The organism is Thermodesulfobacteriota bacterium, from assembly GCA_030583865.1.
GTDB lineage: Bacteria > Desulfobacterota > GWC2-55-46 > GWC2-55-46 > GWC2-55-46 > UBA5799.
Genome location: CP129479.1, coordinates 1,266,735 through 1,324,405 on the forward strand (window position 1 = coordinate 1,266,735; position 57,671 = coordinate 1,324,405).

General features: G+C 59.1%; 52 protein-coding genes and 1 pseudogene (2 of these 53 cut by a window edge). 15 read left to right on the forward strand and 38 right to left on the reverse strand.

What is annotated here, in order from left to right; genetic code table 11:
- From QY316_06040 to QY316_06200, 33 genes are all read right to left on the reverse strand, one after another.
- Positions 1–986: the 5' portion of a class I SAM-dependent methyltransferase gene (locus tag QY316_06040; GenBank protein WKZ33955.1), read on the reverse strand. Its footprint begins 238 nt before the window's first position; only the first 986 of its 1,224 coding nucleotides appear in the window; its start codon is at positions 984–986; its stop codon lies off the left edge, out of view.
- 10 nt (positions 987–996) lie between these two features.
- A complete protein-coding gene (locus QY316_06045; protein WKZ33956.1) occupies positions 997–2,226 on the reverse strand; it encodes a class I SAM-dependent methyltransferase in 1,230 nt (409 codons plus the stop codon).
- Positions 2,227–2,242: 16 nt separating this feature from the next.
- Entirely contained in the window at positions 2,243–3,010 is a 768-nt protein-coding gene (gene rfbF, locus QY316_06050; GenBank protein WKZ33957.1) for a glucose-1-phosphate cytidylyltransferase, read from the reverse strand.
- A 19-nt stretch (positions 3,011–3,029) separates the two neighbouring features.
- Complete coding sequence (locus tag QY316_06055) at positions 3,030–4,184, reverse strand: radical SAM protein (protein ID WKZ33958.1); 1,155 nt, start codon at positions 4,182–4,184, stop codon at positions 3,030–3,032.
- Positions 4,174–5,457 carry a Coenzyme F420 hydrogenase/dehydrogenase, beta subunit C-terminal domain gene (locus tag QY316_06060; GenBank protein ID WKZ33959.1) on the reverse strand — a complete coding sequence of 428 codons (1,284 nt, stop codon included), beginning with the start codon at positions 5,455–5,457 and terminating at the stop codon, positions 4,174–4,176. Before QY316_06060 ends, QY316_06055 begins: the two co-directional genes overlap by 11 nt.
- A gap of 25 nt (positions 5,458–5,482) precedes the next feature.
- On the reverse strand, positions 5,483–6,319 hold the full coding sequence (locus QY316_06065) for a glycosyltransferase (protein ID WKZ33960.1): 837 nt from the start codon (positions 6,317–6,319) through the stop codon (positions 5,483–5,485).
- Position 6,320: 1 nt separating this feature from the next.
- Positions 6,321–7,778 carry an MOP flippase family protein gene (locus QY316_06070; GenBank protein ID WKZ33961.1) on the reverse strand — a complete coding sequence of 486 codons (1,458 nt, stop codon included), beginning with the start codon at positions 7,776–7,778 and terminating at the stop codon, positions 6,321–6,323.
- A 13-nt stretch (positions 7,779–7,791) separates the two neighbouring features.
- Positions 7,792–9,018: a glycosyltransferase family 4 protein gene (locus tag QY316_06075; protein WKZ33962.1), complete on the reverse strand. Its 1,227-nt coding sequence runs from the start codon at positions 9,016–9,018 to the stop codon at positions 7,792–7,794.
- Complete coding sequence (locus QY316_06080) at positions 9,015–10,319, reverse strand: polysaccharide pyruvyl transferase family protein (GenBank protein ID WKZ33963.1); 1,305 nt, start codon at positions 10,317–10,319, stop codon at positions 9,015–9,017. The genes QY316_06075 and QY316_06080 overlap by 4 nt, the downstream gene beginning before the upstream one ends.
- A 147-nt stretch (positions 10,320–10,466) precedes the next feature.
- A complete protein-coding gene (locus QY316_06085) occupies positions 10,467–11,801 on the reverse strand; it encodes a hypothetical protein (GenBank protein WKZ33964.1) in 1,335 nt (444 codons plus the stop codon).
- A gap of 154 nt (positions 11,802–11,955) precedes the next feature.
- On the reverse strand, positions 11,956–13,869 hold the full coding sequence (gene asnB / locus QY316_06090) for an asparagine synthase (glutamine-hydrolyzing) (protein WKZ33965.1): 1,914 nt from the start codon (positions 13,867–13,869) through the stop codon (positions 11,956–11,958).
- Positions 13,870–13,872: 3 nt separating this feature from the next.
- Complete coding sequence (locus tag QY316_06095) at positions 13,873–14,730, reverse strand: glycosyltransferase family A protein (protein ID WKZ33966.1); 858 nt, start codon at positions 14,728–14,730, stop codon at positions 13,873–13,875.
- Entirely contained in the window at positions 14,720–15,919 is a 1,200-nt protein-coding gene (locus tag QY316_06100) for a glycosyltransferase family 4 protein (GenBank protein WKZ33967.1), read from the reverse strand. Before QY316_06100 ends, QY316_06095 begins: the two co-directional genes overlap by 11 nt.
- 16 nt (positions 15,920–15,935) lie before the next feature.
- Positions 15,936–16,841 (reverse strand): glycosyltransferase family 2 protein, encoded by a 906-nt coding sequence (locus QY316_06105; GenBank protein ID WKZ33968.1) that lies wholly within the window; start codon positions 16,839–16,841, stop codon positions 15,936–15,938.
- Positions 16,841–18,145, reverse strand: coding sequence for a hypothetical protein (locus QY316_06110; protein ID WKZ33969.1), 1,305 nt, complete (start codon positions 18,143–18,145; stop codon positions 16,841–16,843). Before QY316_06110 ends, QY316_06105 begins: the two co-directional genes overlap by 1 nt.
- Positions 18,145–19,200 (reverse strand): GNAT family N-acetyltransferase, encoded by a 1,056-nt coding sequence (locus QY316_06115; protein ID WKZ33970.1) that lies wholly within the window; start codon positions 19,198–19,200, stop codon positions 18,145–18,147. Before QY316_06115 ends, QY316_06110 begins: the two co-directional genes overlap by 1 nt.
- Positions 19,200–20,516 carry a polysaccharide deacetylase family protein gene (locus QY316_06120; protein WKZ33971.1) on the reverse strand — a complete coding sequence of 439 codons (1,317 nt, stop codon included), beginning with the start codon at positions 20,514–20,516 and terminating at the stop codon, positions 19,200–19,202. Before QY316_06120 ends, QY316_06115 begins: the two co-directional genes overlap by 1 nt.
- On the reverse strand, positions 20,497–21,708 hold the full coding sequence (locus QY316_06125; GenBank protein WKZ33972.1) for a DegT/DnrJ/EryC1/StrS family aminotransferase: 1,212 nt from the start codon (positions 21,706–21,708) through the stop codon (positions 20,497–20,499). The genes QY316_06120 and QY316_06125 overlap by 20 nt, the downstream gene beginning before the upstream one ends.
- Positions 21,701–22,198 (reverse strand): acyltransferase, encoded by a 498-nt coding sequence (locus QY316_06130; GenBank protein WKZ33973.1) that lies wholly within the window; start codon positions 22,196–22,198, stop codon positions 21,701–21,703. Before QY316_06130 ends, QY316_06125 begins: the two co-directional genes overlap by 8 nt.
- Complete coding sequence (locus QY316_06135; GenBank protein ID WKZ33974.1) at positions 22,195–23,196, reverse strand: Gfo/Idh/MocA family oxidoreductase; 1,002 nt, start codon at positions 23,194–23,196, stop codon at positions 22,195–22,197. Before QY316_06135 ends, QY316_06130 begins: the two co-directional genes overlap by 4 nt.
- A 22-nt stretch (positions 23,197–23,218) precedes the next feature.
- On the reverse strand, positions 23,219–24,370 hold the full coding sequence (locus tag QY316_06140) for a sugar transferase (GenBank protein WKZ33975.1): 1,152 nt from the start codon (positions 24,368–24,370) through the stop codon (positions 23,219–23,221).
- 88 nt (positions 24,371–24,458) lie between these two features.
- Positions 24,459–24,944: a transcription termination/antitermination NusG family protein gene (locus QY316_06145; GenBank protein WKZ33976.1), complete on the reverse strand. Its 486-nt coding sequence runs from the start codon at positions 24,942–24,944 to the stop codon at positions 24,459–24,461.
- A 245-nt stretch (positions 24,945–25,189) separates the two neighbouring features.
- The gene (locus tag QY316_06150; protein ID WKZ33977.1) at positions 25,190–26,188 is read right to left on the reverse strand and encodes a polysaccharide biosynthesis tyrosine autokinase; all 999 of its coding nucleotides are present in this window, start codon (positions 26,186–26,188) and stop codon (positions 25,190–25,192) included.
- Between the two features lie 10 nt (positions 26,189–26,198).
- Complete coding sequence (locus tag QY316_06155) at positions 26,199–27,239, reverse strand: AAA family ATPase (protein WKZ33978.1); 1,041 nt, start codon at positions 27,237–27,239, stop codon at positions 26,199–26,201.
- The gene (locus QY316_06160) at positions 27,232–28,770 is read right to left on the reverse strand and encodes a GNVR domain-containing protein (protein WKZ33979.1); all 1,539 of its coding nucleotides are present in this window, start codon (positions 28,768–28,770) and stop codon (positions 27,232–27,234) included. Before QY316_06160 ends, QY316_06155 begins: the two co-directional genes overlap by 8 nt.
- Positions 28,771–28,775: 5 nt before the next feature.
- Positions 28,776–29,930 carry a hypothetical protein gene (locus QY316_06165; GenBank protein ID WKZ33980.1) on the reverse strand — a complete coding sequence of 385 codons (1,155 nt, stop codon included), beginning with the start codon at positions 29,928–29,930 and terminating at the stop codon, positions 28,776–28,778.
- Positions 29,920–30,540, reverse strand: coding sequence for a polysaccharide biosynthesis/export family protein (locus tag QY316_06170; protein WKZ33981.1), 621 nt, complete (start codon positions 30,538–30,540; stop codon positions 29,920–29,922). Before QY316_06170 ends, QY316_06165 begins: the two co-directional genes overlap by 11 nt.
- 92 nt (positions 30,541–30,632) lie before the next feature.
- A complete protein-coding gene (locus QY316_06175) occupies positions 30,633–30,983 on the reverse strand; it encodes a PilZ domain-containing protein (GenBank protein ID WKZ33982.1) in 351 nt (116 codons plus the stop codon).
- 267 nt (positions 30,984–31,250) lie between these two features.
- Positions 31,251–32,450, reverse strand: a complete 1,200-nt coding sequence (locus QY316_06180; GenBank protein ID WKZ33983.1) for a type II secretion system F family protein — start codon at positions 32,448–32,450, stop codon at positions 31,251–31,253.
- A gap of 6 nt (positions 32,451–32,456) precedes the next feature.
- A complete protein-coding gene (gene gspE, locus QY316_06185; GenBank protein WKZ33984.1) occupies positions 32,457–34,007 on the reverse strand; it encodes a type II secretion system ATPase GspE in 1,551 nt (516 codons plus the stop codon).
- Positions 34,000–35,982 (reverse strand): type II secretion system secretin GspD, encoded by a 1,983-nt coding sequence (gene gspD / locus QY316_06190; protein ID WKZ33985.1) that lies wholly within the window; start codon positions 35,980–35,982, stop codon positions 34,000–34,002. Before gspD ends, gspE begins: the two co-directional genes overlap by 8 nt.
- Before the next feature lie 156 nt (positions 35,983–36,138).
- Positions 36,139–37,008 carry a hypothetical protein gene (locus QY316_06195; GenBank protein ID WKZ33986.1) on the reverse strand — a complete coding sequence of 290 codons (870 nt, stop codon included), beginning with the start codon at positions 37,006–37,008 and terminating at the stop codon, positions 36,139–36,141.
- Positions 37,009–37,038: 30 nt separating this feature from the next.
- A complete protein-coding gene (locus QY316_06200) occupies positions 37,039–37,674 on the reverse strand; it encodes a response regulator transcription factor (protein ID WKZ33987.1) in 636 nt (211 codons plus the stop codon).
- 270 nt (positions 37,675–37,944) lie between these two features.
- Between QY316_06200 and gspG the strand changes: the two genes are divergently transcribed.
- Genes gspG through QY316_06235 form a run of 7 tightly spaced genes read left to right on the forward strand, consistent with a single transcriptional unit; the run spans position 37,945 to position 42,888 of the window.
- Positions 37,945–38,382 (forward strand): type II secretion system major pseudopilin GspG, encoded by a 438-nt coding sequence (gene gspG / locus QY316_06205; protein ID WKZ34088.1) that lies wholly within the window; start codon positions 37,945–37,947, stop codon positions 38,380–38,382.
- Between the two features lie 35 nt (positions 38,383–38,417).
- Positions 38,418–39,170 (forward strand): prepilin-type N-terminal cleavage/methylation domain-containing protein, encoded by a 753-nt coding sequence (locus tag QY316_06210; protein WKZ33988.1) that lies wholly within the window; start codon positions 38,418–38,420, stop codon positions 39,168–39,170.
- Complete coding sequence (locus QY316_06215) at positions 39,163–39,501, forward strand: type II secretion system protein (GenBank protein WKZ33989.1); 339 nt, start codon at positions 39,163–39,165, stop codon at positions 39,499–39,501. The genes QY316_06210 and QY316_06215 overlap by 8 nt, the downstream gene beginning before the upstream one ends.
- Complete coding sequence (locus QY316_06220) at positions 39,440–40,069, forward strand: prepilin-type N-terminal cleavage/methylation domain-containing protein (protein ID WKZ33990.1); 630 nt, start codon at positions 39,440–39,442, stop codon at positions 40,067–40,069. Before QY316_06215 ends, QY316_06220 begins: the two co-directional genes overlap by 62 nt.
- Complete coding sequence (gene gspK, locus QY316_06225) at positions 40,066–41,019, forward strand: type II secretion system minor pseudopilin GspK (protein WKZ33991.1); 954 nt, start codon at positions 40,066–40,068, stop codon at positions 41,017–41,019. Before QY316_06220 ends, gspK begins: the two co-directional genes overlap by 4 nt.
- A gap of 4 nt (positions 41,020–41,023) precedes the next feature.
- Positions 41,024–42,328 (forward strand): type II secretion system protein GspL, encoded by a 1,305-nt coding sequence (gene gspL, locus QY316_06230; protein ID WKZ33992.1) that lies wholly within the window; start codon positions 41,024–41,026, stop codon positions 42,326–42,328.
- Between the two features lie 59 nt (positions 42,329–42,387).
- Positions 42,388–42,888 (forward strand): hypothetical protein, encoded by a 501-nt coding sequence (locus tag QY316_06235; protein WKZ33993.1) that lies wholly within the window; start codon positions 42,388–42,390, stop codon positions 42,886–42,888.
- Positions 42,889–42,958: 70 nt separating this feature from the next.
- On the opposite strand, the gene QY316_06240 is transcribed toward QY316_06235, so the two are convergent.
- The 4 genes from QY316_06240 to QY316_06255 are packed head-to-tail and all read right to left on the reverse strand — an operon-like array spanning position 42,959 to position 45,951.
- Positions 42,959–43,759, reverse strand: coding sequence for a metal ABC transporter permease (locus QY316_06240; GenBank protein WKZ33994.1), 801 nt, complete (start codon positions 43,757–43,759; stop codon positions 42,959–42,961).
- A 29-nt stretch (positions 43,760–43,788) separates the two neighbouring features.
- Entirely contained in the window at positions 43,789–44,499 is a 711-nt protein-coding gene (locus tag QY316_06245; protein WKZ33995.1) for a metal ABC transporter ATP-binding protein, read from the reverse strand.
- A gap of 35 nt (positions 44,500–44,534) precedes the next feature.
- Positions 44,535–45,518 carry a zinc ABC transporter substrate-binding protein gene (locus tag QY316_06250; GenBank protein WKZ33996.1) on the reverse strand — a complete coding sequence of 328 codons (984 nt, stop codon included), beginning with the start codon at positions 45,516–45,518 and terminating at the stop codon, positions 44,535–44,537.
- A 4-nt stretch (positions 45,519–45,522) separates the two neighbouring features.
- On the reverse strand, positions 45,523–45,951 hold the full coding sequence (locus QY316_06255) for a transcriptional repressor (GenBank protein ID WKZ33997.1): 429 nt from the start codon (positions 45,949–45,951) through the stop codon (positions 45,523–45,525).
- A 179-nt stretch (positions 45,952–46,130) separates the two neighbouring features.
- Here QY316_06255 and QY316_06260 point away from each other — a divergent pair, with 179 nt between their 5' ends.
- From QY316_06260 to QY316_06295, 8 genes and pseudogenes are all read left to right on the forward strand, one after another.
- Positions 46,131–46,724, forward strand: a complete 594-nt coding sequence (locus QY316_06260) for a TetR/AcrR family transcriptional regulator (protein WKZ33998.1) — start codon at positions 46,131–46,133, stop codon at positions 46,722–46,724.
- A gap of 114 nt (positions 46,725–46,838) precedes the next feature.
- Positions 46,839–48,053, forward strand: coding sequence for a TolC family protein (locus tag QY316_06265; protein ID WKZ33999.1), 1,215 nt, complete (start codon positions 46,839–46,841; stop codon positions 48,051–48,053).
- A gap of 79 nt (positions 48,054–48,132) precedes the next feature.
- Positions 48,133–49,278, forward strand: a complete 1,146-nt coding sequence (locus QY316_06270; protein WKZ34000.1) for an efflux RND transporter periplasmic adaptor subunit — start codon at positions 48,133–48,135, stop codon at positions 49,276–49,278.
- A gap of 3 nt (positions 49,279–49,281) precedes the next feature.
- Complete coding sequence (locus QY316_06275) at positions 49,282–52,371, forward strand: efflux RND transporter permease subunit (protein WKZ34001.1); 3,090 nt, start codon at positions 49,282–49,284, stop codon at positions 52,369–52,371.
- 192 nt (positions 52,372–52,563) lie between these two features.
- Positions 52,564–53,539 (forward strand): annotated as a pseudogene (locus QY316_06280) (CapA family protein).
- A gap of 86 nt (positions 53,540–53,625) precedes the next feature.
- Positions 53,626–53,844 (forward strand): DUF1858 domain-containing protein, encoded by a 219-nt coding sequence (locus QY316_06285; protein ID WKZ34002.1) that lies wholly within the window; start codon positions 53,626–53,628, stop codon positions 53,842–53,844.
- An 864-nt stretch (positions 53,845–54,708) separates the two neighbouring features.
- Complete coding sequence (locus QY316_06290; protein ID WKZ34003.1) at positions 54,709–56,100, forward strand: sigma 54-interacting transcriptional regulator; 1,392 nt, start codon at positions 54,709–54,711, stop codon at positions 56,098–56,100.
- 135 nt (positions 56,101–56,235) lie between these two features.
- Complete coding sequence (locus tag QY316_06295; protein WKZ34004.1) at positions 56,236–57,234, forward strand: hydroxyacid dehydrogenase; 999 nt, start codon at positions 56,236–56,238, stop codon at positions 57,232–57,234.
- A 23-nt stretch (positions 57,235–57,257) separates the two neighbouring features.
- On the opposite strand, the gene QY316_06300 is transcribed toward QY316_06295, so the two are convergent.
- A protein-coding gene (locus QY316_06300) for a DUF389 domain-containing protein (GenBank protein WKZ34005.1) crosses the window boundary here: on the reverse strand, positions 57,258–57,671 show its 3' portion. It continues 1,206 nt past the right edge of the window; only the last 414 of its 1,620 coding nucleotides appear in the window; the start codon falls outside the window, past its right edge; its stop codon occupies positions 57,258–57,260.

A 57,671-nucleotide genomic window follows, 5' to 3' on the forward strand; every position in this document is an offset into this window, starting at 1 on the left:
GAGCCCGAGCCCCAGAGGACTGTCCTGTACCCGGATTTCCGGAATTCCCTGAGCTTGTGGCGCCAGAGCGCCGTCTTCTGGATGACGTTCTCCGAAAAAAAGTCCACTGCATTCCTGAGCTCATCCGGCTCTTCCTCTATGGGCAGGGCAGGGGGAGGTGGGGTGGCCTTTCCGGAGGACGGGACGGCCTCGAGGAAAAGGTACTGGCCGCCGTAGCCCCTTGTTATGCCGGTCACCTCGAAGCCGGAAGCCCTGAAGAGCCTTCCGAGCGACCCCGGGCTGAAATACGAGCAGTGCTCGTAGTAGACGTCCCAGAAGGCGAGCTCCCGGAGGACCCTCGTCACGTCCGGGACCTGGAAAAACACCCGGGTCTCCCTTTTCCCCAGCGCCTTCCGTATTACGGAGATGAACTTGGCCGTCTCCCCGATGTGCTCGAGCGTCATCTTGCAGACCATGAAGTCGGCGGGCTCGTCCGAGTATTTCTCCGAGTAGAAGTCCTTTACGAACGAGACCCCCGGCGGGCGCCCGCCGCGCTCTTCCCTGAACGCGGGGTCGAAGCCCTTCCCGGTATTGCCGCCGAGCTCGCAGAGGAGATCGAGGAATTCGCCCTTGCCGCAGCCTATCTCGAGGATGTGCTTGCCCCTCAAGCCGTGCCTTTCGACAAGGTCCGAGGCCAGGCGGCGCGCGAAATCGTTATAAGTCTCGGAAAACCCCTGGGTCTCCTCGCACCTTTCGGAGTACTCCTGCAGTTTGTGCTGATAGGAGCTGTTCCATATGAAGCCGCACCTTGCGCAGAACGCGAGCCGTATCTCGCCTCTGGGGTATTCTGCAGCCGCCTCCCTGGTGGCAAAAAGAAGCACCGAGTGCACGGGGGCGCCGCTGAGCGAATAGAATTCGAGGGTCTCGGCGGACCCGCAGCCCGGGCATCCTGCCGTGCCGGGCGCTGGCAGGGCGGGCGCCATATGAGCGTTCAGGCTCTCCATCATCTCTCCTTTTTCAGGTTACCTTCCATTCCGGTATCGGCACTATGAACTTGCCGCCGGCGGCCCTGTACTCATCCTGCTGGCTTATGATCTCCCGGGCGAAGTTCCATGCGAGTATGAGCACGTAATCTGGCCTCTCTTCCAGAAGTTTTTCAGGACGGAAGATGGGGATGCGCCTGCCGGGCATGTAAAGCCCCTGCTTGTGGACGTTCCTGTCCACCACGAAGTCTATGAAGTCCCTGCCTATCCCGGTATAGTTGAGGAGTGTCGCTCCTTTTGCAGCGGCCCCGTAGGCGGCGATGCGGTTTCCGCCGTCCTTGAGTATCTTGAGCATGAGCCTCAGGCCGTTTTTGATGTTTTCAGCCTTTATGGCGAAATCGTTATAATAGGAAAATCCGTCCACCCCGTCCTTTTTCTCCTCGTCGAGAAGGCCCCTTGCCGATGCGTCGGGCTCGTCCCTGAGGCCTATGTAGAGCCGGAGCGAGCCGCCGTGGATGGGTATCCTCCTTACGGAATTGAGAAAGAGCCCGCGGCTCCGGAGCAGACGGTCGACAGACGTTACGGAGAAATAACAGAGGTGCTCGTGGTAGATGGTGTCGAACTCGCTTTTATCTACGAGGTCCCTTACGTAGGGGACCTCGATTACGGCGACCCCCCCGTCGTCAAGGAGTATCCTTACGCCGTCGAGGAAGCTCCCGGAGTCCGCGACATGGGCAAGCACGTTGTTGGCGATTATGACGTCCGCCCTTTTCCCCATGCTTCGGAGCTTGCCTGCGAGCTCGGCGTTGAAAAACCCGCAATGGGTGGGCACCCCGGCCCTCTCGGCAGCCTCTGCCGGGCCTTCGGCAGGGTCTATGCCGAGGCATGGTATGCCGTTTTGAACGAAGTTTTTGAGGAGATATCCGTCGTTCGAGGCTATCTCAACGACAAGGCTTTCCGCGTCGAGCCGCCTCGTATTGATAAGCTCCAACGCGTTCTCTCTCGAGTGCCTGAGAAGCTCGTCCGAAAAAGACGAGTAGTAGGGGTACCTCCTGCAGAAGAGCTCCTCGGGCGGCACCGTCTCGAGTATCTGCACGAGCGCGCAGTCGCGGCAGAAGACGGCTTTGAGCGGGTACTCGGGCTCCGGGCGTTCGAGCTCCTCTTCCGTGAGGAGCGCGTCCGCGAGCGGCGTTGTTCCGAGGTCAAGAACCGTCTCGAGCCTGACCCCGCCGCATGAGCGGCATGCTGAGGCCTTTTCGTTCATTTGTTCCTCCGGTCGTTTACCATTTTTTCCAGGGCGCATTTCCGCACGTCCAGAGCTTCTCGAGATGCAGCTTGTCCCTCAGCGTGTCCATGCACTGCCAGAAGGAGGTATGGGTGTATGCCATTAGCTCTCCGTCCTTCGCGAGGTTCTCAAGGGGCTCCTTTTCGAACTGCGTCTCGTCGCCCTCGATATAGTCGAAAATGCCGGGCTCCAGCACGAAGAAAGCCCCGTTTATCCATCCCTCGGAGGTCTGCGGCTTCTCAGAGAACTCGGTCACCATGTTCCCGTCCATCTCAAGGTGCCCGAACCTGGCGGGCGGCCTGACGGCGGTCAGGGTGGCGAGCTTCCCGTGCGAACGGTGGAATTTAATGAGCGCATGGAGGTCGATGTCGGAAACGCCGTCGCCCCAGGTGAGCATGAAAGAGCCGTTCCCGGTCCAGGGGGCCAGCCTCTTTATCCTGCCTCCGGTCATGGTGTTGAGGCCCGTATCCACGAGGTCCACCGTCCAGTCAGGCACGTCCCCTCCGGTGATCTCCACCTTGCCGGTGCTGGTCCTTACGGTCATGTTGCTGTTGAGCGCGCAGTAGTCCTTCATCCACCTCTTGATGTACTCTCCCTTGTAGCCGAGGGCGATTGCGAAGTCCCTGAAGCCGTAAACCGAGTAATACATCATGATGTGCCAGAGCATGGGACGGCCGCCGACCTCGACCATGGGCTTCGGCTTAAGCTCCGTCTCTTCAGCGAGCCTCGAACCCAGCCCGCCTGCAAGTATGGCGACCTTCATGGGCGCGTTTCTCTCCGTTTCATGTCTTTTTTGCGTCTGCGATAACGGGCTGGAGGCCCTCGGAGACCGCTTCGCCGGTATCGACCGGCAGCCACTCGGGCGCGAACGCCTTGTCGTACTGCACGAAGCTCGACTTGAGGTTCCAGTTCGCGCAGGAGCTGTGGTAGCAGTTCATGCAGCTCGGCGGCATCCGTTCCTCCGAATTCACGGAGGCGCGCATCCTGATCATCCCGGCTGAGTTCCAGGCTTCGAGCGGAGAGGCGTAATCCTTGATGCCCAGCAGCTTTTCAGAGGAGGACTGGCATGGACGGACAAAGCAGTCGCTCCCGATGTAGAAGTCCCTCCAGGCGAAGGCGCACGGCTTGTGTGGCATGCTGCCCGCATCGCCCTCGCCCTGTATTTCGGGGAGCTTGAGCTTTATGCCCTCTGCGGCAGCGAGCTCAGAGGCTAACGCGAAGCTTTCCCTTACCGTCTCCTGCATGTCGAGAAGGGATTCGCCTGCGAGGCTTTCGTCGAAGACGGTAAGGTATACAACCTTCACCTCCGGGACTCCGGTCCTCTTTGCGAGAGCTACCATGCCCGGCAGCTCGCTTATGTTCCTTCTCATGGCGGTGAAGACGAAGTTGACGTACGGATAGAGCGCTCCGCGCCTATTCTTCTCTTCCATGAGCGCCGAAACCGAATCGACCTCCCGGAGGAAGTTGCCGCCTTTCCTTATCGAGTCGTTGGTGGCGGCCGTGGAGCCGTCGAGCGAGACCGCAATGAGGTCCACGTGGTGCTCGAAGACGAGGTCCTTTATCCTCGGGATGGTGCTGCCGTTCGTGACGAAGTATTTCCGGAGCCTCTTGAAGCCGTTAAGGTATTCGAGTATCCGGGGGAGCTTCGGGTGGAGCGTTCCCTCGCCCCAGCCGTGGAGCGTGACCTCCTCGGTCTTCGAATAGAACGCCTCGAACGCCGTCACGACGTCCACCGGGAGGTCGTTCACCCTGAAGTTAACGGCCTCCCGGCCGCACATGATGCACTGGAAGTTGCACCTGTTCGTGAGCTCGAATACAATGCGCCTGGGGAAGGACTTGAGGACCGTAGAGCCTTCCCTGAACTCCCTCTGGTTCAGAATGCTGTTAGCCTGCTGCTCTTCGGTAAGCGGCGTCTCGAAAAGCCTTTCAGTTTTCATGGGTGCCCTCGTTCAGGTGGTTGATATTTCCCCGCTTCCCCTCTATGTATGAAACGCGCCTTGCCCTGGCGTAATAGCCCCGCTTGACGACCCTCCTTGCCGTTCCGGCGAATGAACGGGCCTTCTCGCCGATCGACAGGCCGAGCCAGTTCCGGAAGAGGCTGAAACCCGATAGCCTCGGGACCGGTATGCCGAATAACCGCATGGCCGCGAGCCTGCCCCATATTGCGCTCCTCTTGGCGAGGAGGTTTGCCTGAGACCTGGCGAGAAGCGCCGGGTCTATTCTCCTGAGCTTCAGATAGCCCGCGTCCATGGCCGAGCCTATTATCTTTCTTCCGAGCCCTGTCCTCGCAACCACCATAGAAAGCCCCGGCTCCGATTCCACGGCCTCCCTGTACCAGGGGTCCCCGCAGGATACGTCCGCGAACTCGCCTGTGCCGTCCGGGCAGAGATAACACCTTAGCGGCCTGTACTTCTGGAGAAAGCCCCAGGCCTCCATGTAGGAAAGCTTCACCTCTTTTCCGTTTTTAAGCGCCGCATTCCACATGCCGGGCCATCCCATGCCCCTGTACCTGAGGTTCTTGAGCTCTTCCGCGGACACGTCCAGCCTCTTAAGCAGCTCGAGAGTGCCGAGCGTGGACGGCGTGCCCGCGCAGAATATCGAGAGCGCTAGTCCTGTTTTCGACTTAAGTGCCGGCCTCATTTCGCCGGCCTTCCTCAAAGCGGCCACGTCGCAGGGCTTGCCGATAAAGACGGAAGGCGAGGGGGCCGCTTCGATCGATGCAAGACCATCGCAGGGCGAAGCCGGAGAATACCTCGAACCCGAGCGTTTTATGAGCTCCTCTCTCGCCAGGCTAAAAACCGTTCTGTTCCTCCAGGGCTCGTCCACGGCTCCTCCGCTGTGAAGAGCGCCGTGCATCCCGAGCCTTTCAATGCAGTATAGCGCGAGGGCTGTAGCGGCCCCGCCAGACGACCCGGCAAACCTTATTTCGGGGTCGGAAGCATGCCCCTCCCAGACATCCAGAACCGGCCCCCAGCCCCGGGTGAGTTCCCTGAGCGCGTCTTCAGGCCATTCATTGTGGGACGTTTCCAGGCCCGGGCATACCTTTACGCAGTCGCCGCATCCGTCGCACCCGCTCCCGACCGCCGGCCGAATCCCGTCCCGGGTTATATCTACGAGCCGGACGTTCCCCTGCCTGCACGCGTATGCGCACGCGCCGCACCCGAGGCACAGGCGCCACGCGGCTATCTCTTCGACATTTTTGAATTCCATCAGGGGCAGGGTCGCAATACCAGCGTCATTCCCTGGGGAAATAGGCGAGCCCGAGCATCCTGTAGAGCTTCCTTTTGAGCTTCGACCTGAGCCCGATGAAGTCGTAGGGGTCGAGCGAGTATTCCTGCAGCCTCTGGGCAGTGCCCTTGAGCCTTTTGACCCATTCCTCGCGCGTCCTCACGCCGTACTGCCGGGCCGAGAGGGGGAGGAGCCTTCTCAAGTCCTCGTCGGTCTTTATGCCGGAGTGCTCGGCCCTGGGGTCGTCCATGTGCTCCTGGTAGAGGAACGGATAGTACCAGCCGATGACATAGCCCCTTGCCGCGGCCCTCAAGCACCAGGTCGTGAACGTCTCCTTCGGCCTCAAGGTCCCTATCTCCTCTACCAGCTTCCTTTTCATGAGATACCCGGAGCCCTCTATCCAGCAGTTCCTGAGTATCATGTGGGGCCCGAAAGAATGTATTTTCCTCGTGGCCTTGGAGACGTTGAAGTCCTCCGGCAGGAACCTCCAGCAGCCGATGATGCCTGCATCGGGTATGTCCCTGTGCGCCTTCTCAAGCTTTTCGACCCACCTCGCGGGCATAAGGCAGTCGTCGTCAATTTTCCCCAGGAGGTCCGCGTCGGCATGGTTCCTCCAGAACCAGTTAGTCGGGCCCCTCAGCCTGTCGTTGGTCTTGTTGTATATGATCTTCTCTATGGCCGGATGCTCTTCGAAGCCCCGGAGCACCCTCAGGTTCTCCTCCGACGAGGCGTTGTCCCAGACCACTGCCTTTGCATGGGAGGGAAGTGTCTCGGTGAGCCGGGAGAGCGAAAGCTTCGTATAATCCGGCCTGTTGTGGGTTATCATCAGGACCCTGATTTTCATCTCAGGCCTTTCTCCTCACCATGCGCAGCGCCTCGTTCACCTCAGGCACCCTGAAGACCTTTGCCGCAAAGAGCAGATAAGTGGTTATCCCGATGAGCACGAGGACTATGAGCGCGTATTCCATCTCGAGGTGGAGAGAGCGCCCGTTCATGTACCGGAAGCCGAGGAGAAACGCGACCATGACGCCGGAGCACGCGGTCGAAGGCGCGAGCGCCTTTATGAACGAGAGCATGTTCACGCCGATGAGGCTGTTTGCTACGTACTGGCCCAGAAGGAAAACGGGGATCGAGGCAGATATGTACGCGATTATAAGCCCGAGGAGCCCCCATCTTATGCCGACCAGGAAGGCAACGACTATAAGAGCCGATGAAAAGACGCCGAGTTTCAGGGTAAGGTCGGGCCTGCCCTGCGAATTGAAGATTATGCCGCCGGTCGTGCCGATGGACTGCACGGCACCCACGACGCAGAGAAGCTTAAGAGGAAGTATGGCCGGCTCCCACGCCGCGCCGTAGACCGAGAGGATGAACTCCTCGGAGACCATGAAGAGACCGGTCATCATCGGGAAGGTTATGAGCGATATGGAGCGCACTACCTTGAGGTAAACGCTCCTTGTCCGCTCCCTGTCGCCCTGTATGCTCGAGAAGACGGGGAAGAGCACCTTTCCCATGGACCAGGATATCAGCTGAAGGGGTTTGAGCATCAGGTTGTACGCCACAGAATAGTATCCGAGGGCCTGCGCGCCCAGGTATTTGCCTATTATGAGGTTGTCGAGGTTCCTTGCGAAGAAGTTCAGGATATTGAATCCCAGGAGGTTGGAACTGAACCCGAAGAGGTCGGTGAAGCACTTTTTGACGAGCCTCGGCTTCGGCCTCCATTTGACTATGGACCAGACAATTGGTATGAGGAGCGGCTGCGAAAGGATCTTGCCGAGCACCATGCTCCAGACCCCGTAGCCTGAAAGGGCCAGCACAACGGAGATAACGCCTGAAAGCGCGTGGTTCCCGAGGTTTACGAAAGAGAGCTTTTTAAACTCCAGCCTCTTAGAGAGGATGGAGGTGTGTATGGACGTAAAAGGGCTGAGGACGAAGCCGAGCGATGATACCAGGAGTATGTCACGGAGGACCGGTTCACTGTAGAACGCTGCTATGAAGGGCGACGCTGCGGCAAGGAGGGCGGCGAGCGCGACTCCCGCCATTATGCTCACGTAGAATGATGTGGAGAGGTAGTCGTCATCTATGTTCTGCCGCTGTATTATCGCGGCGCCCATGCCGAGGTCCTGGAAGAGGATGACGATGCCGATGAAGACCGAAGATATGGCGACCACGCCGAAATCGCCGGGCGTAAGCAGCCTCGCGAGGACTATCGTGACCGAGAACGTTACGACCTGGGAGCAGACGTTCGAGAATACGGTCCAGAAGCTCCCGCTTATGATCTTCTGCTTGATCTCGGTTCGTTTCATCAGGGCCCGGGGGCTACTCGCCCGCAAGTTCCCTGTAATAACCGGCCATCGTCCCGGCTATACGGTCCCAGTTGAAGAGGTCTTTTACGCGCTCTTTCCCGGCGGCGGAGATGGCAGCCCTCAAGCCCCTGTCCCTGACAAGAAGCTCTATCGCCTTGCCGAGCCCTATCGGGTCTCCCGGCTGGACAAGGAGCCCGGATACGCCGTCCTGGACAATCTCGGGCACGCCGCCGACCCGCGTGGCGATGACCGGGAGGCCGCAGGCCATTGCCTCGGCTACCGGCATTCCGAAGGACTCGTAATAGGAGGCGTTGATGAATATGTGAGCCTCCGAGTATTTCGCCATCATCTCCGAGTGGCTTACGTGCCCCATAAAGAAGACCCTCTCCGAAAGGCCAGGTGCGAGCATGCCCGATATCCTCTTCTGGTAGCTCCCAGGGTAAAAGGCGGCAAGCGACCTCACCGTCTCGTCCCTGCTCAGGTCCACGAGGAACTCCCTCGGCGTAATACGCTCCTGGCCGATGAGGTGGAGCTCGAGCCCCGGGTGCCTGGGGGCTATTATGTTGAAGGCCTCCATGATCACGTGGAGCCCCTTTTCCGGGCTTATCCTGCCGACGCAGATGAGCCTCTGGTCGCCGTCCCGGGGGCGGACCTGGCTGAAGCGAGCGTAGTCGACGCCGTTATGGAGGGTCTTCACCTTTCCGCCGTGCGCCGGGAACGCATCGCGCGTCCTTGAGGTTATGTAGTCGCTGCAGCAGACGACGAGGTCGGTTCTGGCAAGCCTTTCCTCCATAGTCTTCTTGTCGAGCTGCGCCAGCCACTCGTTATGCGTGTGGAGCACGAGCTTCATGCCTGGATTCAGTGCCTTTACGACCGGCGCGAACTGGGAGAAGTTGTTGATGTGGACTATGTCCGGCCCTGTTCTCCTGAGATCGAGGGCGAGCTGCACCGAGTAGGAAGGATAATAAAGGAACGAGCTGAAAAAGGGCTTTTTGAGGCTGTAGAAGGGGCGGAGCTTCCCCGTGAACCTCCGCATGAAGCTGTCCGGCCCGGCTGAAAGCCTTCTTACCACGAGGCCGGGCGGGTCGATTCTGGCCCCGCCCCTGCTCGTGTAGACGGTTATGTCGAACTCGTTTTTAAGCCTCTTGGCAAGCTCCAGGATGATGATGCTTATGGAGCTCCTGAACCCGGAGTCGAGCGGGTTCGTTACGAAGGCGATCCTCCGTCTCATGCGCTTCATGCGGTTTCCCGCCTCGGCTCCGGCGCCAGGGAGTAAAACAGGCTGAGCACGTTTTCCCGGACCCCGGGCATCACCGCCTTGAGGTCCGCGGACATTGCGGCCCTCTCCTCGTAGGCCTTTTCTATGACGCCGAGAACGCCTTCCGAATCGAGCGAGCACGGGTCGGCCACCGACGAGCCTGCGCCGACCGTCTCCATGACCCCCTTGAACTTGTCGCTGTATGCTATGGCGACCGCCGGGACGCCCTGCGAAAGAGCGGCTATGCAGGAGTGCATCCTGGAGCCTATGAAGAAGCCGCACTGCCCTATGATTGATTTTATCTCGCCGGGGCCGTAGTCGCCGGTCACAAGCGAGAGGCTCGGGCCGTAGGCCGCCTTAAGCTCGTCATATACCTTGCGGCACGCCTCGGCGTCGCTCTCCGGGTGCTCGCTTCCGCCGAAGACGTGCGGTATGAGGACTACATGGGCGCGTTTTTTCGTAACGAGGAAGTCTATAACCTCCCTTACCAGGAGCCTGTAGTCGAGCCTCAGGTTGAACATGTTGTCACCGGTGTATCCTCCCATGTATAGAAGCCCGCTTACGTTCAAGCCTACGATCGAAGAGACTTCCCCGGCTACGTCAAAGGCGGCCCCTTCTATTTCCAGGTCCTCCGGCTTCACGGGGTCGAGGACGAAACCGACGTCATGGCAGAACTGGACCTTTTCGCTCATCCCGAGTATCCCGAGGAGGCGCCGTACCTCGGCGATGCCTTCGTAGTCCCTCGAAAATACCATCGTGGAGTTGTCGAGCAGGAACCTTGTCACGGCCCTCGATAACCTGCTCCTGTACGGGCCGTAGGTCTGCGGGAGCTGGATGAGCTGCTTTCCCATGAGAATGACGAGGAGCTGTGGGAGCGCGACGTACATGAAGCGCCCAAGGCCGTAGATGTCGCTCAGGCTGTCGCCGCCTGCTATAGAGGCGGCCATGTCGGCAGAGTGAAGCTCGCTCAGGGTGGCGTTTCCGCCGATGATCTTTCTCCGGATGCTCCCGGGCATTATGCGCGCAAGCGCCGCGAGGAGGATGAGCAGGGCGATGTTGTTCGGCAGGTAGAATCTTTTCGAAAACCTTATGTTAACGAGCCTTACGAGCACCTCGCGCCCCTTGTACGAGAAGTTGTGTAACCCTCCGGCCCTCGCGTAGTCGAGCATGCCTATTTCGGCCTGCGGGCTCCAGTTGAGTATGCATTTGAGGGCCCCGGCCGTAAGCGCGCCGACGCCCATGTTCCTCGTGTTGAAGGACGCTCCCAGGAGAAATACCTTCAACGCCCTGTTTTTGAGTTGGTCTTGAATGGTTTGAAAGCCTGTGCTTTTTTGACGAGATAGCGGTGCGGAAGAGGTCTTTACGTCGAAAACGGCGGCTTTAATCGGAGGTATTCAGGCCGGCCCTTCAGGGCCGGCCTGAATATGGACTTACTGTACGGAAAGCGAAGCAGGGGGCTGGGGCGTGGTCGATACGTTCACCGTCCCGCCGAACTGGAACGCGCCCCTGTCCCAGATGCCGTTACTGCCGCGCACGATGCCGAGCATGTCGACATTGAAGGGCGAGGAGAGGCTCATGCCGGACTTCGTGGAGGCCTTAAGCCTGAAGTCCTTGCCCGAGTAGCTGACGAACGGGTCGCCGGAGCCGACCTGTATGTTGGATTCGCTTATCTTGCCCTCGTTCGAGCCCTTGAACCAGTTGTAGTCGTGCTTTACGCCGCCGCCGAATGCAACGGACGGGCTGTTGTACCAGAGGTTGTTATAGGCAACGACGCCGCTGATGGACCTGTATATCGGGAATATCTTGCCTGAGCCGCCGCTTTTGAGGTCCACGAAGGTGTTGTTGTATATCCTGATGTTGTTCGCGTAGTAGGTAGAGTCCGACGACCAGCTCCCTATGGCGCCGTTGTTGGAGGTGCCGCCGAAATCCACGGTCCACTGGAATATGTTGCCGTATATGTCCCAGTTTTTGGCGCGGCCCATTATGATTCCTCCGGTGCTCCTGTAGTCCCGTATGTAGTTGTGGCGGAGCGTCACGTCGTGCGTGTCCCTGGCAGACCATATCTCGGAGTGCTGGGAGGATGAGCCGTTGGTGCCGCTCCGCTCAAGGAGCGAATACTCGATCAGTATATTCGAGACGTTTATGGTGTAGAATACGACCCTGCTCGGGTGGTGGGCCCAGATGTGCTGGAACTTCCAGTTCTTGCCGCCGTATATGCCATAGATCGCGTCCTGCCCGGTGCATGACGAGCACGGGTTGAACGAAAGCTCCATGTGCTTGAAAGTAAGATTGTTGACGGCCTTAGGCATGCTTATGAGTTTTACGGTATTGCTGGAACCGGCATGCTGGACCTTTATGCCGTGTCCCGAGGTCCACTTGCCCGGTCCGCCGCCCGTCTGGCCGTTAATCTCATAATAGCCGGTATTGAACTTGAGCGTGCTTGTGAATACCGCCGGCCCGTCGGCATAGGAGCTGTTCCAGCCGGTATTGGTCCCGTGGTCGGAGGCCGTGGCCTTCTTTATCGTTATCCACTGGCCGTTCTCCGCGTCGCCGAAGGTGCGGCCAGAATACGTGCCCTTGGCTATGTAATAGGTGTCGCCGCGCACAAGAGAGGATGGAAGGGCCGGATAGGCGTTCGTCCAGTCGGCCCCGCTGCCGTTGCCGCTTGCCCCTGCCCGCACGTAGCGGACTGCGGCGTCGGACATGTCGGGGAAGGCGCATATTACCAGGAAGAGAAGCGCCGATAAGATTCCGATTTTCTTCATTACAACCTCCTTTAGCCTATTCTTTTCTACACCCCCCTGGGGCGTGTGTTTTCAGAAGGATACAGGAGATTGCATCTCAAAAATGTGATTTAAATCACTATGTTAGAATTATATTTTGAGAACATATCTAAACTAAATCAGGAATTCGGTCATATCATAAATAATTAAATCTTGCCGGTGCCTTATTGCCTAGGAAAAGCCTGTGCCATATCTCGAAGTTTATGAGAGGGAAAAGCATCCTGTTATGGTCTTCCCTGCCGCTCAGATGTTCGTCGACCAGCCTCTTTACGACCCGCTTGTCAAGTAGCCCGTGCCCCAGCGCCCCTTCGGAGCAAAGGGTCTCAAGCATGAAACCCTTGAGCCCGGAGCGGAGCCATCCGGATATGGGCGTCGGGAAGCCCTCTTTTTTCCTGTAGATTATTTCGCTCGGAAGGAGGCGCTCCATTGACCTCTTGAGGATGTATTTGGTGACGAGCCTCCTTACCTTGAGGCTCACGGGTATCTGGAAGGCAAGCTCTACAAAGGTGTAATCTAGGAAGGGGACCCTGGCTTCAACCGACGCGGCCATGCCCATCTTGTCCTTTTTCATGAGGAGGTCGTCCGGTAGCCAGACGCTTAAATCGAGGAGCAATATCTTTTCCATCTCTTCGAGCCCGTCCGCCGCCGGCATGAGCCTCTCGAAGACGTCATTGAACGCGCTCTTCGTATCCCGGTTGAGGAGCAGCTCCCGCTTGAGGTCGTCAGGGAATACGGTGTGCCATGACATGTACCTCTCCCGGAAGTCCCGTATGGACATGGACCTGTGCCCTTTTTTGAGGAGAGGGGACCTGGGGAGCATCCTTATGACCGGGCCGAATAACCTGTCCTTCAAGACGTCCGGCATAAGCATATAGTATCTCGACAGGACTTCGCCCCAGTGCCTGTTGTAGCCCGCGAAGAGCTCATCCGAGCCTTCTCCGGTGAGCAGCACTGTCACGCCGTTGTCCTTCGCGAGCCTTGAGACGAAGTAGAGCGGGATGGAGGCAGGCTCGCCTATCGGCTCGTCCTGGTGCCAAATGGCCCTGGGGAGATAGTCGAGGAACCTCTCGGCCGTGACCACCGTTTCGTGATAGCTGCTTTTGAAGTGCGCCGCGACCTTCCGCGAATACCTGAACTCGGAGACGCTGTCGTCGCCTGATTCGCTGTAGCCGACCGTAAACGAATGGACCGGGCGGCCGGAGAGCCCGGTCATGAGCCCGAGTATGGCGCTCGAGTCGAGCCCGCCGCTCAGGAGCGCGCCCACCGGCACGTCGCTCTGCATGCGCTTCCTTACCGACTCCTTGAGCGCGGAGAAGACATGGCCCGCGATCTCCGCTTCCCCGGCCTTCTTCATGCAGTTTACGAGCTGCGGGTCTTTCTTGAGCTCCCAGTACCTTTTTATCCGCGCCACACCCCCGCTTACTGTCATCATGTGCCCGGGCTGGAGCTTCATTATGCCCCTGAACATGGTCTTCGGCCCCGGCACATAATGGAGAGTCAGGAAATTCGAGAGCGCCTGGAGGTCTACCTCCCTCGGAACTCCCGGGTCTTCGAGAAGGGATTTTATTTCCGACGCGAAGGCTATGAAGCCGCCGTCCATGTAATAGTAGACGGGCTTTATGCCGAGCCTGTCCCTTACGAGGACGAGCTCGCGTTTCCTCCGGTCCCACACGGCTATGGCGAACATGCCGTTAAGGCGCGTGGCGAAATCAGCCCCGTATTCCTCGTATGCGTGCACGATGACCTCTGTATCCGTAAGCGACCTGAAGGCGTGTCCCGCCTTCTTGAGGTCGTCCCTTATGTCGAGGTAATTGTATATCTCGCCGTTAAAGACGACCGACACGGCGTCGTCTTCGTTCATCATGGGCTGGCGGCCGAGAGGGGAGAGGTCGATGATGCTGAGCCTCCTGTGCCCGAGGCCGAGCGGCCCGTCCATGTATATGCCCCTGTCGTCCGGGCCCCGGTGCTCCATGACGTCGGTCATGGCCTCGATGTTGCCCCTTTCTACGGGCCTTCCGTCAAAATTGAGTTTTCCGCAGATGCCGCACATGCATTATGCCCTTTCCCTTTGAAAAAGCCTCTTCACCTGGCTTGCCCGGAGCTCCTTTATGAATTCAGCGTCGTCTATCCGCTCTTTTTTACCGAGTAGGGAGCCTGCATACCCCGCCGCCATGCCAAGCCCGTCAAGGGGCGACTTTAACAGGCACTTGAGCGCCCTGAGCGCGAAGAAGGCCGGGTGGTAGCCCATGAAGTAGGAGCCGCGCCCGCGCTCAATTCCTGACCTGAAGAGCCCCTTTGCGCGCCCCTCGGGCCTCAAGTGGATGACTTTAAGCCCGGGCACCGGCCATGCCTCCCAGCCCCGCATCCGGGCCTTTATCTCGTCTATGCCGTCCCAGCCCATCGCCTCCACAAGCCCCCCTATTCCTTCAAGGCACTTGACCCTGTATATCTTGCAGGCGCCGAGCGTGTGCCCTTCCGCGGACTTCTCCTCGACGAGCGTTTCGCCCTTGAGGATGTGGCTGATGCCGCTCGTTATGCCGAGCCCGGGGTTTTTCGTCATGCAACCCAGCGCCTTTTTGAAAAAATCCGGCCCGAAGGAGAGGTCGGCGTCGAGCTTGACTATGTAATCGAATTCGCGTGCCTTGAGCGCGGCGTATCCCTCGTAGAAAAGCCTCACTATGTGGCCGCCCCGTACCCTTTCCGAGCCCTGGAGCTTCACCAGCCTTATCCAGGGGTGTTTCGAGGAGTATCCCTCGACTATTTCCGGGGTCCTGTCCCTGGAGCCGTCGTCTACAATGACCCATTCGAGCGGCTTAAGCCTTTGCGAGAGCATGGACTCCGCGGTATGCCGGATATATGCCTCCTCGTCCTTGACCGGGCTTATGACGGAGTATCGAGCCTCATGGCCCATGTTTGGCTGCTCCTCCTATCAGGCCGTTCACGGCGCCCAGGTAGACCTCCGACATGACTGGCCAGGCGACGATGTCATATGAGCGGGCCGCCTTCTCGGTTAAGCCCTTTCTCTCGAGCGGGTCTTTGCATGACTCCTCGATCCTCCTGGCAAGGTCCTCCGGGTCTCCGGGGTCGAAGTATTTTATGCCGTCCTCGCCGAAGACCGACATTATGGACTCAAGCCTCGAAGCCACTACTGGCATCCTCATGCATACATACTCGAATATCTTGGTCGAGAGGGCGAGCCTCATGAACGGGTCGTCGATGTACGGGACGACTCCCATGTCGGACGCGCCTATCGTCTCGCTTACCTTGTCGAGCGGCAGGTACCCGTAAAGCCGCACGTGCTCCGTGAGCGACCGCTCCCTTATGAGCTCTTCGAGCTCCTCCCTGTAGGACGGGTCGTACTTGCCGTAGATGGAAAGGCGCGTATTCGGCAGCCGTTTTCTCAGGATGGACACGGCTTCCACCGCGACGTGTAGGCCGAACCTCCGGGCTACCGTTCCGTGATAGAGAAGCGCAGGGCCGTCTTCTATCGTCCGCCACTCCCGCGGCGGGGGGGCGCTGAAGATGGCGTTGTCTGCGGAGTTGAAGACTAGCACGATCTTTCCCGGGTCGACACCCCTTTCTATAAGCCTCTGCCTGAAGCCGGGGCTCGTCGTAAGGACCTTGTCCGCGAAAGCGCATGAGAGCTTCTCCGCTGCCTTGACGAACGGCAGGAGCGCGGCCATGACAGACCCCCGTGTCCTGGATTCGTAGAGCTCTACCGTAAGGTCGTGGAGGTCGAGTATCACCGGCACCCCGGCCATCCTGTGGGCCAGGCCCACGAACACCAGGTGGTCCGGCATGTTATGCACCTGGATGAGGCTGTACCGGTGCCTCATTGTAAGGCGGAGGAGCTTCAGAAACGAGAGCACCCCGAAGAGCGACGATGTCATGAAGTACCTGAAGAGGCTTTCGGTCCGGTCGGGCCATCTCATTATCCTGTGCGCGGTTATGCCGCCGTATGCCTCAAGGGCCCGTTCGCCCTTGTTCCGGAGGCATATGACGTCGACCTCGATCCCGGCCTTCGCGAGGACCTCGGCCTCGCGCCTTACCCTCGGGTCAGCCGGGTAGCACGAGAATACGGCCATTCCCACTCGAGCCATTTCCATTTTTATGGGGTCAGGCCGCGTTTTCGCCCGTGAGGAGCCATTTAATGCAGGCGGCGCTCCTCCTGGCCTTGTGCGCGGCCGTCCTCCTTTCCGCCGGCTTAAGGATATAGAGCGCGCCGGACCTCGCGAACCTGATGACCTGGTGCAGAAGGATTATCGCAAGATACGCGGCCCTGGCAACGGCCCCGCTGTGCTTTTTCCAGTATTCGAGGTTCGCCCTCTGCATCTCGATATAGAACCTAACCGGCGCTATGGCCGAGCTTCCGCCGCCGTGGTGGACTGCCTCGGCTTCCGCGCAGTACCAGTTCTCATATCCTGCGTCATGGAACCTCTTGCACCAGTCCTTGTCCTCGGCATAGAAAAAGAACCTCTCGTCGAGCATCCCTATTTCCTCGATGGCCTTTCTCCTGGCCATCAGGAGGCATCCGCTCAACGCCTCGACCCGTTCCGACTTGTCGTGGGGGAAGTAGTTCCGTCCGTCGAGGCCGATTGCCGAAAGAAGGCTTCCGCTGAGGCTCGGAAAGCGCCTGCACGTTCGCTGCAGGCTCCTGTCAGGGTTCAGGACCCTCGGTCCCGCCAGGGCGGCCCGGGGGAGGGAGTCCAGGAATTTTTGAAGCGCTTCAAGGCAGCCGTCGAGGAGGACGACGTCCGAATTGACAAGACAGACGTATTCCGCGCTGCTCTCCTTCATGCCTATGTTGTTCGCCGTGGCAAAGCCCAGGTTCTCGCTCTGCTCAAGCACTCTCGCTTCAGGGTACCTTTCTCTTACCGCCCCTGCCGAGCCGTCTGACGAGGCGTTGTCGACCACAATGACCTCGGCATCGAGGCTTCCGAGCCCCGACCGGAGCGAGCCCAGGCACTCGAGGAGATAGTCCCTTGCGTTCCAGTTTACGATAATTACCGATACGTCAGGCATCAGGCCCTTGCCGCCCCCTCTGCGGCGGCAAGAGGTGCCGGCTCCCTTGAAGCCTCTTTTTCGGTCAAGCCCCTCACGGCGGCTATCATGGCGATGAGCATATAAAGTATCACCTTTATCTGGTCGAAATACGAGACCCCGAAGAAGGAGACGATGTGGACGAAGAGCGCTGCCCCGAGCGCCCACACGATCCTGTCCATGCCGGGCGCGAACTGTCCGGATTTGACAGCCCTTCCGACCGTCTGGAAACACGTCGCGAGTATCGCTATGAAGAGGGCGAGTGTTAAGAGCCCGCCGTCGACAGCAATCCGTATGAAATGATTGGTGACGTCGAAGAGGTAGTAGCCCCAGCCGGCGGTCGACCTGACGCCCAGGAGCCACCATTCCCCGACCCTGTTTACGAACTGGTCGATGAGATGATACCTGTGGTAGGCGGTAGAGGCGCCGAAGAGCTTGACCTTGAGGATGAGCGCCCAGACCGGCGCCTTCATTACTAGGTGGAGCCCTACGAGCGTTATTACGAGTAGCCACCTGAGCTGCCTCATACGGTCTCTGAAGTGCCACATGAAGATGCCCACGATGCCGGCCAGATAGGCGAGCGCCGGGCCGCTCGAAGAAGTGCTTATCGTTATGAGCGTAGTGGCCGCTATTCCTACGTACATGAGGAGGCTCCGGTATTTGATCTTCCTTGCAGCGAAAAAGAGCGGGAGGAGCGAGGCGCTGAAGGACCCCGCGGTGATGGGGTGTGCGAAGGCCCCCTGGCACCTGAGCTTTCCTTCCCTTATGGCCGTGTATTCCGGGACTCCGCCGAATACGGAAAAGATGTTTCTCTGTGTCGTCATCTCGTAGACCATCGCAGCGGCGACCGGGACGGCAGCGAGCGCGAGCGACTTTATGACCCAGAGTATGTCCTCGACGCTCCGGACGAGGAACCGCGTGAGGAAGTAGACGCCGATGATGTCGAAGGATATGCCGAGCCTGTTCACGAAGGCCGCGGAGGTATGCCAGAGTATCGTGTATACGGTGATGCTGGAGAGGGCCCAGAGGAGCATGAGCTTGTCTATCCTGTTGAGCTTTATATTGAACTCGGATTTAATGAGCACCCTGGCCCAGCCGAAGAGGACGAGTATCCTCAATATGAAAAAATCGAGAGTGAATATTATGATCCTCTGCTGTATTGGGATGAAGACGACCGCGAGGATGAGCGGCACGAGGGCCGCCCTTCTCGGCAGTACGAGCATCAGGAAGCCCGAAGCGAGTGCGAACGCCAGGGCGAGCGGGTGTATGTCGCCGTACTGGTCCATTAAGCGAGATACCTGTAAAAGAGCCTGCCGAGGAGCCGGTTGGAGAAGCCCGGGAGAATCCTGAACAAAGCCACGGCGGCGCGCGCGGCCTTTCCGCCCTCGTCCTTTAAGCCGGCCTTGCTTTCCGGCGCGTACATGTAATACAGGGGCGAGGCTTGAGCCCCCCACCTTGACTTGAACTCCATGAGCCCACTGTTCCCGGTGAAGGTCCTACCGAAGTCGAAGACGCTCCGCCCCTCATGGGAGGCCTTCTTTATGGCCGTCCAGAGCGCCAGCTGGCTTGCCCCTGACCCGAAATGCCTTTCATCCGAAGCGCCGAATTTGTAATAAGCCGTATCCCCGAATTGAAGGAGCATAACGCCTGAAACCGCGGATGAGCCTTTGTCCACCATGATGAGCGAGGCAAGGCCAGAGGTGAATAGCTCCTTCCAGAGGTTCCTGAAGAAGCTGAATGGCTGGACCGGCGCGCCCTGCCTCTTTCTCGACCGGACGTGCAGCCCGTAAAAGTCGCGAAGGTCGGCGATCGTTTTACCCTCTCTTGCGCCCAGTCCGTTTTGGAAGGCTTTCTTTATCTTCCTCCTCACGCAGTCCCTGTGGAAGCCCTCCATTATGGCTTCTTCCTCCCTGTCGATCCTGAGCGAGAAACCGGAGTAGCCGTCGTACATCGAATACCCGCCTGCCGTGAAAAGGACAGGGCTTCTGACCTCTGTCCGATACTCATGCGGTCCGGCCCCGGCAAGCCCGTCGATGAACGCGTCCGCGTCCTCCTTAGTCCTGTAAAGAGGCCCGCATACGTCCGAAAAGGGATAAGAGACGAGCCGGCTTTTACCGAGCTTCCGGTCGAGCCGCGCAGCCGGCATGGCCGCCGAAATCGCGCCGTCCGAGTCCCTTTTCAGGATGTAGACCGGCCTTATCCCGTAGGTGAGCTCGATCGCCCTGTGCCAGGCAGAATGGTGGTAGACGGTGCCGTTAAGCGAGGCCGCGAGGGTGTCCCAGTTTTTCTCGCCTACTTCATCGAGGGAGGCGAAGCTTATTGTGGAAGCCCGTGACCGCATCAGAAGTAGATGAACCTCTTGAAAAAATCCGAGACGTTTATCGAATCCACGTCCGAGGAGACGGTAAAGGCGGACTGGGCCCCGTGCGGCCACCTCCAGAGGCGAAGCAGCGGATAGCTCGAATTATCAATGACGTCTAGCAGCAGTCGCCTGTCCCTTGGCGCGAATTGCGCGTACCCGTCTATGAACAGCGCGTTCCTGTGCGGGTACTCCACCACGCTCGTCAGGAAGCCTTCCTCTGCAAGGAACGACTCGACATCGCGCGAGCAGTTTCTGGATATCTGGATGGTGTGCTTGCGTATGTCGTTGGTTTCGATGTGAAAGCAGCCGTCCTTGTAGTGGGCTTTTGCCTGCGCGTAGGCGCCGCATATGAGGTCCCCGCCAACTTTCGCGTCGACGGCCTTTTGGAGGACAGTTCCTTCACGGGGGCACTTGAGCCGCACCCGCCAGCCGTCCCTGGCCTTATCGTATCTCCACGCGGATTTCCGCTTCCTCTCCCACCACGAGGTTATCTCGTTCAGGGTCGCAAACCAGACGCGGGGGCGCGCGGCCCTGGCCGCCCCCGCGACGTCCATTATCGATGCCTCGAAGTATTTGAACCTTTCAGGGTGGAAAAGAAGGTGGAAGAGCTCGCCCCGCGAGTGGATCTTCCTGAATATCGACTGCCATATGGATGATATGGCGGCGCGCTCCTTTATCCTGTACCTCTCGAAAAGCATCTCGTCGTCCGGCGCGGTGATCGGGATGTCGATGAGTTTTCCTTTGACGGCGGGGACGGAGATGGAGATCTCCGGGCTGGATGTGTTGTAGAGGAGCGTGAGCTTCCTGAGATGTTCTTCCGAGCGCCTGCAGGATTGGAGTGTCTCGTCCCAGAGGATGACGTTGTTGCTCGTCCAGGCGAACGGACTTTTGTAGAGGGCCGCGAGAGTGTCTTCATTGTAGCTCAGGTACGGGCACCTGAAGCCGTAGACCCTGAGCTTTGCCTTCTCGAATGCGTTGTAGCTCTTTCTGATGAGAGCCTTCTGCTCGGCGAGCGACCTCGTCTTCATGTTCGTGTGGAAGTACCCGTGAGCGGCGAACTCGTGCCCGAGGTCCCTGAATCTTTCGAAAAAGCCGTAATGGTTCTCGAGTAGGCTGGCCGTTATGCAGAAAGTCACCCTGACGCCCATCGTGCCGAGGTCCTGGTCAAGCTCGCGCATCATCTCCGAGAAGCGAGCCCTCCCGAAAGAGTACCTCATGAAGACCTGCGCGGATCGCTCGATGCCGTGCAGGAACCCCTTGGTCTCGATGATATGGTTAAGGAAGTCTATCAGCAATTCCGGAGGCCTCCGGGCCGAGCATGAGCGCGGCAATCCTTTCCTGGTCTGAGGGCCTGATGCCCGGATACATCGGCAGGGAGAGTATTTCGTCCGCGACCCTTTCGGTGACAGGCAGGTCGCCCTGGCAGTATCCGAGGCGCGCGCACGCCCTCTGGAGGTGGAGCGGCACGGGGTAGTGGAGGCCAGTGGAGATTCCCGCCTCCGAAAGGCGTCTCTGGTGGGCCTCGCGGTCGCGCACCCTCACCACGTAAAGATGGTAGACGTGCCTGGAGTCCGGGTGCTCGGCAGGGGTAATGACTTTTTCCGAGCCTCTGAAAAGCCTGTCATACACCCTTGCCGCGTCGCGCCTCATCTCATTCCATTCGGAGAGGCGCCTGAGCTTTACCCTGAGTACCATCGCCTGGATGGCGTCTAGCCTGGAGTTGCAGCCCTCGATCTCGTGTATGTATTTCCTGGACTGCCCGTGGTCGCGCGCCATTCTTATGTTTTCGATGATTTCCCGGTCGTTTGTGGTTACCGCGCCAGCGTCGCCGCAGGCCCCGAGGTTTTTTCCCGGATAGAAGCTGAAGGCCGCAGCCGCCCCCATGGACCCGGCCTTCATCCATTGTCCGCTCCTTCTCGACAGGTACTTGGCCCCGTGGGCCTGGCAGGCGTCCTCGATAACCTTGAGCCCGAAGCCGCCGGCCATATCGAGTATCGCGTCCATCTCGGCCGGCTGCCCGTAAAGGTGCACCGGCACTACCGCTGTAACCGGGGATTCAGTCCTTTTGTCAAAAAGCCTTTTGCCGCGCGCCTTGCAGCCTGTCTCGAGATAGCGCCTGAGGGCGGCGGGGTCCATGTTGTACGTCTTTTCGTCTATGTCCACAAACGCCGCGAGCGCCCCTGCCTGCGAGATGGCCTCGACGGTGGCTATGAACGTGTTCGCCACCGTAACGACCGTATCGCCGGGCTTTACGCCTGAGGCGGCGAGGGCGAGCCTCAGGGCGTCGGTGCCGTTTGCGACCCCCGCCGAAAAGCGCGTGCCGCAGAACCCGGCGAACCTGGACTCGAAGTCCTCGACTGCGGCGCCTCCGATAAAAGAGCTTTCCCTCAGCGCCTGCCTGAACGCGCCTACAAGCTCCTCCTCGAGCTCGATGTGAGGGGAGGCGAGGTCTACGAAAGGTGTTGCTCCGCCGGTAGCCTTATTCATTGGGTGCGCTCCTTAATATCCGTGCCGGGTTCCCGGCCACTATCGCATTCGGCGGGACGTTTTTGGTCACCGTCGATCCCGCGCCCACGATCGCGTTTTCGCCTATTGTCACCCTGCTCAGTATCGTGGCGCCGGAGCCAATGGACGCTCCCTTTTTCACTACAGTGCGCTCGACCGTCCAGTCCGAGTCGTTCTTGAGCGCCCCGGCCGGGGTGGTCGCGCGCGGGTAGGTGTCGTTTATGAAGGTCACGCCGTGGCCTATGAAAACGTTGTCCTCGATGGTCACGCCCTCGCAGACGAAAGAGTGGCTCGATATCTTGCAGTTCCTGCCGACCGTCGCGTTCTTTTGTATCTCCACGAAAGCGCCTATCTTGGTGCCGTCGCCCACGGAGCAGCCGTAAAGGTTTATGAAGCTGCCGAGCTTGACCCCGGCCCCGAGCCTCACGTCCCGGGCTATCCGATTGAAGTTCGGAGCGTCTCCCGCGCTCATATTGTGACCATCCTGCAGTTGTTCCGGAGCGACTCGTCGCATGCCTCGAGCATCCTCACGACGCGGAGCCCCGCCTCCCCGTCGTTGAACGGGCTCTCGTCGTTCCTTATGCAGTTGATGAAGTATTCGGTCTCGAGCCTCAGCGCCTCTCCCTGGTCGACCTTGGGGGCCCACATGTCTCCCGACCGGTAGCTCACCAGGAGGTCGTACAGACCTTCCCTCGTCGTTATGTCAACGCCCCTGTCGTATACCTTTATCTTCTCGTCGGCGTCCATGTCGTTCCATACGAGCATCTTCTTTTCGCCGCCGATGAGGGTCGTCCTTAGCTTCACAGGCGAGAGCCAGTTCACGTTGAAGTGCGCGATTATGTTGTTCGGGAAATAGACCATTATGTACGCGATGTCCTCCTTCGCGTTTATGTGGGCCCTGCCGCTGGCCGATACGCCGACAGGCTTTTCCTCAATGAGGTAGTCCATTATCGAGAAGTCATGGGGGGAGAGGTCCCATATGACGTTCACGTCGTGCTGGAAAAGCCCCAGGTTCACCCTGGTGGAATCGTAGTAATAGAGGTCCCCGAGCACGCCCTCGTCGATTATTTCCTTTATCTTCCTCACCGCGCTCGTAAAGAGAAAGGTGTGGTCGACCATTATCTTCAGTTTTTTTCTCGCGGCGATATCTATGAGCTCCTCGGCCTGGGCCGCGGTGGAGGTAAAAGGCTTCTCGACGAAGACGTGCTTACCGTTAAGGAGCGCCGACCTTGCGAGCTCGTAATGTGTGCTGACCGGGGTAATCACGGTCACGACGTCGATGTCAGGCGATGTGACGATGTCGCGGCTGTCGGTCGTCGCCGTTATGCCCGGACAGTTCCTCACCGCGCGCGCGAGCGCTGCCCGGTTCTTGTCGCAAACCGCCGCCACGCACGCGCCCTCGATGGAATTGAAGTTCCGTACTATGTTCGGGCCCCAGTAGCCGTACCCGATTACCCCGATTTTGAGCATACGCCCGCCTTTCCCTCTGTTGTCAATAAGCGCCCTTGCTGGAGACCATCGAGAAGGGCGTACGGAGTATTATTTTGATGTCCAGCCAGAGAGACCACTCTTCTATGTACCTCAAGTCCAGCCTGACCATGTCGTTATATGATTTCATGCTCCTGCCCATCACCTGCCAGAGTCCTGTAATCCCCGGCTTGGCCTCTATCACCCTCCGCCAGTGCCAGACGCCGTAGCTTTCGAGCTCGTACGGGATCGGCGGCCTCGGGCCGACAAGGGACATGTCGCCGCCGAGGACGTTCAGGAACTGCGGGAGCTCATCGAGGCTCGTTTTCCTGAGGAATTTCCCTATGGTCGTAACCCGCGGGTCGTCCTGTATCTTGTAAACGGCGCGCCCGGCGCCCTCGGAGTAGGCCCTGTCCTCTCGTATGAGCCTCTTTACGTATTCCGAGTGCGTCTTGTCGTCGACGCCCTCGTACATGGACCTGAACTTGAGGAAGGTGAACCTTTTTCCGAACTCGCCGACCCGCTCCTGCCTGAAAAAGACCGGCCCGCGCGAGGTGAGCTTGATGACGACCGGCAGCGCGATAAAAAAGGGCGAGAAGAGGAGCAGCCCGAATATGCTCCCGGCGACGTCCAGGACCCGCTTTGCGGCTAGCGAGCTCTTCCTGATCTCCTTTTTCCGCTGAAGGTCGGGGTAGAGCTTGAAGTCCACAGGAAGGGCCTTTCCGCTCCCGGCCTCTTCGGGGAACGGGTGGAACGTTATCTTGATGTGCCCGGCGCGGCCCCCGAGGGAATCGTCCTCCGCAAGGCTCGCCATCACCTTCTCGCGTATCGAGCCGATCGCGCCGGACGAGGTGTCGGTAAAGACCACCCCGAGCACATGGTTGTGCCTGTACCAGCCCTTTATGTCCACCTCGCGCGTCGTGGCCGCGAGCCTGCCCGAGACCGATCGCACCATTTCCTCCGAACCATCCCCGCCGAGGAGCCCCTCGAAATCGACGAGCATCATGACGAATGCCCTTCCCGTGCGCTCCGCCCTCCTCCGTTCGAGATAGACCACCTCGTGGAAGTAGTCCTCCACGTAGAGCCCGGACTCCTTTTCCTTGAGGAAGTCCGAGCACCGGAAGTGGAAGATGCTCCTCCTGAGATACCGCCTTGTGCTGTTCAGAAGTTTTTTCATTCGGACCGTCCGGACGGGCTACCGCCGTTAAGCCGCAAGGCGGCCTCCCTGGAGCTGATTATTTTTGTTCAAAGGCATGCGGATGAGTTCAGCAGGGCGAAACCATGCACCTGTCTATTACAAGACGCATATTGATGGTCTTGAGCAGGATGCTTACCCGTTCCATCCCGCTCATTTCGTGCTCGAATATCGCGGTAAACCCCTCGAACGGCCCCCGCCGTATATAGACCGCCTGGCCCGGCGCAAAGGACGTTTTTACGGTAATGATCCCTTTTTCCATCCTCGAGATTATCGCTTCGACGACCTTGTCGGATATCTCGGCGGGCCCGTCCTCGTTGCAGAGCACCCGCTTGACGCCCCTCGTGTATTTCACCATGTGATAGTCCCTGAGCTTGTCAAACCTGGCAAAGACGTAGCACGGGAAGAGGGGCGAGACCGCCTCGACAGGCTTTCTTCTCAGGTACTTCCGCTCTTTTATCTTGGGGTTGAGGACCGCGATACCGGCGCCCGAGAGCATCGTCTCGACGTTGTCCTCGCACCTGGGTTTCGTGTAGATGAGGTACCAGCAGGTCATCAATCGCCTCCGGCTTGCGGTAATAGAATGCCCTTCTTCCGCCCGGCGCGTCTCGGCAGGGCGGGTAAAAACCGGGTATGGCAGTCCCGGCTTATGTAGATTGGGTGTTTATGGAGGTGTTCCCCTCAGGTCTCCATAGCCGGGATGGTCCGCTTGAGCGAGCTCGAATGAGTGGTGAAGTTCCGCTTGTCCGGCAAAAGCCTGCCATGTCCATTGTCCATTCCTCCCCTGCGAAGCGCTTCCTGTCAGTAGTAGTACTTCTTCATGTGGATCTCGTCGGCCCCGTTCAGGACGACACCCATAAGGTTCTTCACAGGCAGGGAGCCTACGGCTTTCTTGACCATGTCCTTCGGGGTGCTGCCGGCCTTGACTACGAGCACCAGCCCGTCCACCATCCGCGACAGGATGTTCATGTCCACGAGCGGCAGGATGGGCGGGGAGTCGACTATCACGTAGTCGAAATGCGCCTTTACGTTGTCGAGGACGCTCCTCATGCCCTGCGAGTCGATGAGGACCGAGGAGTTCCTGGCGCTCGCCCTCGCGGGCAGAAAATAGAGGCTGGTGTCCTCTAGCCTGTTTATGGCGCTACGGAGGTCCGCGTCGCCCTTGATCACGTCTATGAGGCCGGAGAGGCGCCCCATATTGAGGTAGCTCGACGAGATTGACGGGTTCCTCAAGTCGTTCTCGATGACCAGCACCTTCTTGCCGAACTCGGTCGCCATGAGCCAGCTTAGATTGAGGGACGTGACGGTCTTTCCCTCTCCCTTGATCGCGCTCGTCACGGCGATGGTCTTGTACGAGTTCTTGAGGCTCAGCTGCTCGAGCCTGGTGAAGAGGATGCGGTATCTTTCGGCCACCATGGGATCGCCGGTTTCCATTATAGCGAGCCGCTGCTTCAAGCCCAGCCTGTCCCTGAACATCCCTGTCTCGTTGTATTCCTCGAAGGCGTCCTTCTCCTCGGCTATCGGCGCGCCCCGTTCGCCGGGGGGAGGGGAGGCGACCATGCCGCCTATGTGCTCGTCGTATGCCTTCCTCCTCGCCGGGTCCGCCAGCGTCTCGTATACGTCCTCGAGCATTCTGAGCTTGTCCTGGCGCTCTTCCGGCGAGTAGAGCGAGTAGAGGGCCATGGAGTCGCCGCTGAAGAGATCCTTGGTCCTCCTGTAAGCCGCCTCTATCTCGTCCATGCGGGCCGTGCTCGGTATGTCCAGGAACTCGTAATGCGTCTTTTCGCTCTTCTCCCTCATGGGGCCACCCTTAGATTTGGAATGTTACCTGCTGTGCAGCCCTGCTCTTGTCAAGGACGCGCGCGAGACAGCCTTCAAGTGACTTCGCGGCTGCGGAGTTCGTGAAATAGACCGAGAGCGGGCGCCGCGTCCTTATGGATTCCCCCACGGTCTCCTCGTATCCGACAGAGCCTATGTAGTCTATGTCCACGCCGAAATACTCGCTGCACGCGTTCTGTATGGCCTTTCCGATACTCGCGTCCTCGCCGCGCTTCGTCTGGTTGACTATCATCGAGAGGCTCGTGCTCTTCAGGTCCTCCTTGAGCATCCTGCCCTGCTCGAAATCGAGCCTCATGAGCTGGTCCGTTATGTCGGCTACCGTCTTGACCCGCTGGGACCACTTGTCGCTGAAAATCCTCTGGAGGAGGTCCTTAAGAACCCCGTCGGGCTGCGAGTCGGCGATGGTCTTTATCTTCCTTAGGAACAGGCATTTGAGGAACCTGTAGTTGTTCTCAATCGTAGTAGGCTCGGGCGTGGAAATGATTATCCCCTCGTTCGACATGAGGAACATGTCCAGGAAGTTCGAAGACGTGCCGGGCCCGACGTCCAGGATGGCGTAGTCGTACTCGACCTTCTTCAGGGCGTCCCTCAGCTTCTTTATCTGCGAGCATTTAACCTCCGGCACGTCCAGGGCGTCCTTCGCGCCGCTCACCAGGTCGAGGTTTGGAAAAGGCGTCTTCTGTATCAGCGACTTGAAATCATGGGCTTCGTCCTTCAGGAAGCTCGACAGGGCAGTCCGCCCGCCGTCCACCCCGAGGAAGGTGTGGAGGTTGGCCGCGCCCAGGTCCGCGTCGACGAGCAGGACCTTTTTGCCCTGCTTCGAGAGCGCGATGCCCGCATTGGACGCGATGAGGCTTTTGCCCACGCCGCCCTTGCCGCCGCCCACGGCCCATATGCGCGTCCCGAAGGGTGAAGCCGCGCTTATCGGCCTCGAGAAGCCAAGCGGCTCCGGGTGGTCGCCCCGCTCCCTTTCGCCCGAGAGGAGCCTTCTGAACCAGTCGAATTTAAGCACTCTTTTTCCTTCCCTTTATGACCTTGAATTTTTGCCCCTGTTTTCCGTCGTTCCCCTGAAAAAGAGGTATGCTCGAAAGGACCGGCGAGTCTATTATGCCTTCGAAGTCCTCGGGCTTCCTGAACGCCGGGTTTATGAACTCGAAGAGGAATATGAGCCCGGTGCCGAACGCGCCGCCCACGAGGAGCCCGATCGCCGCGACAAGGGGCTTGTTGGGGTAATCCGGTGCGTCGGGCAGGTTGGCCGTGTCCACGATCCTGAACCGCGCGCCCTTTTGCCTCTTCTCCAGGTTTTCGGCCAGGCTCGCGTTCATCTTCTTCTCGAGGAGCCCCTGGTAGTTCTGGAGCGAGATCTGATAGTCGCGCACCAGGTCGATCTGCTGCTGCTCGACCTGCGGGGTGAGCTCTATCCTCCTCTGGTATTCGTCGATCGAGGCGCGGAGCTCCGACTCCCGCTGCCTGAGCGTGGTTATCTGGGACTTGATGGCCATGAGCTCGCCGTAGACCGGGTTCATGACCTCGGAAGGCCTGGCCTTTTTCTCGACCGGCTCCGGCTCGGGCGCGGGCTCGGCCGCAAGCCTGGTCTCTAGCTCCTGTATCCTCCTCTTGAGCATCAGTACGTCCGGGTATGTTTCCTTGAAGTTCGAGAGTAGCATCGAGAGCTCGGCCCTGGCGTTTTCGAGCTCCACCTCGAGGGTGCTCCTTACGGCAGGCGAGACTGCGTTTGGCGTCGGGGTGAACCTCAGCTGGTCTTCGAGCACCTGCCTTCTGTCAACGCTGTGCTTGAGGTTGACGGTCACGTTCTGGAGGTCGAGCTGTAATCTGTCCAGGGTGCGGAGGTTGGCTTCGAGCTGCTCGGGTAGCGTCCCCATGTGCGCCTGCTTGAAATCCTTGATCTTCTGCTCTATCCTGGCGAGCTCTTCCTGTGATTTCTCGAGCTCGCTCGATATGAACTCGGTCGTGCCCTCGGCGTACTGCTCCCGCACTTTGAGGTTCTCCTCGATGAATAGCGAGGCGAGGGTGTTGGTTACCTGCATCGTGGTCTGGGGCTCCGACCCTATGTAGGTTATCGTGAAGGCGTTGCCGCCGGTCTGCGGCTTCTTCGTGTTCGTCTCCCCGATGACCATGAACTGGATGTCTTCGCGCATGCGGCTTATTATGTCGTCCGGCGTCCTGTCCTCGATGTCCTCTCCCGTGACGAAGGCCAGCGCCCTGGAAAAGATGCTGGGCTTATGGTCGTCGTAGAGCCTGAACTCCCTGATAATCTGGTCGAGCCGCGTCCTGCTGAGTATCTGCTGGCTTATCAGGTTGAGCCTCTGGCTGAAAGGCGTCCTGTCCGTCGGCGTTACGTACTCCTCGGGTATCTGCTGCTCCTCTACAACTATGAGGGTCGTAGAGCTGTATTTCTCAGGGAGCTCGAAGCTCACGACCAGTCCGGCGACCGCGCCAAGGACGAGGGGCGCTATGAAAAGCCACTTCCTGTGCACGAAGACCGTCAGGTGGTCGATTATGGTCTTATGTGGCTGCTCCATGACTTTTAGAACCTCCACTCTCCGCCCGATAGGGTTATGTTGACGAAAACCTTGTTTCTCCTGAGCCCGGTCCCGAGCCCGTCCTCGGTCCATTGCCGGTAGTGCGAGACCCCCGCGCCGAGCCTTATCCACTTGTTCGCCTGCCAGTTCCCGGAGAGCTCGGCTATGTACGAGCGGATATCGACCTCGCCCTCGGGCTCGGATTTATGGCTGGCGACCCCTCCGTATATGGACGATGATATGTTCCTCCTTACCGTGAAGTCCCAGATGAATATGACCGAGTCCCTGAGGCTTATCTCGTCCGTGAGCCCGGTCGGGGTGGATACGTCCCTTACGAACGAGAGCGTAAGAACGGAGTCCTTGAGGTTCTTGACTATTCCGGCGTTCGCGGTAAGGAAGAGATCGTCTCCGTCGAGCCCCGTCGCGTACTCTGCGCCACCGGAGAGGTTCACGCTCATCGTTGGCGAGACCGCCTCCTCGACTCCCGCCATGACCCCGTGCGTCCTGATGTGCTCCCGTTCCGTATCGAAACTGTAGACCGAGTGCGCGTACGAGATGCTTGCCGTTCCGTTCGGTCCGTACCTGTAGCCTCCCGAGAGCGTCCCCGAGTCCGTCCGGCTGTCGACGAGGTCAGGGTTTTCGAACTTCTGCACATGGTTCCTCATGGTGAGCGATACGCTCGTGTTCCTGCTGGTTTCCCGGCCTATCGTCAGGTGAGCGTTATTCGTGAGTATGTCCGTCCTCGTCACAAGCACTCCCTCTTCGAAGCCCAGCGCCCGGAGCGAGTCCTCGGAATAGCTGAAGCTGTCGCCGGCCCCCAGATACCACCTGCTTGTTAGGTCGGTCGAGAAGGAGACCCCGGCCCTGTGCGATATGTTGTTAAGGTCGGAGTTTCTGGCATGAAAGTCGGCCGTAAGCCCGTAATGCAAGTCCAGCTCGTAAGTCCTTCCGGTCCTCCTCAGGTCGAAGCCCGGCACGACCGAGGCTATGTAGTCGCCTTCCTCGTCGCCTGCCTCGTCATCGACGAACCGGACGTTGGAATCGTACCTGAAGTCCAGCGTCACGGCTGGGACGAAGGTGTTGTTACGGGCTTCCGCGCGGCCCGGTAAGATGAGAAGCACCGCTGCCGCTACGCTTGCGATAGCCGCTTTAGCGTACAAAGATGGTGTCTCCCGGCCTGAGGACGAGGTTCTTGTCCTTCTTCGCGTCCTCGTCGATGATTTCGCTGAAGCGGATCCTCGTCTTCTCGGCCTCTCCGCCCCTGCCTTCCCTGACGAGTATTATATTGTTCGACGCGAACTGGCTCATTCCACCGGCCATGGCAATGGCCTGGAGCACGGTCGTCTTCCTCGACAGGTTGTAGGTGCCGGGGTTCAAGACCTCTCCGAGCACGAATATCCTGTAGCTCCTCACCTCCTGGACTATGACGGAGGTGACTACCGTCTCCTGGTACTCCTTGAGCCTTTCGCTGATGTCGTCCCTGAGCTGGAGGGGCGTGAGCCCTGCCGCCCGTATGTCTCCTATGAGCGGAAGGGATATCATGCCGTCGGGCCGTACGCCGACTATCTTAGAGAGGTCTGGGTTCTTCCATACGGCTATTTCGAGGATGTCCTCAATGCCGATTACATAGTCTGGGTCCTTCGCGAGCTCCGCGCCCTTTGCCTCGGGCGCCGCCTTGGTCCCGCCCTGGGGGGCGGCAAGCGCGCCGGTCGCAAAGAGCATTAAAGCGAGAACGGGGATGATAAAGAGCCTGGAGATTTGAAATGTCATTTCGTGAGTCCTCCGGTTGAGGATGACGCCGGTTTGAGGCGGCTTGTAGACTGATTCTATGCTCAAACGGATAATGGCAGCGGCAATGGAACTCAGAGGAGCTTCAGGCCGGCGGAGGTCGTGGACCTTGAAACCTTCCTCGCCCATACGGTCCTGGCCCGCCCCCTCAGGCTCAGTTCTTCTATGCACACGTCCAGCATGGAATCGGCCTCAAGGGATGTCGAGCCGTTGAGGAGTATTCCCGCGCCTGAGTCCGAAAAATCCGTCGTCAGCGCCTTGTAGACCGAGCCGTTGACCGACAGGATGAGGTCCATTTCCTTTTTCGTCCGTTCTGACGACCTTCGCTCCGCAAGGTATACCCCGCAATGAGGACACCGCGCCCGCTCGTTACCGAAGGACATGAAAAAGGCCTTATAGCATTCCGGGCAGATTCTGAGCCTCATTTCACCGCGCTCTGTAAAAGGATTGTCGTGCTCGTGTCAATAGTTTTTCCAAGCGCCACAAAACTAAGGATAGCCCACTGCCACGGTAATACAATCCATCCGACGGATGAAAAAGGGTATTAAAAAGGACTACAACCTGCGCCGCCCTGAAGGGGAGCTGCAGATCCGGGGCGGTCAAATGTAATCAGGAGATTGTTTGTCCCGGGCGGGTATTCGTGAGCTGTATGAGGGCAGGGGAACCGCCTGAAAGGTAAAGTGCCTGGGATCCTAACGGATGACCTGGTTGAGCTCGAATATGGGGAGGAGCATGGCAAGGACTATGAAGCCAACGATTATCCCCATGACGAGTATGAGGACAGGCTCAAGCAGCGAGAGGCTCTTTTTTACGCCGTTTTGAAATTCAGCGTCGTATGCCTCGGCGGTCCGGATGAGCATCTCGTCGAGGTTCCCGCTCCTTTCGCCGACGCCTATCATGTGTACTACCACGGGCGGCAGGACGCCGGAGCTCTTGAGGCTCGATGACAGGGGCGCGCCGCCTGAACAGTCCCTTATGGCCGCCATCAGTATGTTCCTGTATACTTGGTTGCCGACCACCTCTGAGGTTATCTCGAGCGCCTTGAGGAGCTGGACCCCGCCTTTAAGGAGGCTCCCGAGAGTGCGGGCGAGGCTCGCGATCTGGAATGAGGCGGCAATCGGCCCGAACCACGGAAGCCGGAGGAGCATGCCGTCGATAAAGGCCTTGCCCCGGGGCCGCCTTGCCTGGCGCGCTATGAACCAGGCTGCCGCTCCTCCACCGGCTATCATCACGTGCCAATAGGCGGTGGCGAGGTCCGCCATGCCCAGAAGGAGCACCGTTATTAGCGGAAGCTCCGCGCCGGTGTCGGTGAATATGCGGGCTATCTTGGGTATGACGAATACGAAGAGAAAGAGGACAACCGATGCGCCCACGAGGGTCATGAGCGCAGGATAGGTGAGCGCGGCCCTGACTTCGGCGTTTATCCTGGCCCTTGTCTCAAGGTAGTCGGCGAGCCTCGGAAGTACGTCCTCGAGGGAGCCGCTCGCCTCTGCCGCGAGTACAAGGCCCCTGTAAAAAGGCGAGAAGACGTCCTTTTTTTCCTCGAGCGCCCTGGCAAGGGAGCTTCCCCCGGTGATGGACTCCTTGATGTCAAGTACCGTTGAGCGGAGCCTGGGCAATTCCGTGTTCTCGGCGAGGACCGCGAGCGCATCGGTAAGGCTCGTGCCTGCGGCGACGAGCGTTGCGAGCTGCCGTGTAAACGCCGCGAGCGCCCCTGCCGGCACCCGGCCTGATGCGCGGCCACCTCTTCCTTCCGCCGGCCTACTGACCTCGATTGGGAAGAGTCCGCTCGTCTTGAGCGACTGGACGGCCTCTCGCTCGCCCGCTGCGTTTATCTGCCCTGCGACCGCGTTTCCGTTCCTGTCGTACGCCCTGTAGGTGAAGTTCGGCATCCTGCTTTAATTCCCGTCGTCCCTCGTTACCCTCAAGACCTCTTCGAGGCTCGTAATGCCCTGGGCCGCCTTTTCGAGGCCGTCCTCCATCATGGTCTTAAGCCCCTTTGAGAGGGCGTGCCGCCGGATGGTGTCCGCGTCCTGGTTCCTGAGTATCAGCGGCCTCAAGTCCGGGCCCGGCACGAGGAACTCGAATATGCCGCTCCTCCCGTAGTAGCCGGTCTGGAAGCACTTCTCGCAGCCTCCGGCGGCGTAGAGGAGCTTTGGCGGAGTCCTGAAGAGTTTAGTTTCGGAGTCCGACGGCGCGTACCCCTTTTTGCACGAAGGGCAGAGCATCCTTACAAGGCGCTGCGCCAGTATGCCGGATATCGAGGAGGCCACCAGAAACGGCTCGATGCCCATGTCAACGAGCCTGGTTACGGCGCTCGACGTGTCGTTCGTGTGAAGGGTTGAGAGCACAAGGTGCCCGGTAAGCGAGGCCTGTATGGCGATCTCTGCGGTCTCCCTGTCCCGTATCTCTCCCACCATGATGACGTCCGGGTCCTGCCTGAGGATCGAGCGGAGGCCGCTTGCGAAGGTTAGCCCTATCTTCGGGTTCACGTGCACCTGGCCTATGCCCTTCAGCTGGTACTCTACCGGGTCCTCGACCGTTATTATGTTACGCGTGGTCGAGTTTATGGCGCTTATCGCCGAATAGAGGGTCGTGGTCTTTCCGGAGCCGGTCGGGCCGGTTACCAATATGATGCCTGAATTCCGGGCCAGCAGCCCTTCGAGCGTGGAGACCTGCCCGGGGTTCAGGCCCAGCCTGTCGAGGCTTATTATCTCGGCTTTACGGTCGAGAAGCCGCAGTACCGTCCTCTCGCCGTAGGACGTGGGTATTACAGAGACCCTGACGTAAACGTCCTTCCCGGCCACGAGGAGCCTGATCTTCCCGTCCTGCGGAAGCCTTTTTTCAGCAATGTCCAGGCCCGCCATGATCTTTACCCTGCTCGATAGCGCCTCCTGTATGGACTTGGGCGGGGTGAGGACCGGGTACAGGACGCCGTCTATCCTGAACCTTACCTCCACCTCCTTCTCGTACGGCTCTATGTGTATGTCGCTCGCCCTGTCCTTCACGGCCTTGAAGAGGAGCGAGTTGAGGAGCTTTATTATCGGGGCCTCGTCCGCGAGGTCTATAAGGTCCTTCGGCTCCTCCCACGACGTCGAGAGCGCGTCGAGGCTTTCAGCGCCGAGGCCGTCCATTACGTCCTTCGCCGAGCCGGAGAGCCTGTCGAAAAACCTGTTGATGGCGTCGTTAACGACCCCCTCGTCGGCGAAGACCGGCCTTACCGGGAAGCCGGTTATCCTCTCAAGCTCGGCTACCGTGAAGATGCCCCTCGGCCCCGTAAGGGCCACGAGCAGGTGGCCGTCGTTGACCTTGAGCGGCATGACCATGTTCTTCTTGACGTAATTAAGGGAAACCTTCTCCAGAATGGCCGGGTCCACGTACTCGTCCCGTATCTCCTTTATGCGGTGGAACCTGCCCTTCGGCATTGCCTCGAATACGGCTTTATCCATCAGTTCCCATCCTCTCTTCGCTTACGGCTGGGCCGCCCGGCCCGTCCTTCTTTCCGGGGGCGTCCGGCCCGTTCATCTCGAACTCCATTCTCTTCCTATCCCTCAGGTCCTCGAGCCCCTTGAAGTCCTCTATGATGTACGGGGTTATGAAGACCAGGAGGTTGGTCTTCTGGGTCTGGTCCCTCTTGGACTTGAAAAGCCATCCGATGAGCGGGATGTCGCCGAGCAGGGGTACCTTGGTGCTGTTGTTCGTGCTCCTGTTCTGTATCAGCCCGCCTATTACCACGGTCTGGTTGTTCTTTACGACCACGCTCGTGGACGCGCTCCTCTTGGTCGTTATGATGTCGGATGCGCCTCCGGTCCTCGTTGGGGAGATGGCTGATATCTCCTGGTAGATGTCGAGTCGGACGAAGTCGCCCTCGCTTATCTTGGGCCTTATGCGGAGCCGTATGCCGACGTCGCGCCTCTCTATCGACTGAAGAACGGGCTGGCCCTCTGTCGCAGGCTGCCTTTCGAGGCTCGAAAGGAAGGGCACGTTCTCGCCGACCATTATCTCGGCCTCCGAGTTGTCGCTCGTGAGTATCTGGGGCGTGGAGAGGACGTTCACGATGTCCTTGAACTCGGAGAGCGAAAAAAGCACCGCGAACCCCGGGGCGGTGAGGTTGAATGTCGTGCCGTCGGTCCTCGTCACGGGTATCGTAAGGAGGTTCCCCAGCCCCCCGACCGTAAGACCGGCAAGGCCGTTAAGGATATTCTGGACGGCGGTCGCGTCAACGGCCCCCACGCCGCCTATGGCAACGGGCTCGTTGTCCTTCTTGGCCGTGAGCCTGAACCTTGTGCCGAGCTCTATCGCCTTGTCAACGGTGACCTCGGTTATCATGGCCTCGACGAAGACCTGCCTGGGCCTGCGGTCGAGCATTTCCACCACCTGTATTATGTTCCGGTAGTCGGCAGGGGAGGCCATGATTATGAGGGCGTTCGAGGCCCTGCTCGGGGTTATCCGTATGGAGCCCGTAAGTTCCTGCGTGATACGCTGGGCACCCGGCGCCTCTCCGGCTGCGGGCGCGGCCCCTGGCCGCAGAAGCGCGTCAAGGACCCTCGCGAGGTCCTCGGCGTCGGCGTTCTCGAGATAGTATACGTTTATGCGGCTGCTGGCCTCGGGCGGGGGCACGTCGAGGAGGGCGATAAATTCCTTGTAGAACTCCCTGCCCTCGAGCGCGTCGGAGAGTATTATGGCGTTCAGCCGCTCGTCCGGGGTTATCGAGCTCTCGGTCTCCTCGCGCCTTATGCCGGTCCTCCTCTGCTCCTCGCGCCGGAGTATCTGGGCTATGACCTCGGCCTGCGCGTGCCTGAGATAGACGACCTCAGGCTCCGTAAGGCCCTGAGGCGCGTCCATCGCGGTGAGTATCGTGAGTATCTTCTCGATGTTGTTGGCCGTGTCTACGAGAAGGAGCGCGTTCCTGGCCCCGAAGACGGATATCTGGCCGTTCCTTGAAATGAGCGGCTGGACCGCGGAGAAGGCGTCCTGCACGGGGATGTAGCTCAAAGGCACGAGCCGCACTATGTACTCGTCGGGCCTTGCGGTATCCGGGTCGAGGACGACCGGCGTGCCGCTCTGCCTAGCAGCTGACGCGGGAATTATCTTGTAGAAGCCGTCCGCCTCGATGAGGGTGAAATTCTTGAGCTCCAGCGCGGAGACGAAAATGTTCAGGGCCTCCTCGCTCGTGAGCCTTCCCGGGGCTATTATCGTGACCCTGCCCCGGAGAGTTTCGTCGTATATGAAGTTCCTCCCGGTTATCTCGCTCATTATCCTTACGAGCGACGAGATCTCAACGTCCACGAAGTTCAGGGTTATCTCTTCGGCCCCCCTCTGCTCCTGCCCATCGGCATTCCTGGACGCCGCGTGTGAGATTACAAGTATGACGAGGAGGAATAAAAGGTATTTATGGGCCGTTTTGCCTGTCATGTATCTCATGAGGATGCCATGTTCCGGCTCCGCCGGTCTGGGTTCGGGGCAGCACTGGATTTCCGAGAGCACGGCTATGTATCCGGCGGCAAAAACGGCTTGAAAGGTAAGCTCAAAAACACGGACTTTGATTATAACACACAATTTTCTCTAAGGCCCTTCACCTTACTGGATGGAGTAGCGGAAGCTCGTGGGACGCCCCTTCCTTATGACGCCGAGGTCGAAGCTGGTCTCGCCCTTGAGGGCGGAGAGCACCTGCACGGCCTTTTCAGGCGAGTCTATCCTGTAGCCGTTGATGCTCGTAAGGACGTCCCCGTCCTTGAGGCCGATGGCGTCGAACACGCCCCTGGGCTTTATTTCGGACAGGGTGAAGCCCTGGACCGAGCCGTTCGAAACACTCGGGGTAAGCCTGGCGTCCGTCATTATCCTGCCCAAGTCGCCGAGCGCGCTCTCAACCGCCCCCCGTTCTATGACCCAGTCCTTGTCGGTAACCTGCCTTGAGTAGGCCGGGTCTTTTTTCGGAGGGGCTCCGGAGGCGCTCTTTTCACCCATGGCCGAGAGGGATTCCGGTATGTCCTCGATGAAGACCCTGTACGCGGCCTCACCGGAGCCGGTTGATACCACTGCCCGCCCGGGAGAGACCGACATGAGGACGCCAGAGCCGAAGACGCTGTCGCCGACCTTGAATACCGTTTCCCCTTCCGTGCCCTCTTTGCTGAAGACGGCAAAGCCCCTGGCCCCGGTATAGGTGCCGACGAGCTTCAGTTCCGGCAGGGGGGCCTCCTGGCCTGTCCCTGCCGGTCCCCTGTGCTCAATCCTCGCAAGCTTCCCGGCCTTCCCGGGGTAGACGCCTTTCTCTACGACCGGTGCGTAGTCCTCGAAGGCGGCTTCGGCCCTGGGTTCCACATGCGAGGCCGCGGCCTGGAGCCTGGGCTTCGGCTCGTATCCGAGCAGTATGTAATCCCTGGCGAGGAGCCCGAGGAGCGGAAACGCGGCAAGCGCCAGTACTATATTGACAATCCTTATCTTTGACATCCTGATGCGGCTTTCTTCTCTAGACCCGGCTCATTTTCCCGTGAAGAGCGCTTCCCTGGCCGCCGGGTTTCTCATTGAATAGTTTATGAGCTGGGACCGGGTGGTGATGCCCAGCTTCTTGAATATCCTGTGGAGGTGCGTCTTGACCGTAAGCTCGCTTATCCGGAGCTTGTCGGCGATCTCCCTGTTCCTGAGGCCCCTCCCGGCAAGGGCCACTATTTCCTTCTCCTTGGGCGATAGGACCTCGCCCCTGTCCTTTTTGAGCCTGTTCACGCTCCAGAGAAGGTCCTTTACCGTAGCCTTGTCCATCCATATGTCGCCGGAGGCGACGGAACGGATGGCCTTTTTAAGGACCGCGGGCGAGGCTTCCGAAAGTAGCACGCCTTTCAGGTTCCTGGCTATTATGGCGGAGATGATATTGTCTTTGCCGCAGTCGGTGTCGAGCAGTATGAACCCGTTCTTCGTGGAAGGGTCGAGCTTCAGGAAAGAGCTGTACAGCGTGGGGAAGTCGGTCAGTATGACATCGGCGGATTCGATGTCGCCGTCGAGAATTTCGCTTCCGGCGGAGATATAGTCGGCCTCAAAGTCGTCTTCGTCCTCCAGGAGCCTTGTCACGCCCTCGGAGAAAAGGTCGTTGCTGAATGCGACCATCACCCTGATGCTCATCGAGCCCCACCTCTCTGGTAACTTGTTGTTCGACGTCTTCTACGGAGACAAACGGCCGGGACAACATTCGGCAGGACTTCTCAGACCATGAATGGGAGGTCGAAGGCTGATTCTCTCTTGTAATCACCGTCCCTTCCGGCTCGGCGCCCGCTGGATTACGGAGGCGCGGAAACATGCAGCAGGTTAATTGTAACAAAACCGGCGGGATTTTCAAGTGCGGCGAGATAAAAATTATTTGTTATCGCCGTTGAATTGATATATCATAACAGCATGATGCTCAGGAACAGCAAGGGTTTTACGCTCATAGAGCTTCTTATCGTTATCGCTATACTCGGCACCCTCGCAGCGATAATCGCGCCGAGGATCGTCGGCAGGACCGACGAGGCGCGGGTAGTCGAGGCCAAGGTCCAGATGCAGAACCTCGAGACGGCCCTCAGGCTCTTCAGGCTCGACAACGGCTTTTACCCCTCGACCGAGCAGGGGCTCGAAGCCCTGGTCAGGAAGCCCGAGTCCGGCAGGATCCCGGCAAAGTGGCGCGACGGCGGGTATCTCGAGAAAAAGAAGGTGCCCAACGACCCCTGGGGCAGCCCCTTCATATACGCATCGCCCGGCCAGAGCGGAGATTACGACATAATCTCCTGGGGCGCAGACGGCGCGCGGGACGGCGAGGGGTTCGACGCTGACATAAGAAGCTGGGAGCTCGACTGAAGCCCCAGGAACGTTACCCGATCAGATTTGATTGTATGGCGAGAATGATAGATTGCGCCATGCAGGGCGTCGGGACAAGGCTGGCCAAGGCGCGACGAAGGCTCGGAACGATGCGCGTGTATGTAGTGCGTCGCATTGACGAGCCGGGGAGCAACGCCGGTATGCGACGTCATGACGCCCTGTATAGACGAAGACAGGCCAAAGGCCCCCCCAGGGCCGATGGCCTTGAGAGAGTATCCGCACATCCCCGCACGCCCGATACGCACCGTTCACGCTCTCCCGCGCTGCCCCTTTCACACGGATTCTCGCTTCTGGAACTCATCGCCGTAATCGCGATAATCGGCATTACGCTCGCCTTCGTTCTCCCGAGGTTTCCGTCCCTCGACGGCCGCCGGCTCGAATCCGACGCCGACAGGCTCGCCCTGCTTGCCTCGTTCATCGGGGAGAGGGCCGTTGCCACGAGGTCCCAGTACCGGCTCCATTTCGACATGGCGGGAGCGGCGGTGCGCGTCGAGGCCTCGGCGGACGGCAAGGAATTCACGCGGGTCACCGAACCTGTCGCAAGGGGCGGAAAGTTGAGCCCCGGTGTGGAGATAGGCGAGGTCTTCAGCCCGGGGCTCGGGCGCATAAGCCGCGGAGAGGCCTTCATTCATATTACGAGCAGGGGTTCCGACCCGTTCGAGGTGACCCTTTTATCAGACGGGAAAAGGGCCGTCGTCTCCTATAACCCCTATACCGGGAAGGCGTCGGTATCGTATCCGGGGACAGGGGAGGGACAGGATGGATAAGAGGGGTTTCACCCTGATCGAGGCCATGATAGCGCTGGCAGTGCTTTCCGGCGCCGTCGCGATCCTGGTTACGAGCTTCAACTACCACCTGAACGTGGCCGCTCGGAGCAGCCGGGAGGCCGTATCGGTCGTACTCGGCCTCCAGAAGATTGAGGAGCTCAAGCTCGAGGGAAGGCTTTCAGCGCTTGAAGGCGGCTTCGGGGAAGGGTTCGCCGGCTATAACTGGGAGCTCGTAAGCGAGGATACGGAATTAAAGGGGGTAAAAAGGCTTGAGCTCAAGGTCGGCCATGAAGGGTCGTTTTTCTCGCTCGTCTCGTTCGTTAGGGAATAGCCGAGGGTTCACTCTCATAGAAGTCCTTATCGCGGTCTCCCTAACGGCGATCCTCCTTGCGTCGCTCTATTCCGTCTTCTTCTCGGTAGCAGGGGCCGGGAGCAGGGCGAGAGAGGAGGCCGACAGGAACGTGGAGGCCGGAAGGGCGCTTGAAAGGCTGGCAAGCGAGGTCCGCTCCGCGTACACGAGGCGCGGCAGTCCCGCAACGTTCTTCAAGGCCGGGAAGGTGAGGAGCCATTCAACGGTCTCCTTCACATTCTTTTCCTATCCTGTCCAGGCCGGTGACGCCCCTAAAAGCGACCTTCTGGCAGTAAGCTATTCCGTCGAGCGGGACGGCGGCAGGAGGCACCTCGTGAAAGAGGTGTGGAGCCCTTACTTCGGAGAGAAGATGACTTTCAGGGCCGTTGAGGACATAAAAGGATTCGAGGTGAGCCTCTTTAACGGAAAGGACTGGTCAAAGGCGTGGGACTCCGAGCTTGAAGGCTCGGTCCCCAGGGCAATGACCGTGAAGATGACCCTCGCCTCCGGCGAGGAGCTCGCCATGACCGCCCCGGCAATGATAAGATGATTTCTCAGGTTTTTGTCATAATAGAGCGTTTTAAAAGCGGAAAAGCTATAAAAGGAAAGAGCGGCCTTGCCCTTGTGACGGTCCTTCTGGTCGTGGCCGTCCTTACGGCCCTTGTTACTGATTTCATCTACAGGTCATATGTGGCCTCGTCCAGGGTGGCGGCATTGAAAGACTCGGCCCGGGCCGGCGTGCTCGCCGCAGACGGTGTTTCGCTTGCCAGGGCCGGTATAGAGGAGTTCCTGAAGAAAGAGCCGAATATCGTGACGGACGAGTCAGGGCTGGTCTTTTCAAAGCCTCTGGAGGACGGCCTCGGCATATCGATACGGGCGACGGACGAGAGGTCGAGGGCATCGCTCCGCATAGCCTATCCCATGACAGGCGCCCTTGACCAGAAATTGCACGGGATAATGACAAGGCTCCTGAAGGAGAAGAGGGCCGGTGAGGAGCTGGCCGACGCCCTTGCCGACTGGATAGACAACGACTCGACGCCGAGGCCTCGCGGGGCCGAGGAGCAGTTCTACAAGGGACTGGCTCCGCCTTACGCGCCGAGAAACGGGTTTCCTGAGAGCGTCGAGGAGCTGCTGCTCGTAAAAGGCTTTACGCCGGATGTCTTCCAGGCCGTCGGAGGGCACCTGACGCCATACAGCCCCGACGGGCTCGTGAACGTCAATACCGCCCCGAGGCCGGTATTGGCCTCGCTTTCCGAGGAGATGACCAACGAGCTTGCGGACGAGATCATAAGGTACAGGAAAAACACCCCTTTCACCGACAGGTCACAGGTAATGAAGGTCCCTGGGTTCGAGAAGGCCGGTTTCACCATCCAGGACCGGATAACGACCACGAGCAATATCTGGAGGATCCATTCGAGGGCCAGGGCAGGAGAGGTCATAAGGGAGGTCGAGGCCGTGGTCCAGATAGGTGGTGGGGTCCTTTACTGGAGGGAGATGTGAGCATATGAAGGTACTTGTATTGGATATAGGCAGTGAGCGGGTGCTGGCCGGAGCATTCGAGTCGGGCAGGCCGACCTCTTTTTTCGACGCCGCGATAGACGGGCCGGGAGACGAGGGCCTCAAGGAGGCGTTATCCGCGGTTATGGACCAGGCTGCCATGAAAAGGGGCAGAGCCTTTGGCCGGGTGCTGGTAAGCCTTCCTCCGAGCGAGCTCATCATCAGGGTGGTGGAGATGCCCTTCAGCGAAAGGAAGAAGGTGCTCGAAGCGCTGCCTTTCGAGCTCGCGGGGCTTCTTCACGTGGAGGTCGATGACGTTATAATGGACGCGGTGCCCCTCGGGGCCGGCAGGTTCCTGGCGGTCGCCGCCGAAAGGAGGCTCGTCCGCGGTCATCTTGAAATCCTGAATTCATTGGACATAGACCCTTGCTGGATGGGCTCCGGCCTTTTCGCGGCGGACGCCCTCATATCCCAGCCAGCCGAGGGCACCAGGGCGGTCCTCGTGCCGGGCGCGTTCGCGGTCGTGGAGAACGGCGCGCCCAGGCTCTTTAAGCCCGTGAGGGGAATCGAGAACCTGCATCTCGCCGCCGAGTTCCTGGACGCCGAGGGCATGGCGGTTGACGAGGTCTGCAGCGTCGGATGGGACGATGTTGAGGTGGCGGAGATTTTCCGCGGCGCGAGGCAAACCCGCCTGGATCTCCCAGCCGGTTGCCCGCCCGGGGGGGCGCTTGCGTTCGCGCTGGCCGTCGTGGAGGACAGCGGCCGCCTTGCCGAGATGGTCAATTTCAGGCGCGGCGAATTCGAGTACACGCGCGAGAAGGCGGCGAAGATGAGGGGGCTCAAGACCGCAGCGGTCCTTGCTCTTGTCCTCGCGGTCCTCCTTGCCGGGGACCTTTACGCCAGGTACATGGGGCTCTCGGCCGAGCTCGACTCCTACGACGAGGCGCTCAGGTCCCAATACGCCGAGCTCTTTCCAGGGGAGCGGAGCGCCGCCGACCCCGTCTATCAGCTCGAGACAAGGCTCGGCGCAATGGATAAGGAGCTGGCCGCTATGGGCAAGGGCAAAAGCTCCCTTGACGCCCTCCTCAGGATATCCGAAGCCGTGCCGGACGAGGCCGGGATAAGGATTACCGAAATAGTCCTGGGCCCGGAGGGCAGGGTGGTCGCGAGGGGCGAGGCCCCGACCTTCGAGGTCGCGGGGAGGCTCAAGGATGCGCTCGCAGGGGGCCCGCTCAAGGAAGTGAGCCTGGATGAGACAAGGGCGAGGCCCGGGGGCGGGACCTCTTTCAGCCTTAACGCTTACCTGAGGTGAATCGGATGGAACTTAGAAGCGCTCTGCCGGCATTGTTGCACGGTGCAGCCGGGTTGAATATGGACAGGAAAAAAGCGTACCGCTACGCCGCTTATATCGCGGTCCCGATAGCCGTTGTCATGCTGGCCCTCTTTTTCTACGGAAGGTACGCAGACTTGAAGAGGTCGGCAGCGGCGGCCTCGCGCGACCTTGCGGCAATGGAGGCGCTCCGGGGAGAGTATCTTTCGAAAAAATCCCTCCTCGACTCGCTGGCGGCAAAGGCCGCGCCGTCCGGGGAGTCTGCCGTGGCCGCCATCGAGGGCATCGCAAAAAGGACCGGCATAAGCGGGAAGATAAAGTCGATAAAGCCCCTGGAGGAGAAGGCGGACGCCGGATACGCGGAAAGCCCGGTCGAGGCGAGGCTCGAAGGCGTGGACATGAACGAGCTCGTGAACTTCCTCTATCAGGCGGAACGCGGAGAGAAGCTCATCATCGTAAAGGAGATCTCCATAAAGGAGAGGTTCGAGGACAGGGACCTCGTTGACGTCGTGCTCCGGGCCTCGCTCATAACGAAGGAGTGACCTTTAAGCTCCGCTTTTTTCCCGGCCTTCCGGGAAAAGCGGGAAAAATCTCTAAAATTTTGAGGCTGCCTTATTCCGGCCTCTTGATGACAAAGGTCAGGAGGAAGATTACGAGCGCCACGAGGACGATGGTGCCGCCGCTTGCGAGGTCGAGGTAATACGATAGAGTAAGCCCCGAGACGACTGAGACGAAGGAGAAGAACATCGATAGGAAGATGGTGTTCCTGAAGCTCAGGTTGAACTGCTTCGCGCTCACGACGGGTATGACCATGAGCGCGCCTATGAGGAGTATCCCGACGATCCTCATGGAAAGCGAGATTGTTACGGCAGCCAGGACCACTATGAGGAGGTTGAGATTCCTGGCCCTCACCCCGCCGGCCTCGGCGAACTCCTCGTCGAAAGATACGAGGAAGAATTCCTTATAAAGAAGCGTTATGGCGAGTATGACGGCCACGAAGACGGCCGTGAGCATGTAGAGGTCCGTGGGGCTGATTGTGGAGATGCTGCCGAAGAGGTAGCTCAGGAGGTCCACGTTCAGGCCCCTTGCGAGGCTTATGATGACGACTGCCACGGCGAGGCTCCCTGAGAGGAAGATCGCCAGCACCGATTCCGCGAAAAGGGACTTTACCCCCCGGAGCCTCTCGATGGCCACTGCCGCCAGGGTCGAGGCCGCGACAGCCGAGACCACCGGGTGTGAGTTTGTGAGTATGCCTGCAGCGACACCCACGAGAGAGACGTGCGCGAGCGTGTCCGCCATGAGCGAGTAGCGCCGCACCACGAGGAATACCCCGATAAGCGGGACGATAACGGATATGAGGATTCCCGCGGCAAACGCCCTCCGCATGAACTCAAGCTCGAAAATTTCCGGCATTATCCAGTCCTTTGCTTTTTGAGCAGCCGCTAATGGCCGTGCAGTATGAACTTGACCTTCTTCCCGTAAAGCTCCTGCATGTATTGCTCGCTTATGAACTTCTTGGGCGAGCCGTGGCAGACGAGCCTCTTGTTCAGGCAGAGGACCGATTTTACCTGGTGGGCCACCACGTCGATGTCGTGAGAGATGAGGAGCACCGTTATTCCCAGCTTCGAGTTCAGGTCTTCTATGAAGGAGTAGAACTTTTCCTGGGAGGTGACGTCCACGCCCACGTCAGGCTCGTCGAGTATGAGGATCCTGGGCTCGCTCGCGAGGGCCCGGGCGATGAAGACCCTCTGGCGCTCCCCGCCGGAGAGGTGCCCTATGAGCCTGCCCCTGAAGGCTGTAACGTCCGTTATCTCCATGGCCTTTTCCACGGCCTTCCTGTCATCCCGGGAGAGCCATTTAAGAAGACCCATGCGTGCGGTCCTGCCGCTACGGACTATCTCCTCGACGGTTGCCGGGAAGTATGTCTCGGATATTACCCTCTGGGGCACATATCCTATGAGATGGCGGTTCGTGAACCTCTGGACCGGCTCGCCGTAGATGCGCACCTCCCCGTTGGTCGGCCTCAGGAGCCCCAGTATTATCTTGAAGAGGGTAGTCTTTCCGCCCCCGTTCGGCCCTATAATGCCCAGGTACTCGCCTTCCTCGACGCTGAATGTGACATTTTCGAGGACGTTCGTGCCGTTAAAGCTCATTGACACTTCCCTGACATCTATGCAGTTCTTTTTTGTCATTTGCAGTCGAGGGCTTTCCTCAGGTTATTGAGGTTATCTCTCATTATGGACAGGTAATCCATCCCGGCCCCTTCCTCTTCCCTCGTAAGCCCCTCAACGGGGTTAAGGACGAGTATTTCAGCCCCGGTCTCCCTTGCTATGGCCTCGGCGATCCTCGGGCTTCCGAAGGGCTCGGTGAAGACGTGCCTGATGCCCCGTTCCTTCATTGCCTTCGATATCCGGGCTATGCGCCTAGGCGAGGGCTCCTCGCCTGAAAAGACCCCTGTGGCAGGGATGATTTCCAGATTGTACCTCTCCCCCAGATAGCCGTATGCGTCGTGCGATACCACTATCTCCCTGAGGGCGCAGTCATTGAGACCTGCCTTGAATTCCTCGTCGAGTTTCAGGAGCTCTTCCGTGTAGGCGGCGGCCCTTTCCCCGTAATACCGCCCGTTTCCCGGGTTGACCGACGTAAGGCTCTCCCTCATTATATCCACGAGCCTTGTTGCGAGGACCGGGTCGAGCCAGACATGCGGGTCAAACGGGCCGTGGCCGTGCCCTTCGTGCTCTTCTTCGTCCTCGTGCGCCTCGGGTTCTCCGGCTTCGTGGCCGTTTTCGCTGCCGGCTTCATTTTTCATTTCAAAGCGCTCGGCAACTTCTACGGCCATGACCCCGGACTTTCTTACGGAGGGGGCGATCCTCTCCGCCCAGGTGTCGAATCCGCCGCCCATGTAGACGAAGAGGGCCGAGTCCATCGCCGTCTTTATGTCCCTGGGCGCGGGCTCGAAATCGTGGGCATCCACGCCAGCGGGTGTGATGGCGCGGACCGCCACCCTGTCCCCGCCGGTCTCCTCAAGGAAGTGGGCCAGGGGATAGATGCTCGCAACGGCCCTTATCCTCCCGTCTTCCCCGACGGGGGCCTCGCGCCTCAGGTGCATCAAGAAGGCCCCGATCGCCGCGATAACGAATATGACCGCGAAAAAGATCATGTTTCTTAGCATGCGTTCACCTGCACCCCTGGCATAAGCCGACGAATTCGAGAGAGTGGTTTAGGACCCTGAACCCGGTCGATTCGAGTATCCGCTGCTCCTCTTCTTCCAGGTCGCCCTCAAGTACTATGTCCTCCACCTTCCTGCACTTCACGCATATAAGGTGATGGTGGTGCTCGCCTCCGGCAAGCTCGTAACGCTTCACCCTCTCGTGCAGGAAACGTATCTCCTTTATGATGCCGTGCTCCTCCAGGAAGGCGAGCTCCCTGTAGATGGTAGTCTTGTTTATGGACGAGTTCCCGGGCCGCAGGGCCGCGGTCACGTCGGCGGCGGAAAGGGGGAGGCCGCGCTCAAGGAACAGCTCGACGACGGCCCTCCTTACGCGGGTGAGCCTGAACCCCCGGCCGGTTATCTCCGAGAGTATGCGGTCCAGGTCCTTTTCCATATATTGAAGAGTGTAATGCAACTTAGTTGCAAGTGTCAACCGCCTTCTTGGCTTTTTTCGCGCCCTTGACAACCGGCGATACACGGAGTATAGTAAGCACTCACTTACTTAGGAGCGTGAAGATGAAGCATCTATCCGGCCGTCCCGCAAAAAAATCGCCTTTGCCCCGGAGGAAGAGGATGAGCGGGGAGGAGCGGAAGGCGCAGATCGTCCGCATTGCAACAGACCTCTTCGCAAAGGAAGGGTTCAAGGGGGCTACCACCCGCGAGATAGCCGGAAAGGCCGGCATAAGCGAGGCGGTAATCTACAAGCACTTCTCGAGGAAAGAGGACCTCTACAAGGCTATAATCGACTCCAGGTGCTCCAACCCCGGGGGCGAGCCTCGCCTTCTTTCCATGCTCAAGGGCAAGGAGGGAAGGGACGTGTTCGTCATAATAGCCTCTTTTCTCCTTGAGGAGCACAGGCGCGACTCATCGTTCCTGCGGCTCCTCATGTACAGCGCGCTCGAGCGCCAGTCCCTTTCCGAGCTTTTCATAAACACGCGGGGGCTCGAGTTCCTGGGCTTTCTCGAATCGCACATACAGTCTCTCATAAAGGCCGGCCGTATGAGGAAGGTCGACCCGGGGCTCGCCGCAAGGGCCTTCATCGGCATGGTCGAGCATTACAGCATCGCGCAGGAGCTGTATGGGGCCAAAAGGTTTTTTTCAAGACCTGAGCGGAAGGTCGTGGAGGCCTTCGTGGACATATTCCTGAACGGCATGAAGAGGAGGTAGCCAATGGCTTGGAGCGACAGACCGGGGCATATGGGCCGCTTGTACCCGGCCTTTTTGGCCGCCCTGTTATTATTCCTTGTCCCTCTGGCTCCCGCAAAGGCAGAGGAAAGGACCTTGACCCTCGAGGAGGCCCGGAGGCTCGCAATAGAAAACCATGAGCGCGTGGGCATAGCCGGAGAGGGCGTGGAGCAGGCCAGGGCCGACCTCCGGAAGGCGACTTCCAGGATACTCCCCAATATTACAGCCGAGGGGAGCTATACGAGATACACCGAGGAGAAGGGCACCGACAGCTTCATCATACAGCCGAGGGAAAGCACCTCCGCCGAGCTCAGGCTTACGCAGCCCCTTTACTCCGGCGGCAGGGAATGGGCGACCCGGAGACAGGCAAGGCTCCAGATACGGAGCAGGGTCGAGGGGGTGGAGGGGGCAAGGGAGGACATAGCCCGCGAGACCTCATACCACTACTACGGCGTGCTCAAGGCCGAGAAGGACGTCGAGATAAAGTCCGCGGCATTGAGGCGGGCCGAAGAAAGGCTGGAGGTCGCGAAGGCAAGGCTCAGGGTCGGGGACGTTACGAGGTCCGCGGTGCTCAGGGCCGAGGCCGAGCGGGCTGGGGCAGAGGCCGAGCTCATAAGGTCGAGGAACGGCCTTCTTAACGCGATGGCGCTCCTCAAGCGGGTCACCGGCCTTGAAGGCGTTTCCTTGAAAGTGGTCGAGCCTGAGCGCCTTCCCGCGGAAGAGCGGAGCGCTTCCGCGCTCGTCGATATCGCTCTGAGCGAACGGACCGACTACTCGCAGAGGCTCCTTGAGGAGAGGGCGGCGGGCGAGGGCATTACCATAGCCCGCGCGGGCTTCAAGCCGTCCTTGAGGCTCGAAGGGCTCCTCCTCTGGCGGGAGCAGGAGCCGGCGACGACCTTTTTCCAGGAGGATAGCGCGTCTGCGACCTTAAGGCTCACGTACCCGCTCTTCGAGGGCTTTCTCAGGAAGGCCGAGCTTTCAGAGGCGCGAAGCCGCCTCCGGGAGGCCGAGTTGAGGAGGCTCGGCCTCCGCCGCGATATCGAGGTCCAGATAGCCGAGTCGCTAAATAACATAAAGGCCATCGAGGCACTTACGGAGTCGTTCAGGCGGCAGCTCGCCTTTGCCGAGGAGGACTACAAGATGGTCTTCGAGCAGTTCAGGTTCGGGGTCGCGACGACGCTCGACGTCATCGATTCCGAGAATACGCTCGTAACCGCACAGAGCTCCCTCGCTAACGCCGTCTACGACCTTGAGCTCGCGAAGACGGACCTGCAATATCTGACCGGCACCCTTGTCGGGGAGCGCCACTAGCAGGGTGTTGAAGAACACCCCTTAGACAATCCGGGGAGGCTGGGGCCCTGCCCATAAATTTTTTCCGGGGGTTTTCGTTATGAGTTTCCGTTTAAGATTTTTCGTCATTACCGCGGCAATCGCGGTCTTTTCCCTGCAAGGCTGCTCAGGCAAGGAGGCCCCGAAAGGCCAGGCCCCGGACGGACCGCAAAAGAAGGCCGAGGCAGTAAAGATAAGCTCCGGCATGATAGAGGCCCGGACAATCGAAAGGACGGTCGAAGCCACCGGCACCCTCTCCGGGTGGGACGAAACAGTCGTATCGGCCGAGGCCCCGGGAAAGGTGGTAGAGATCAGGGCCGACCTGGGCGACCGCGTCAGGAAAGGCGATATACTCGCCATCCTCGACCGGACCGAGGCCGCCCTTATCCTCGACCAGGCCAGGGCTGCCCACGAGACGAGCCTGAAGGCCCTTCTGCGCGAGCAGGCAAGGCTCGAGGAGGCAAGGACCAATCACGGCAGGTACGAGGAGCTTTTCAAAAGGGAGATGGTCTCCGCCGCGCAGTACGACGATATGAGGACGCGCCTTGACGTGGCTTCCGCCCAGTTCCATCAGGCCGGGGCCGCCTCGGAGGAAGCGTCGGCGAGGCTCAGGCTTGCCGAGAAGAGGCTTGCCGACACCTCGATAAGGACGCCAATGGACGGGGAGGTCGCTAAACGCGCCATATCCGAGGGAGAGTACATAAACGACAAGGCCGAGGCATTTACGATAGTCTCCACAGGAACCCTCAAATTCAGGGGCACGGTTTCTGAGACGAGCGCCCCGATGGTAAAACCGGGCCAGACGGTAAGGGTATCCGTCGAGGCGTACAGGGACAGGGCCTTTAACGGCAAGGTAACGCGAGTGAGCCCGTCGGTTGACGCGAAGACGCGCACGCTCGAGGTCGAGGCCTCTCTTCCGAACCCCGGCGGCGAGCTTAAGCCGGGCTTTTTCGCCAGGGCCATCATCTCGACCGGCAGGGAATCCGGCGTGGCTTTCGCCCCAGAGGGGGCGGTCTACTCCTTTATCGGGGTAAACAAGGTCTTCCTGGTCGAGGACGGGAAGGCTTTGGAACGGACGGTAACCATAGGAACGGAGGACAACGGGATGGTGGAGATAAAAGGGCAGGATATCGCCCCTGGCCGCAAGGTCGCCACATCGAACCTCCCGGGCCTCTTTGACGGCGCACAGGTCGAGGTAAAGGACTAGACGATGCGGATATACGAGATATGCATAAAAAGGCCGGTCTTCGCCACCATGCTCATATTGAGCCTGGTGGTCATGGGGCTCGCCTCTTACCGCGACCTCGGGCTCGACCTATTCCCCAAGGTCGAGCTCCCGACGGTTACTGTCACGACCAGGCTCGAAGGAGCTAGCCCCGAGGAGATAGAGAGCCAGATAACCAAGCCCATCGAGGAGGCCGTAAACACGATAAGCGGCATGGACGAGCTCCGCTCGACGACCATAGAAGGGCAGTCTCAGGTCTTCGCGACGTTTATTCTGGAGAAGGACGTCGACACAGCGGCGAACGAGGTGAGGGACAGGGTCTCAGGCATGCTGTCGCAGCTCCCGCCGGGGACCGAGCCGCCGGTAATAGAAAAGTTCGACCCGGATTCGGCCCCCATAATCTCGATCGTGGTATCCGGGCAGCGTTCCGCCAGGGAGGTCACCGAGATAGCGGACAAGAGGATAAAGCGCCAGCTCGAGTCCGTAAAGAACGTCGGCGCCATAACCCTCGTAGGCGACAGGAGCCGCGAGATACAGATAGTAGTGGACCCGGACAGGCTCACGGCCTACGGCCTCTCCATATCCGAGGTGGGCGCGGCCATAAGGCGGCAGAACGTGGAGGTGCCAGGCGGCAGGCTCACCTGGGAGTCCACCGAGCAGGGCCTCAGGACGATGGGGCGTATGGCATCGGTCGGCGATTTCGAGGACCTCATAGTCGCCGACAGGAAGGGCGCGCCGGTCCGCATAAAGGACATCGCGCGAGTTCTCGACGCCGAAGAGGAGCCGAGGACCATTTCCAGGCTCGACGGCAAGAGCGCGGTATCGCTCCTCATACGCAAGCAGTCCGGGACAAACACCGTCGAGGTCATAGACAGGGTAAAGGAAAAGATACAGGAGATAGAGGCGGCCCTGCCGGCGGACATCGAGATGCAGGTCGTCATAGACCAGTCCAGGTTCATCAAGAAGGCCATAAGCCAGGTCGAGGAGCACCTGGTGCTCGGCGGACTGCTGGCGAGCGTCATCATACTCATATTCATCCGCAACTGGCGGGCCGCGCTCATCGCCGCCATTGCCATACCGGCCTCGCTCATATCCACCTTCACTATAATGAAGTACTTCGGGTTCACTCTAAACAACATGACCCTACTTGCATTGACGGTCTGCACCGGCATCGTGATAGACGACGCCATAATCGTGCTTGAGAACATATTCAGGCACATGGAGGAGGAAAGGAAGCCCCCCTTCCAGGCGGCGATCGAGGGCACTCGCGAGATAGTCCTCCCGGTCATGGCCACGACCCTTTCGCTTGTAGTCATATTCCTCCCCATCGCGTTCATGCAGGGGACCGTGGGGCTCTTCTGGAAGAGCTTCGGCTTGACCGCCGCCTTCGCCATCATGATTTCGCTCCTTGTGGCCCTGACCCTAACTCCCATGCTCTCGTCGAGGTTCCTCAGGGTCAACGAGGGCAAGGCCGCGTCGAGGGACTCTAAGCTCTACTCCATGATGGAGGGGGCATATTTGAGGCTCCTCGCCTGGTGCCTCGGGCACAGGGCCGTGGTCATGGTCACGGCCCTCGCCATACTCGTGTCGATCGTGCCGTTATCCAAGCTCTCCAACTTCGAGTTCCTCGCCGAGGACGACATGAGCGAGTTCGAGGTCATAGTCGAGACGCCGCCCGGCTCGTCGCTCGATAGGAGCTCCGAGATTCTCGCCGGCGTCGAGAAGAGGATCCGGGCCATACCGGAGGTCGAGCATACGTTCACGACCATCGGAGTGCGCGGGCAGTACCGGACGAACGTAACCGATTCCTCTATCTACGTGGGCCTCAAGCCTCTCGAGGCAAGGGAGCGCAGCCAGAAGGAGCTGATGCAGGAAGCAAGGCGCGCTCTCGGCGATATCGACGGGCTCAGGGTGAGCGTCCAGAACATAAACCTCGTCTCAGGAGGCGGTTTCAGGGCAACGCCATTCAACATGGTCCTCCGTGGCCCGGAGCTCGACAAGCTCGACGAATACTCGGGAGAGATAATCAACCGGCTCAAGGCCATTCCGGGTTTCGTGGACACGGACACGGGGCAGGCGCTCAAGCACCCGGAGCTCCAGGTGCACATAGACAGGCAGAAGGCCTCTGACCTGGGCGTGAGCGTGGAGGCGGTGGCAATGAGCCTGAGGACCATGGTCGGCGGAGAAAAGGTCTCGCTTTTCAGGGAAAAGGACGAGCAATATAACGTGAGGCTCCGGATTGCGCCCGATAAGAGGAAGGACGCGGGTTCTATTTACTCCCTTACCGTCCCGGGCTCGGGCGGCATGCTGGTGAGCCTCGACAACGTCGCAGAACTGAGGCCCGGCTCAAGCCCCGGACAGATAGACCGTTACGCCCTTGGAAGGCAGATAACTATAATATCAAACCTCCATAACAAGCCGCTCGGCGAGGCGGTTACGGACGTCAACAGGGTAGTGAAGGAGATGAGGATGTCGCCCGAGTACGCGACCTCCTTTCTTGGCTTTGGGAAGCTCATGGCAGAGGCCTTCAAGAACTTCATGATAGCCTTCGTCCTCAGCATAATTTTCATCTACATGGTGCTCGCGGCCCAGTTCGAGAGCTTCACGCACCCTGTGAGCATCATGTCGTCCATCTTCCTGGCCATACCGTTCGGCATCCTGAGCCTCATTATCTCCGGAAGCACGGTGAACATCTACAGCGTCATGGGCATGTTCATCCTCATAGGCGTGGTCAAGAAGAACGGCATCCTGCAGGTCGACTACACCAATACCCTCCGGTCGCGAGGCATGGCCAAGTTCGAGGCGCAGATGCAGGCCAACAAGGTAAGGCTCCGCCCCATACTCATGACGACCCTTTCCATTGTCGCGGCCATGCTGCCCGTTACATTCGGCAAAGGCGACGGCTCCGCGGCCCGGGCTTCGATGGCAATCGTCATAGTCGGCGGGCAGATGCTCTCGCTTATAGTCACCCTTGTCGTCGTCCCGGTCGCATACTCGGTCTTCGACGACCTGAAAATCCCGGCATTCCTCCAGGCCGCAAGGCTCCCGTGGAGGAAGAGCCCTCAGAAGGCCTGATGCCGCCTTGACATCCTCCGGGCCGCGAGCGACACTCTATCAGGATGTTGAAAAAGTCCTTCCGCGGCTTGCCCGGAATTAATCCGTCCAGGCCTCACAAATCGCTCGACTCGGATTGCCTGGCAGGGAGTTTTTCAACACCTGATATAAGGCCGATTGAATGCGTTAATGCGGTCGCGGAGGAACGCTTCCATGAAGGTCCTTTTCGTCGGGGACGTCATGCTCGGGCGGCTCGTAAACCGTGAACTGGGAAGGAAAAGGCCCGAGTATCCCTGGGGCGACACGCTCCGTCTTCAAAAACGCGGACGCCCGCATAATAAACCTCGAATGTGTCTTATCCGACAGGGGCGAGCCCTGGTCTGCCACACCCAAGGCCTTCCATTTCAGGTCCGATTCAAGAAATATAAGCGTCCTGAAGGCAGCAGGCATAGACGCTGTCTCGATAGCCAACAACCATTCCCTCGACTACGGGTATGAAGCGCTCTATGACATGCTCCACGCGCTGGATGCGGCAGGCATAAGGCGCGCCGGCGCGGGCAGAAACCTCGACGAGGCCGCCGCACCCGCGTTTTTCGAGGTGAAGGGGAAAAGGTGCGCCCTTATCGCGTTCACGGATAACGAGCCCGAATGGGAGGCTGGGCCCGGGAGCCCGGGGGTATATCATGTCCCGGTGGACGTTGACGACAGCCGGGCAGCGGGGCTCTTTGAAAGGGTCGGGGACGCCAGTAAAAAGGCCGATTTCCTCGTGGTTTCTGCGCACTGGGGGCCGAACTGGGGCTACAGGCCGCGCCCGAACCACGTGCCTTTCGGCAGGAAGCTCCTGGAGAGCGGCGCCCACGTGGTATTCGGCCACTCCTGCCATGTCTTCCAGGGCATCGAATTCCATGACGAGGGCGCGCTCTTATACAGCTCGGGAAACTTCATCGACGACTACGCGGTCGACGAGGTCGAGCGGAACGACGAATCCTTCATCTTCACCGCTGATTTCGACGGGCGCGTGAGGTCGATTGACCTCCGGCCCACCGTCATAGACGAGTTCAGCGCGCATATGGCGGACTCGCCGAGGGCGGAGCTCATTGCAGCGAAGATGAAGAACCTCTGCTCTGAGATGGGGAGCAGGGTGGAGTGGGACGAGGAGAGGGCGGCTCTCCTTGTCACACCCCGGTAGCGCTTGTCTTTTCATGACGGAAATCATATAATTATGTGTGAAAAACTCTTAAAATAAATCCGAAGTTTGATAATAAGGAGGACTACATGCCAGAAATAACCGGCCATATGACAACCGGAGAGGTCACTACGAGATGGCCCTCGACTAAAGAGGTCTTCTCGAAACACTTCGGCACCGGCTGCTTCACCTGCCCGGCTTTCGGGAGCGAGCCCATCTCAATGGCCTGCGCAATGCACTCGACCGATGTGAATATGTTCGTATCCGAGCTCATCGAGGCTGCAAAAAAGGACGAGGCCAAGGTATAGGTCTTTTAACTATCCGAACGACCAATCCGGGGCGGCAATCATATGCCGCCCCTTTTTTTGTCAAGCCGTGTAAGCGGTTTTCCTCAGAATCCTCAATCGACGGTTCTGCTCCATTAACTACTGACACTTTATCTGTCAAAAAATACCCGCAAGGGGTATCTTTTTCCTTCCAAGGCAAATTCATGTTTCAAAATTAAAATACGTTTCATCTATGGAACGTTCAGTTAATTACTTGATTTTATAAGCTAAAGTGCTGATGCGCTGAAATAGGTTTCATTTGTGAAACGCTTACGTATTTACTGTTTTTCCAGCCATCATTGAAAAGAGTAATTATTTTAAGGTGTTATGGGTGGAGCAGTGCTTTGGCACGAGTTTTGTATATATGAAAGAATTGACACGAACTCCAGAAAAGGAGCATGAGATGAGAACCAAGTACCTTGCCCTTGATTATTCAGCCTTCGTCCTCGGACTTATCGCAATCACGCTCCTCTCACTCGAGCGCGTGGGCAGGGGGCTTTTTTAAGGTTTTCAGGCGCGGTATGCGCCTCGGGTAGTTAAAGGAGGGCGAAATGAAGAAGGCATTCATAGCCGATGTGATCGGCTTCACGATACTGATTGGAATAGCGATGACAATAGCGCTCAGGTAGTGTGTTGCGAGACTTTTAAAAAGAGTATACCGAACCGGGATATCCCTTCAAATTCCGCACATTTCCCGCCAAATCCTTCCAACCCTGCCAGGCAATACCGGTAAGCCTGGCAGGGATTTTTTCTTCTGTTTCAAAATCGTGACAATGTTTCTCTCCTGAAACAAAACTGATTGAAACTTCTGTATCGAAATCGTATAATCCATTCAGGAGAAAAGGAATGGAGACCGAGAAATTAAGGCTTTCCGGCAATAACGAAGCCGTCCACAAGTACATAGAGCTGAATAGCGACGCCATCCTTAACAGCATCGCCGACGGCGTGGTCGTCATAGGCCTTAATCACGAGATACTCTTCATAAACAGGGCGGCCAGGGAGATATTCGGGAAGGTCGGGCTCAAGGACTTCTCAAGGGGCGGCAAATGCAGCGGCATGATCGGGCACACGAGCTGCGCCTTCGACTGCGTCATAAACAGGACCATTAAGACCGGCGAGCACCTCTACAACTACGAGGTGACGCTCGGCAGGGGCGACAGCAAGGTCACTCTCAGCATAAATACGGCCCTCTTGAAGGATGAGGACGGCAAGATAATAGGCGGCCTCGAGATATTCAGGGACACCTCGCTTATAAAGGAGCTCAGGGACGAGATAAAGGGCAGATACTCCTTTGAGAACATAATCGGCAAGAACTACCGGATGCACGAGGTCTACGAGCTCTTGAAAGAGGTCGCGCCGACGAGGGCGACAGTCCTCATAGAGGGCGAGACCGGCACGGGCAAGGAGCTTATTGCGAACGCCATCCACCACAACTCCCCGAGGTGCGGCGGGCCTTTCGTTAAGGTAAACTGCGCGGCCCTCTCCGAGGGCATACTCGAAAGCGAGCTCTTCGGCCACGTGAAGGGAGCGTTCACGGGCGCCATAGCCGACAAGCCCGGGCGTTTCGAGCTTGCGGACAACGGCACCATCTTCCTCGACGAGGTCGGAGACATAACCCCGCACACGCAGGTGAAGCTCCTTCGCGTTTTGCAGGAAGGGGAGTTCGAGCGGGTGGGCGGCACGAAGACCATCAAGGTGGACGTGCGGGTTGTCACCGCGACCAACAAGGACCTGAAGGCCCTCGTCGAAAAGGGCGAGTTCAGGGAGGACCTCTACTACCGCCTGAAGGTCGTGCCCGTGCGCCTTCCGGCCCTCAGGGAGCGCAAAGACGACATACCGCTCCTTGTCAAATATTTCATCGGGAAGTTCAATCGCGAGATGGGGCGGGAGACGGGCATGGAGGTCCGCCACGTCTCTCCTTCCGCGATGGAGCTGTTGATGGAGTACGGCTATCCGGGCAATATCCGCGAGCTTGAGCACATAATCGAGCACGCGTTCGTGAGATGCCAGGGCAACACCATAAACCCCGAGCACCTGCCGAGGGACCTCCATGCGCGGGGGCTCGTTGACAAGGCCATGAGCACCGACGAGCCCATGAAGGCGCTCGAACGCGAGGTGATTATTAAGGCCCTCGACGAGACCGGCTGGAAATACAACGATTGCGCCCGGAAGCTCAAGATGAGCAGGACGACGCTCTGGAGGAGGATAAAGGAGCTGGGCATAGAAAAACCAGCTTGAACTCTTTTAGTGTGTTTTATACGCGCCGACTTCACTCCGGTTTACAGCCCCGCCCGCCATTCATTCACCGGTCACTTGACATATCGGCTCCCCGGGAAAAGAATCAACTATGCCGGAAAACGGGAGGGCTTAATCATGAAGCTCGCCGTCTTCGAGGTCGAGGAATGGGAAAGGCCGTCATTCGAGCGGCTTGACTCAGGCCATGACATAAGGTTTACGAACGAGCCGCTGACGGACGAGAACGCGGGCCCCTATACCGACGTCGAGGTCGTATCGACCTTCATCTGGTCCGAGCTCGACAGGAAGACCCTGGGCCGGTTCAGGAACCTCCGGCACATAGCCACGCGCTCGACAGGCTACGACCACATAGACATGGTCTACTGCGCCGAGCGCGGCATAAGCGTATCCAACGTGCCTACCTACGGCGACAACACGGTCGCGGAGCACGTCTTCGGACTCCTGCTTGCGATAAGCCACAACCTCGTGGACGCGGTCGAGAGGACGCGGCGCGGGGACTTCTCGCAGCAGGGGCTCCGGGGCTTCGACCTCAAGGGAAAGACCATAGGCGTGCTCGGCACCGGGAGCATCGGCAGGTATGTTATCGACATAGCAAAGGGCTTCCACATGGAAGTCCTTGCCTTCGACCTCCATCCCAGGGAAGACCTTGCCCGGAGGATCGGTTTCAAATACGTCTCGCTCGAGGAGGCCCTTCGGAAATCCGACGTCATAACGCTCCACATACCCGCCATCCCGGAGACCTACCATTTCCTCTCGGACAGGGAGTTCGCGATGATGAAGGAGGGCGTGGTCATCATAAATACCGCACGTGGCATACTCATAGACATACAGGCCCTGCTCCGGGGCATTACCAGCGGCAAGGTCGCGGCGGTCGGCCTCGACGTCCTGCCCGAAGAGCCTACCATCAGGGAGGAGGCGGAGCTCCTCCGCTCAATTGCCCAGAAAAAGCCGCTCGACGTTCTCCTCGCCGGGCATATACTGCTACGCCTCCGTAACGTCCTAATAACGCCGCACAGCGCATTCAATACCAAAGAGGCCGTCCAGAGGATACTCGACACTACGATCGAGAATATCGCGGCTTTCGAGAGGGGCGAGGCGAGGAACAAGGTGGCATGAGGAGCCTGGTGCAGTAATGAGGGTTAACCGCCGCTTACCACTCTTATATTGACCACAGGCGAATTGGACCGCCCTGGCGCAGTCGTGATTATGACATTCCCGGGCGGTATCCCGTGTTTTTCGACCAGCATGGCCTTTATCTTTTCAGCCCTCTCGATAGCCAGTTTTTTCCTCGTTTTTGCGCTGTCGCCAGAGGACTGGCTGGCCTCTATCCTGACAATGAACGAGGGCTGGCGCGAGTGTATATCGCTTACGGTCTTGAGCGCACCCCTCAGCTCGTCCGAGGCGAAGGACTTCTCATCCGTCAGGGGGATCGGGTCCAGCAGGGGGATAGTCTCCACCGAGAGGACGACAGGCGCACCGAGCGCCTCGGATGCCATCTTTTCGATCCACAGGGCCTCGTCGGGCGTGAAGGGCGTGTCCCTGCGCACCTTTAT

Coding starts and splice junctions, on each gene's coding strand:
- QY316_06045 (WKZ33956.1), bottom strand. CDS start 2,226: ATGAACGAAAAGGCCTCAGCATGCCGCTCATGCGGCGGGGTCAGGCTC.
- rfbF (WKZ33957.1), bottom strand. CDS start 3,010: ATGAAGGTCGCCATACTTGCAGGCGGGCTGGGTTCGAGGCTCGCTGAA.
- QY316_06055 (WKZ33958.1), bottom strand. CDS start 4,184: ATGAAAACTGAAAGGCTTTTCGAGACGCCGCTTACCGAAGAGCAGCAG.
- QY316_06060 (WKZ33959.1), bottom strand. CDS start 5,457: ATGGAATTCAAAAATGTCGAAGAGATAGCCGCGTGGCGCCTGTGCCTC.
- QY316_06065 (WKZ33960.1), bottom strand. CDS start 6,319: ATGAAAATCAGGGTCCTGATGATAACCCACAACAGGCCGGATTATACG.
- QY316_06070 (WKZ33961.1), bottom strand. CDS start 7,778: ATGAAACGAACCGAGATCAAGCAGAAGATCATAAGCGGGAGCTTCTGG.
- QY316_06075 (WKZ33962.1), bottom strand. CDS start 9,018: ATGAAGCGCATGAGACGGAGGATCGCCTTCGTAACGAACCCGCTCGAC.
- QY316_06085 (WKZ33964.1), bottom strand. CDS start 11,801: ATGAAGAAAATCGGAATCTTATCGGCGCTTCTCTTCCTGGTAATATGC.
- asnB (WKZ33965.1), bottom strand. CDS start 13,869: ATGTGCGGCATCTGCGGAAAACTCAATTTTGACGGAAGGCCCGTAGAA.
- QY316_06095 (WKZ33966.1), bottom strand. CDS start 14,730: ATGGGCCATGAGGCTCGATACTCCGTCATAAGCCCGGTCAAGGACGAG.
- QY316_06100 (WKZ33967.1), bottom strand. CDS start 15,919: ATGGCTCGAGTGGGAATGGCCGTATTCTCGTGCTACCCGGCTGACCCG.
- QY316_06105 (WKZ33968.1), bottom strand. CDS start 16,841: ATGCCTGACGTATCGGTAATTATCGTAAACTGGAACGCAAGGGACTAT.
- QY316_06110 (WKZ33969.1), bottom strand. CDS start 18,145: ATGGACCAGTACGGCGACATACACCCGCTCGCCCTGGCGTTCGCACTC.
- QY316_06115 (WKZ33970.1), bottom strand. CDS start 19,200: ATGCGGTCACGGGCTTCCACAATAAGCTTCGCCTCCCTCGATGAAGTA.
- QY316_06125 (WKZ33972.1), bottom strand. CDS start 21,708: ATGAATAAGGCTACCGGCGGAGCAACACCTTTCGTAGACCTCGCCTCC.
- QY316_06130 (WKZ33973.1), bottom strand. CDS start 22,198: ATGAGCGCGGGAGACGCTCCGAACTTCAATCGGATAGCCCGGGACGTG.
- QY316_06135 (WKZ33974.1), bottom strand. CDS start 23,196: ATGCTCAAAATCGGGGTAATCGGGTACGGCTACTGGGGCCCGAACATA.
- QY316_06140 (WKZ33975.1), bottom strand. CDS start 24,370: ATGAAAAAACTTCTGAACAGCACAAGGCGGTATCTCAGGAGGAGCATC.
- QY316_06145 (WKZ33976.1), bottom strand. CDS start 24,944: ATGACCTGCTGGTACCTCATCTACACGAAACCCAGGTGCGAGGACAAC.
- QY316_06150 (WKZ33977.1), bottom strand. CDS start 26,188: ATGAGGGAGAAGAGCGAAAAGACGCATTACGAGTTCCTGGACATACCG.
- QY316_06160 (WKZ33979.1), bottom strand. CDS start 28,770: ATGGAGCAGCCACATAAGACCATAATCGACCACCTGACGGTCTTCGTG.
- QY316_06170 (WKZ33981.1), bottom strand. CDS start 30,540: ATGACATTTCAAATCTCCAGGCTCTTTATCATCCCCGTTCTCGCTTTA.
- QY316_06175 (WKZ33982.1), bottom strand. CDS start 30,983: ATGAGGCTCAGAATCTGCCCGGAATGCTATAAGGCCTTTTTCATGTCC.
- QY316_06180 (WKZ33983.1), bottom strand. CDS start 32,450: ATGCCGAACTTCACCTACAGGGCGTACGACAGGAACGGAAACGCGGTC.
- gspE (WKZ33984.1), bottom strand. CDS start 34,007: ATGGATAAAGCCGTATTCGAGGCAATGCCGAAGGGCAGGTTCCACCGC.
- gspD (WKZ33985.1), bottom strand. CDS start 35,982: ATGAGATACATGACAGGCAAAACGGCCCATAAATACCTTTTATTCCTC.
- QY316_06195 (WKZ33986.1), bottom strand. CDS start 37,008: ATGTCAAAGATAAGGATTGTCAATATAGTACTGGCGCTTGCCGCGTTT.
- QY316_06200 (WKZ33987.1), bottom strand. CDS start 37,674: ATGAGCATCAGGGTGATGGTCGCATTCAGCAACGACCTTTTCTCCGAG.
- gspG (WKZ34088.1), top strand. CDS start 37,945: ATGATGCTCAGGAACAGCAAGGGTTTTACGCTCATAGAGCTTCTTATC.
- QY316_06210 (WKZ33988.1), top strand. CDS start 38,418: ATGGCGAGAATGATAGATTGCGCCATGCAGGGCGTCGGGACAAGGCTG.
- QY316_06215 (WKZ33989.1), top strand. CDS start 39,163: ATGGATAAGAGGGGTTTCACCCTGATCGAGGCCATGATAGCGCTGGCA.
- gspK (WKZ33991.1), top strand. CDS start 40,066: ATGATTTCTCAGGTTTTTGTCATAATAGAGCGTTTTAAAAGCGGAAAA.
- gspL (WKZ33992.1), top strand. CDS start 41,024: ATGAAGGTACTTGTATTGGATATAGGCAGTGAGCGGGTGCTGGCCGGA.
- QY316_06235 (WKZ33993.1), top strand. CDS start 42,388: ATGGACAGGAAAAAAGCGTACCGCTACGCCGCTTATATCGCGGTCCCG.
- QY316_06240 (WKZ33994.1), bottom strand. CDS start 43,759: ATGCCGGAAATTTTCGAGCTTGAGTTCATGCGGAGGGCGTTTGCCGCG.
- QY316_06245 (WKZ33995.1), bottom strand. CDS start 44,499: ATGAGCTTTAACGGCACGAACGTCCTCGAAAATGTCACATTCAGCGTC.
- QY316_06250 (WKZ33996.1), bottom strand. CDS start 45,518: ATGCTAAGAAACATGATCTTTTTCGCGGTCATATTCGTTATCGCGGCG.
- QY316_06255 (WKZ33997.1), bottom strand. CDS start 45,951: ATGGAAAAGGACCTGGACCGCATACTCTCGGAGATAACCGGCCGGGGG.
- QY316_06260 (WKZ33998.1), top strand. CDS start 46,131: ATGAGCGGGGAGGAGCGGAAGGCGCAGATCGTCCGCATTGCAACAGAC.
- QY316_06270 (WKZ34000.1), top strand. CDS start 48,133: ATGAGTTTCCGTTTAAGATTTTTCGTCATTACCGCGGCAATCGCGGTC.
- QY316_06275 (WKZ34001.1), top strand. CDS start 49,282: ATGCGGATATACGAGATATGCATAAAAAGGCCGGTCTTCGCCACCATG.
- QY316_06285 (WKZ34002.1), top strand. CDS start 53,626: ATGCCAGAAATAACCGGCCATATGACAACCGGAGAGGTCACTACGAGA.
- QY316_06290 (WKZ34003.1), top strand. CDS start 54,709: ATGGAGACCGAGAAATTAAGGCTTTCCGGCAATAACGAAGCCGTCCAC.
- QY316_06295 (WKZ34004.1), top strand. CDS start 56,236: ATGAAGCTCGCCGTCTTCGAGGTCGAGGAATGGGAAAGGCCGTCATTC.